The sequence below is a fragment of the Lysobacter sp. Soil_C_15 genome (genome assembly GCF_057657315.1).
Map to the genome: position 1 here is coordinate 147,183 of NZ_JBDGIR010000005.1, position 55,838 is coordinate 203,020.

At 69.1% G+C, this 55,838-nt stretch carries 51 protein-coding genes (1 of these 51 only partly in view); 36 read left to right on the plus strand and 15 right to left on the minus strand.

What is annotated here, in order from left to right; genetic code table 11:
* Nucleotides 1-388: 388 nt before the first annotated feature.
* From AC3A57_RS13430 to AC3A57_RS13440, 3 genes are all read left to right on the plus strand, one after another.
* Nucleotides 389-814 (plus strand): GFA family protein, encoded by a 426-nt coding sequence (locus AC3A57_RS13430; RefSeq protein ID WP_487579360.1) that lies wholly within the window; start codon nt 389-391, stop codon nt 812-814.
* 161 nt (nt 815-975) lie between these two features.
* On the plus strand, nt 976-1,785 hold the full coding sequence (locus tag AC3A57_RS13435; protein WP_487579361.1) for a type I restriction enzyme HsdR N-terminal domain-containing protein: 810 nt from the start codon (nt 976-978) through the stop codon (nt 1,783-1,785).
* Nucleotides 1,786-1,887: 102 nt separating this feature from the next.
* Nucleotides 1,888-2,397 (plus strand): DUF1697 domain-containing protein, encoded by a 510-nt coding sequence (locus AC3A57_RS13440; RefSeq protein WP_487579362.1) that lies wholly within the window; start codon nt 1,888-1,890, stop codon nt 2,395-2,397.
* Nucleotides 2,398-2,452: 55 nt separating this feature from the next.
* Here the strand turns inward: AC3A57_RS13440 and AC3A57_RS13445 are convergent, their stop codons facing one another.
* On the minus strand, nt 2,453-2,878 hold the full coding sequence (locus AC3A57_RS13445) for a hypothetical protein (RefSeq protein WP_487579363.1): 426 nt from the start codon (nt 2,876-2,878) through the stop codon (nt 2,453-2,455).
* 221 nt (nt 2,879-3,099) lie between these two features.
* Here AC3A57_RS13445 and AC3A57_RS13450 point away from each other — a divergent pair, with 221 nt between their 5' ends.
* From AC3A57_RS13450 to AC3A57_RS13470, 5 genes are all read left to right on the plus strand, one after another.
* The gene (locus AC3A57_RS13450; protein ID WP_487579364.1) at nt 3,100-3,639 is read left to right on the plus strand and encodes a DUF2058 domain-containing protein; all 540 of its coding nucleotides are present in this window, start codon (nt 3,100-3,102) and stop codon (nt 3,637-3,639) included.
* Between the two features lie 81 nt (nt 3,640-3,720).
* Nucleotides 3,721-4,035 (plus strand): hypothetical protein, encoded by a 315-nt coding sequence (locus AC3A57_RS13455; protein ID WP_487579365.1) that lies wholly within the window; start codon nt 3,721-3,723, stop codon nt 4,033-4,035.
* A gap of 157 nt (nt 4,036-4,192) precedes the next feature.
* Nucleotides 4,193-4,810 (plus strand): glutathione S-transferase family protein, encoded by a 618-nt coding sequence (locus tag AC3A57_RS13460; RefSeq protein ID WP_487579366.1) that lies wholly within the window; start codon nt 4,193-4,195, stop codon nt 4,808-4,810.
* 333 nt (nt 4,811-5,143) lie between these two features.
* The gene (locus AC3A57_RS13465) at nt 5,144-5,986 is read left to right on the plus strand and encodes an arylamine N-acetyltransferase family protein (RefSeq protein ID WP_487579367.1); all 843 of its coding nucleotides are present in this window, start codon (nt 5,144-5,146) and stop codon (nt 5,984-5,986) included.
* A gap of 89 nt (nt 5,987-6,075) precedes the next feature.
* Nucleotides 6,076-6,618 (plus strand): hypothetical protein, encoded by a 543-nt coding sequence (locus tag AC3A57_RS13470; RefSeq protein ID WP_487579368.1) that lies wholly within the window; start codon nt 6,076-6,078, stop codon nt 6,616-6,618.
* Nucleotides 6,619-6,690: 72 nt separating this feature from the next.
* Here the strand turns inward: AC3A57_RS13470 and AC3A57_RS13475 are convergent, their stop codons facing one another.
* Together AC3A57_RS13475 and AC3A57_RS13480 are read right to left on the minus strand one after the other, a co-directional pair.
* On the minus strand, nt 6,691-6,999 hold the full coding sequence (locus AC3A57_RS13475; RefSeq protein ID WP_487579369.1) for a hypothetical protein: 309 nt from the start codon (nt 6,997-6,999) through the stop codon (nt 6,691-6,693).
* Nucleotides 7,000-7,013: 14 nt separating this feature from the next.
* On the minus strand, nt 7,014-7,442 hold the full coding sequence (locus tag AC3A57_RS13480; RefSeq protein WP_487579370.1) for a hypothetical protein: 429 nt from the start codon (nt 7,440-7,442) through the stop codon (nt 7,014-7,016).
* A gap of 240 nt (nt 7,443-7,682) precedes the next feature.
* Here AC3A57_RS13480 and AC3A57_RS13485 point away from each other — a divergent pair, with 240 nt between their 5' ends.
* Nucleotides 7,683-8,117 (plus strand): PepSY domain-containing protein, encoded by a 435-nt coding sequence (locus AC3A57_RS13485; RefSeq protein ID WP_487579371.1) that lies wholly within the window; start codon nt 7,683-7,685, stop codon nt 8,115-8,117.
* Between the two features lie 87 nt (nt 8,118-8,204).
* Here the strand turns inward: AC3A57_RS13485 and AC3A57_RS13490 are convergent, their stop codons facing one another.
* Nucleotides 8,205-9,509 carry a beta-1,3-glucanase family protein gene (locus tag AC3A57_RS13490; RefSeq protein WP_487579372.1) on the minus strand — a complete coding sequence of 435 codons (1,305 nt, stop codon included), beginning with the start codon at nt 9,507-9,509 and terminating at the stop codon, nt 8,205-8,207.
* A gap of 359 nt (nt 9,510-9,868) precedes the next feature.
* On the opposite strand from AC3A57_RS13490, the gene AC3A57_RS13495 reads away from it, so the two are divergent.
* Nucleotides 9,869-10,282 (plus strand): VOC family protein, encoded by a 414-nt coding sequence (locus AC3A57_RS13495; protein WP_487579373.1) that lies wholly within the window; start codon nt 9,869-9,871, stop codon nt 10,280-10,282.
* A 540-nt stretch (nt 10,283-10,822) separates the two neighbouring features.
* Here AC3A57_RS13495 and AC3A57_RS13500 read toward each other — a convergent pair.
* The 3 genes from AC3A57_RS13500 to AC3A57_RS13510 all read right to left on the minus strand — a co-directional run bounded on the left by AC3A57_RS13500 (nt 10,823) and on the right by AC3A57_RS13510 (nt 12,369).
* Complete coding sequence (locus AC3A57_RS13500) at nt 10,823-11,383, minus strand: DUF3016 domain-containing protein (RefSeq protein ID WP_487579374.1); 561 nt, start codon at nt 11,381-11,383, stop codon at nt 10,823-10,825.
* A 153-nt stretch (nt 11,384-11,536) separates the two neighbouring features.
* Nucleotides 11,537-11,887, minus strand: coding sequence for an excalibur calcium-binding domain-containing protein (locus AC3A57_RS13505; protein WP_487579375.1), 351 nt, complete (start codon nt 11,885-11,887; stop codon nt 11,537-11,539).
* Nucleotides 11,888-11,994: 107 nt separating this feature from the next.
* On the minus strand, nt 11,995-12,369 hold the full coding sequence (locus AC3A57_RS13510) for a YciI family protein (RefSeq protein ID WP_487579376.1): 375 nt from the start codon (nt 12,367-12,369) through the stop codon (nt 11,995-11,997).
* A 189-nt stretch (nt 12,370-12,558) separates the two neighbouring features.
* On the opposite strand from AC3A57_RS13510, the gene tsaA reads away from it, so the two are divergent.
* From tsaA to AC3A57_RS13540, 6 genes are all read left to right on the plus strand, one after another.
* Complete coding sequence (tsaA, locus tag AC3A57_RS13515) at nt 12,559-13,092, plus strand: tRNA (N6-threonylcarbamoyladenosine(37)-N6)-methyltransferase TrmO (protein ID WP_487579377.1); 534 nt, start codon at nt 12,559-12,561, stop codon at nt 13,090-13,092.
* Nucleotides 13,093-13,353: 261 nt separating this feature from the next.
* Nucleotides 13,354-13,869: an SRPBCC domain-containing protein gene (locus AC3A57_RS13520; RefSeq protein WP_487579378.1), complete on the plus strand. Its 516-nt coding sequence runs from the start codon at nt 13,354-13,356 to the stop codon at nt 13,867-13,869.
* Nucleotides 13,870-14,009: 140 nt separating this feature from the next.
* The gene (locus tag AC3A57_RS13525; protein WP_487579379.1) at nt 14,010-15,020 is read left to right on the plus strand and encodes an ABC transporter ATP-binding protein; all 1,011 of its coding nucleotides are present in this window, start codon (nt 14,010-14,012) and stop codon (nt 15,018-15,020) included.
* A complete protein-coding gene (locus AC3A57_RS13530) occupies nt 15,017-15,778 on the plus strand; it encodes an ABC transporter permease (protein ID WP_487579380.1) in 762 nt (253 codons plus the stop codon). Before AC3A57_RS13525 ends, AC3A57_RS13530 begins: the two co-directional genes overlap by 4 nt.
* Before the next feature lie 266 nt (nt 15,779-16,044).
* Nucleotides 16,045-17,409, plus strand: coding sequence for an amino acid permease (locus AC3A57_RS13535; RefSeq protein ID WP_487579381.1), 1,365 nt, complete (start codon nt 16,045-16,047; stop codon nt 17,407-17,409).
* A 185-nt stretch (nt 17,410-17,594) separates the two neighbouring features.
* Nucleotides 17,595-18,080, plus strand: a complete 486-nt coding sequence (locus tag AC3A57_RS13540; protein ID WP_487579382.1) for a tetratricopeptide repeat protein — start codon at nt 17,595-17,597, stop codon at nt 18,078-18,080.
* Between the two features lie 19 nt (nt 18,081-18,099).
* On the opposite strand, the gene AC3A57_RS13545 is transcribed toward AC3A57_RS13540, so the two are convergent.
* Entirely contained in the window at nt 18,100-18,576 is a 477-nt protein-coding gene (locus AC3A57_RS13545; protein ID WP_487579383.1) for a DUF2165 family protein, read from the minus strand.
* A gap of 166 nt (nt 18,577-18,742) precedes the next feature.
* On the minus strand, nt 18,743-18,997 hold the full coding sequence (locus AC3A57_RS13550) for a DUF3297 family protein (RefSeq protein WP_487579384.1): 255 nt from the start codon (nt 18,995-18,997) through the stop codon (nt 18,743-18,745).
* Between the two features lie 177 nt (nt 18,998-19,174).
* Here AC3A57_RS13550 and AC3A57_RS13555 point away from each other — a divergent pair, with 177 nt between their 5' ends.
* The 3 genes from AC3A57_RS13555 (at nt 19,175) to AC3A57_RS13565 (ending at nt 22,247) form a co-directional block, all read left to right on the plus strand.
* Nucleotides 19,175-19,900, plus strand: coding sequence for an SIMPL domain-containing protein (locus AC3A57_RS13555; RefSeq protein WP_487579385.1), 726 nt, complete (start codon nt 19,175-19,177; stop codon nt 19,898-19,900).
* A gap of 205 nt (nt 19,901-20,105) precedes the next feature.
* Nucleotides 20,106-21,272 (plus strand): lactonase family protein, encoded by a 1,167-nt coding sequence (locus AC3A57_RS13560; RefSeq protein WP_487579386.1) that lies wholly within the window; start codon nt 20,106-20,108, stop codon nt 21,270-21,272.
* Nucleotides 21,273-21,878: 606 nt separating this feature from the next.
* Nucleotides 21,879-22,247, plus strand: a complete 369-nt coding sequence (locus AC3A57_RS13565) for a hypothetical protein (RefSeq protein ID WP_487579387.1) — start codon at nt 21,879-21,881, stop codon at nt 22,245-22,247.
* A gap of 355 nt (nt 22,248-22,602) precedes the next feature.
* On the opposite strand, the gene AC3A57_RS13570 is transcribed toward AC3A57_RS13565, so the two are convergent.
* On the minus strand, nt 22,603-24,729 hold the full coding sequence (locus AC3A57_RS13570) for a hypothetical protein (RefSeq protein WP_487579388.1): 2,127 nt from the start codon (nt 24,727-24,729) through the stop codon (nt 22,603-22,605).
* A gap of 340 nt (nt 24,730-25,069) precedes the next feature.
* Here AC3A57_RS13570 and AC3A57_RS13575 point away from each other — a divergent pair, with 340 nt between their 5' ends.
* The 4 genes from AC3A57_RS13575 to AC3A57_RS13590 all read left to right on the plus strand — a co-directional run bounded on the left by AC3A57_RS13575 (nt 25,070) and on the right by AC3A57_RS13590 (nt 31,137).
* Nucleotides 25,070-26,989: an N-acetylmuramoyl-L-alanine amidase gene (locus AC3A57_RS13575; RefSeq protein WP_487579389.1), complete on the plus strand. Its 1,920-nt coding sequence runs from the start codon at nt 25,070-25,072 to the stop codon at nt 26,987-26,989.
* Nucleotides 26,990-27,121: 132 nt separating this feature from the next.
* Nucleotides 27,122-29,254, plus strand: a complete 2,133-nt coding sequence (locus AC3A57_RS13580) for a SpoIID/LytB domain-containing protein (protein ID WP_487579390.1) — start codon at nt 27,122-27,124, stop codon at nt 29,252-29,254.
* A gap of 56 nt (nt 29,255-29,310) precedes the next feature.
* Complete coding sequence (locus AC3A57_RS13585) at nt 29,311-30,078, plus strand: M23 family metallopeptidase (protein ID WP_487579391.1); 768 nt, start codon at nt 29,311-29,313, stop codon at nt 30,076-30,078.
* Nucleotides 30,079-30,222: 144 nt separating this feature from the next.
* The gene (locus AC3A57_RS13590) at nt 30,223-31,137 is read left to right on the plus strand and encodes a HEAT repeat domain-containing protein (RefSeq protein ID WP_487579392.1); all 915 of its coding nucleotides are present in this window, start codon (nt 30,223-30,225) and stop codon (nt 31,135-31,137) included.
* A 69-nt stretch (nt 31,138-31,206) separates the two neighbouring features.
* On the opposite strand, the gene AC3A57_RS13595 is transcribed toward AC3A57_RS13590, so the two are convergent.
* A complete protein-coding gene (locus AC3A57_RS13595; protein WP_487579393.1) occupies nt 31,207-31,971 on the minus strand; it encodes a hypothetical protein in 765 nt (254 codons plus the stop codon).
* 425 nt (nt 31,972-32,396) lie between these two features.
* Here AC3A57_RS13595 and AC3A57_RS13600 point away from each other — a divergent pair, with 425 nt between their 5' ends.
* Both AC3A57_RS13600 and AC3A57_RS13605 read left to right on the plus strand, forming a co-directional pair.
* Nucleotides 32,397-32,606, plus strand: coding sequence for a cold-shock protein (locus AC3A57_RS13600; protein ID WP_064747037.1), 210 nt, complete (start codon nt 32,397-32,399; stop codon nt 32,604-32,606).
* Between the two features lie 224 nt (nt 32,607-32,830).
* A complete protein-coding gene (locus AC3A57_RS13605) occupies nt 32,831-33,373 on the plus strand; it encodes a DUF6630 family protein (protein ID WP_487579394.1) in 543 nt (180 codons plus the stop codon).
* Between the two features lie 336 nt (nt 33,374-33,709).
* Here the strand turns inward: AC3A57_RS13605 and AC3A57_RS13610 are convergent, their stop codons facing one another.
* Complete coding sequence (locus tag AC3A57_RS13610) at nt 33,710-35,323, minus strand: N-acetylmuramoyl-L-alanine amidase (RefSeq protein WP_487579395.1); 1,614 nt, start codon at nt 35,321-35,323, stop codon at nt 33,710-33,712.
* A 208-nt stretch (nt 35,324-35,531) separates the two neighbouring features.
* Nucleotides 35,532-36,818 carry a CynX/NimT family MFS transporter gene (locus tag AC3A57_RS13615; protein WP_487579396.1) on the minus strand — a complete coding sequence of 429 codons (1,287 nt, stop codon included), beginning with the start codon at nt 36,816-36,818 and terminating at the stop codon, nt 35,532-35,534.
* Nucleotides 36,819-37,137: 319 nt separating this feature from the next.
* On the opposite strand from AC3A57_RS13615, the gene AC3A57_RS13620 reads away from it, so the two are divergent.
* The 10 genes from AC3A57_RS13620 to AC3A57_RS13665 all read left to right on the plus strand — a co-directional run bounded on the left by AC3A57_RS13620 (nt 37,138) and on the right by AC3A57_RS13665 (nt 52,795).
* Nucleotides 37,138-37,815, plus strand: a complete 678-nt coding sequence (locus AC3A57_RS13620; RefSeq protein WP_487579397.1) for a DsbA family oxidoreductase — start codon at nt 37,138-37,140, stop codon at nt 37,813-37,815.
* A gap of 256 nt (nt 37,816-38,071) precedes the next feature.
* The gene (locus tag AC3A57_RS13625) at nt 38,072-38,251 is read left to right on the plus strand and encodes a hypothetical protein (RefSeq protein WP_487579398.1); all 180 of its coding nucleotides are present in this window, start codon (nt 38,072-38,074) and stop codon (nt 38,249-38,251) included.
* Between the two features lie 35 nt (nt 38,252-38,286).
* Nucleotides 38,287-38,634, plus strand: a complete 348-nt coding sequence (locus AC3A57_RS13630; RefSeq protein WP_487579399.1) for a hypothetical protein — start codon at nt 38,287-38,289, stop codon at nt 38,632-38,634.
* A 124-nt stretch (nt 38,635-38,758) separates the two neighbouring features.
* Nucleotides 38,759-39,751: a hypothetical protein gene (locus AC3A57_RS13635; protein ID WP_487579400.1), complete on the plus strand. Its 993-nt coding sequence runs from the start codon at nt 38,759-38,761 to the stop codon at nt 39,749-39,751.
* A 95-nt stretch (nt 39,752-39,846) separates the two neighbouring features.
* A complete protein-coding gene (locus AC3A57_RS13640; RefSeq protein WP_487579401.1) occupies nt 39,847-40,020 on the plus strand; it encodes a hypothetical protein in 174 nt (57 codons plus the stop codon).
* A 405-nt stretch (nt 40,021-40,425) separates the two neighbouring features.
* Nucleotides 40,426-44,913 carry an RHS repeat-associated core domain-containing protein gene (locus AC3A57_RS13645; protein WP_487579402.1) on the plus strand — a complete coding sequence of 1,496 codons (4,488 nt, stop codon included), beginning with the start codon at nt 40,426-40,428 and terminating at the stop codon, nt 44,911-44,913.
* A gap of 1,432 nt (nt 44,914-46,345) precedes the next feature.
* Entirely contained in the window at nt 46,346-47,524 is a 1,179-nt protein-coding gene (locus tag AC3A57_RS13650; RefSeq protein ID WP_487579403.1) for an efflux RND transporter periplasmic adaptor subunit, read from the plus strand.
* Between the two features lie 12 nt (nt 47,525-47,536).
* Complete coding sequence (locus AC3A57_RS13655; protein ID WP_487579404.1) at nt 47,537-50,734, plus strand: efflux RND transporter permease subunit; 3,198 nt, start codon at nt 47,537-47,539, stop codon at nt 50,732-50,734.
* Nucleotides 50,727-52,184 (plus strand): efflux transporter outer membrane subunit, encoded by a 1,458-nt coding sequence (locus tag AC3A57_RS13660; protein WP_487579405.1) that lies wholly within the window; start codon nt 50,727-50,729, stop codon nt 52,182-52,184. The genes AC3A57_RS13655 and AC3A57_RS13660 overlap by 8 nt, the downstream gene beginning before the upstream one ends.
* Nucleotides 52,181-52,795, plus strand: coding sequence for a TetR/AcrR family transcriptional regulator (locus tag AC3A57_RS13665; RefSeq protein WP_487579406.1), 615 nt, complete (start codon nt 52,181-52,183; stop codon nt 52,793-52,795). Before AC3A57_RS13660 ends, AC3A57_RS13665 begins: the two co-directional genes overlap by 4 nt.
* A 79-nt stretch (nt 52,796-52,874) precedes the next feature.
* On the opposite strand, the gene AC3A57_RS13670 is transcribed toward AC3A57_RS13665, so the two are convergent.
* The gene (locus AC3A57_RS13670) at nt 52,875-54,302 is read right to left on the minus strand and encodes an aminotransferase-like domain-containing protein (RefSeq protein WP_487579407.1); all 1,428 of its coding nucleotides are present in this window, start codon (nt 54,300-54,302) and stop codon (nt 52,875-52,877) included.
* A 273-nt stretch (nt 54,303-54,575) separates the two neighbouring features.
* Between AC3A57_RS13670 and AC3A57_RS13675 the strand changes: the two genes are divergently transcribed.
* Nucleotides 54,576-55,496, plus strand: coding sequence for a DMT family transporter (locus tag AC3A57_RS13675; protein ID WP_487579408.1), 921 nt, complete (start codon nt 54,576-54,578; stop codon nt 55,494-55,496).
* 192 nt (nt 55,497-55,688) lie between these two features.
* On the opposite strand, the gene AC3A57_RS13680 is transcribed toward AC3A57_RS13675, so the two are convergent.
* Nucleotides 55,689-55,838, minus strand: partial view of a hypothetical protein gene (locus AC3A57_RS13680; protein ID WP_487579409.1) — the 3' portion only. 126 nt of this gene lie beyond the right edge of the window; the window shows 150 of its 276 coding nt (coding positions 127-276); its start codon lies off the right edge, out of view; it ends in the stop codon at nt 55,689-55,691.

Consider the following 55,838-nt stretch of genomic DNA (forward strand, 5'->3'; position numbering starts at 1 on the left):
CGCCCATCGGGCCGGGCTTCGGCCGGGGCCGCTTGCGTACACCGCTGCGGGTGGTCGCGGCTCACGCCGCTCCTACAAGGGATGCTTATGTAGGAGCGGCGTGAGCCGCGACAGCCGATGCGGCGGAATACCACGTTGGCGCCCGAAGCGGGGCTATCCGGGGGGAATGACCGCCCGCGCCCATCGGGCCGGGCTTCGGCCGGGGCCGCTTGCGTACACCGCTGCGGGTGGTCGCGGCTCACGCCGCTCCTACAGGGGCAGGACGTCGCTGCGGCTTGGCTGATAAATGTCAGCTTTCGCCCCTGCGCACGGCCCGGGCCGCGGCGGCGGCGCTAAGCTCGCGGGCGACGCAGCGGTCGCGGTGTCGGCCGGCGAACGGAGGCGAGGGATGAAGCAGACCTACCCAGGCAGCTGCCATTGCGGCGCGGTGCGGTTCGAATGCGATCTGGACCTGGCCGCAGGCACGCGGCGTTGCAATTGCAGCTTCTGTCTGAAGACGCGGATGTGGAAGGCGTTCGCGATGGCCGGCGAATTTCGCCTGTTGCAGGGCGAGCAGGAACTGGGCGACTACCGCGCCGCCGATTCGCAATGGCCGCAGGGCCACGTCCATCACCACTTCTGCCGGCGCTGCGGCGTGCGTCCCTTCAGCCGCGGCTATCTGGAGATGGAACCGTTCAACGGCTGGTTCCATGCGGTCAATGTCGCCTGCCTGGACGGACTGGGCGACGCGGCCCTGGCGGCGATCCCGGTCGAGTACGAGGACGGTCGCCACGATCGCTGGGAGTCGGCGCCGGCGGCGCCGGGGTATCTGTGATGTGGTCTCTAGGCGTCCCAGCGGGGATCGCTTGACCGGTTGGCCTCCGGATTGGAGACCGGTCGCCCAGTATGGCCGGGGAGGCCGGGCTTGGCCGTTGTGCGGCGTATCGTGCGTCCTTTAAGTTCGGAAATACCGCGTATTGGCCGAGGGGGACAAGGATGGCTGCCGTACCGAAGAAGGTTTCTGAACGCCTGGTTGCCGGTTTGAAGCGCTATCAGCCGATTTTGTCGGCCGCAAGAGCGCGCGACGTCGGCGAGGCCGACACCGTCACTATCATCAAAGATATGCTTGCGGACGTCTTCGGGTACGACAAGTACTCGGACGTGACCTCGGAGCACTCGATCCGCGGCACTTTCTGCGATCTGGCGATCCGGATCGATGGTCAGCTGCAAACCCTGATCGAAGTCAAGGCGATCGGCCTCGAACTCAAGGATGCGCACGTCAAGCAAGCGATCGACTACGCCGCCAACCAGGGTGTGGACTGGGTGTTGCTGACCAACGGTATTACTTGGCGCGTCTATCACCTGGTGTTCGCCAAGCCGATCGATCAGGAGCTGGTGCTGGAGATCGACTTCTGCGCACTGAATCCACGCGTGGATGGCGACCTGGAGTTGCTCTACCTATGGTGCAAGGAAGGCTGGCAGCGATCGGTGCTGGGTGAGTACCATACACAGAAACAAGCCCTGTCGCGCTTCTTCGTGGGCGCCATGTTGCAGACGGACACGGTGCTGGACGTGATACGCCGCGAGCTGCGTAGGGTGTCGCCGGATGTGCGAATCGACGCGTCCCAGATCCGAGAGGTTCTGGTGAACGAGGTCATAAAGCGTGAGGTACTTGAGGGCGACAAGGCAGAGGACGCGAGGAAGAAGATCGCCCGCGCCGCTAACAAGGCACTGCGCGCCGCGTCGACGAAGCCGGAGAAGCCGAATAAAGGCGCGGATCCGGAGGTCGAAACCGTTTCCGCTTGACAGATGTCCGTTGGTCGGTGGTTGCCAGGACGGCAAGGCGACGCAGCGCCTGCGACCCGAACCGGTATCCTGGCGGTCTTCGCCGCCACCGCCGGACCCGCCATGACCACTTACATCGCCCTGCTGCGCGCCGTGAACGTCGGCGGCACCGGCAAGTTGCCGATGGCCGAGTTGCGGGCGATGTGCGAGGCGGCAGGGTTCGAGGACGTGCGTACCTACATCGCCAGCGGCAACGTGGTGTTGCGCAGCAAGCTCAGCGCGCAGCGGGTGCGGGCGGCATTGGAAGAAAAGCTGCAGGCGTATGCCGGAAAGCCGGTCGGGGTGGTGGTGCGTACCGGCGCGGACCTGCGGCGCGCGCTGGAAGCCAATCCGTTCAAGCAGGCGGCGCCGAACCGGGCGGTGCTGATCTTCCTCGACGACGCGCCGCCGGCCGATGCGCTGGCGGCGGCGAAGCACCGCAACGGCGAGGAGATCGCGCTCGGCGAGCGCGAGATCTACGTCCATTACGGCGACGGCATGGCCGATTCGAAGCTGACCATTCCGGCCGCCAAGGCCGGCACCGCGCGCAACTTGAACACGGTGGCCAAGCTGATCGAGATGGCCGGCGCTTGAGGCCGCGTCTCGCCGGCGCGCATGCGCACGCGCGGCCGGCGATGCGAGCGGGCGTTTACTGCAGCGGCTGCAGGCCGAGCGAGGCGAACAACTGGTTCTGCGCCTTCTTGGCGATCGAGCGCGGCAGTTTGACCAGGAAGCCGTCGCCGGCCAGGGCCACGTCGCCCTGCAGGATCAGGCCGTTGATGCGCACGTAGCTCTTGATCGAGTAGCGCTCGCCGGCGCGGTCCAGCTCCAGGAACATCGGCGCGGTCAGAAAGCCCTTGCCCTTGCGGTAAACCTGGCGCGCGCCCTCGCTGCGGATGAGCGCATAACCGTTGCCGGCGGCCCAGGCGGCGACCGCGCCGGCCACGTCCTGGTCCGAGGAGAACTCGACCAGATCGAACTGATGCTTGCCGTTCTTGGCCACCAGCGCCATCACGTTGAGCAGACCGAGCCCGCACAGCCCGCCGAAGATCGCCATCCCTATGATCGAACCCATATCCGTCCTTGATTGATTGTGTGGCCTGCCGCGACCGTCGCGGCCGGGAAGGGGCGGGCACTATAACAGCGGCCTTGCCGGCCCAAGTTGCGCCAAACCGACAGTGGCCGGGCGCGCGCGCCGCGTCCGCCGGAGGCCAGCGCAGCGGCGCCGGGCAGGGGCGCGCCCGGCCGGAGCCCGGCGCTTCCGGTGCCGGGGGATGCCGTACTAGACTCGGGGGCATGCGAAATCCCCTGCAAGATCAATTGTTGAAGGCCGGGCTGGCCAAGAAGTCCCAGGTGTCCCAGGCCGTGCGCGAGCAGGCCAAGCAGCGCCAGGGCAAGGCGCCCGCGGCGCCGAAGGAAGACCAGGTCGACGTCGACCGTTTGCGCGCCGAACGCGCCGAGCGCGATCGCGCGCTTGCGGCCGAGCGCAATGCGCAGGCGCGCGCGCACGAGCTGCGCGCGCAGGTGCGGCAGATCGTCGAGGCCAACCGGGTCGAGCGCAAAGGCGAAATCGACTATCGCTTCGCCGACGGCGACAAGATCAAGAGCCTGCTGGTCGACAAGGCGCTGCGCACCCAACTGGCCAGCGGCGCGCTGGTGATCGCGCGCCTGGACGAGGGCTACGAACTGCTGCCGCGCGCGGCCGCGCAGAAGGTGCGCGAGCGCGACCCGGCGGCGATCGTGCTCGATCACGGCGCGCCGCCGGCGGCCGCGCCGGCGGGCGAGGACGACGAGTACTACGCGCAGTTCCAGGTGCCCGACGACCTGGTCTGGTAACGACACCGGGACGGACGGGGTTAAGTGCTCTTAGCCCCCTCCGTCCCCTTTGTTGCCTTTTCCGCATTCGAGCATCGCGCCATGTCCACGCCTCCGGCGACGACGCGTCTGTACCGCTTCCGGCTCGACGCGATCCAGTCGCGCTACGGCGCCGGAAACTTCGACGACGCCGGCGACGCGATCGCTGCCGAACTGGTCGCGGCCTGCGCAGACGGCGGCGTACCGCCGCTGTCGTTCGACTTCGATGCCGCCCACCCCAATCCCTGGTTCCACACCCTGGTGGCGACGGTGCACGGGCTGACGCCGGCACAACACGACGATTTTCTGAGCCGGCTCGCCCTGGCCGGGCTCGAGCCGGAGGACGACACCGGGACGCAGGGGGGTAAGCGCGCTTAACCCCCTCCGTCCCTTTCGCGTGGGCTCGCGTGGCGAGCCTGCGCATGCCGGCACTTCGGCAGCCGGCGCTGCGGCGCGAAAACGATAGAGGACCCATCCTGTCCGCATTGCGCCTATAAGGTGGGCGCCTCTTCCACTGCGCCCACGAGGCCTTGCCATGCTGACCCTGATCCACTCGCCGCATTCGCGTTCGACCCGCATCATCGCCCTGCTCAAGGAGCTCGATGCGCTCGATCGGGTCGAAGTGCGGCCGGTGGAGATCCAGCGCCAGGGCCAGGATCGACCCTTCGCCGGCGATGCGCGCAATCCGCATCCGGAAGGCAAGGTGCCGGTGCTGCTGCACGACGGAGTCGAGATCTGGGAAAGCCCGGCGATCATCCAGTACCTGACCGACCTGTTCCCGGAGCATGGCCTCGGCGCGCCGATCGGCAGCCGCGAGCGCGGCCGCTACCTGTCCTGGCTGAGCTGGTACGGCGGCGTGATCGAGCCGGTGCTGCTGCTGGCGGCGATCGGGGTCGAACATCCCTTCCTCACCGCGACCTTCCGCGGCGTGGCCGAGATGGAAGCGCGCCTGGGCAAGGCGCTGGAGCACGCGCCGTATCTGCTCGGCGACCGCTACAGCGCCGCGGACCTGCTGCTGCATACGCCGTTCGTGTGGTTCTCCAAATCGATGCCGGCCAACCCGGCGATCCAGGACTGGGTGCGCCGCTGCAGCGAGCGGCCGTCGTCGCAGTTCGCCGCCGAGTACGACCAGGCCCTGTTGGCCCAGGCCTGAGCGACCTACCGGCGCGTCTTCCCCGCGAAAGCGGGGATGCAAGGCGAGCCAAGACCTGGGCCACCTCCCCAGCACGTCATCACCGCGTAGACGCGCATCTGGGGTGCATATCCGGCGCGTCAAGGCCTGAGCGCCCCATCCAGCACGTCATCCCCGCGAAAGCGGGGATCCAGGGCTTCACCGCGACACGCCCCTCCTGTTTGAGGCTTCAACGATGGACGCCGCAACCTCATTCGCGCACCACAGCGTTGCGGCGCCGACGGCCCGCAACGCTGGACCTCAAGCGAGGTCGAGGTCGTAAGGTGGCGGCAGTCCAACACGCCGAGACCGACGATGTCGCCGCAGCCGGAATCCACCCTGCCGCAGGAAGACCTGCGGCTGTACCTGCAACGCCTGGGCTACGGGCGCGCGCCGGCGCCGACCCTGGACAGCCTGCGCGAGCTGCAACGCCGGCACAGCCATGCGTTCGTGTTCGAAACGATCGACACCCTGCTGCAGGCGCCGATCCCGATCGATCTGCCGTCGCTGCGCCGCAAGTTGTTGCACGGCGGCCGTGGCGGCTACTGCTACGAACTCAACGGCCTGTTCCTGGCCCTGCTGCAGCAACTGGGCTTCCAGGCGCGCGGCCTGACCGGGCGGGTGCTGATGGGCGGCCCGGAGGACGCCGTCACCGCGCGCACCCACTTGGTGGCGCTGGTCGAGATCGACGGCGAACGCTGGCTCGCCGACGTCGGCTTCGGCGGCATGGTGCCGACCGGGCCGCTGCGGCTGGACGAGACCGGCGAACAGGCCACCCCGCACGAGCCGTACCGGCTGGAGCGTCGCGAGTCCGGCCAATACCTGCTGCGGGCCAGGGTCGGCGAGGAATGGCGGGCGATGTACGTGTTCGACCTGGCGCCGCAGGAGCCGATCGATTACGTAGTCGGCAATTGGTACGTGTCCTCGCACCCGCAGTCGCCGTTCCGCGGCCAACTGTTCGTCGCCCGCACCGGGCCCGGCTGGCGCAAGACCTTGAACAATGACAGCTACGCGGTGCACCGCCTGGGCCAGCCCAGCGAACGGCGCGAACTGGCCGACGCCGATGCGGTGATCGCGGTGCTGCGCGGGGAGTTCGGCCTGCGCCTGGCCGACGAGGCCAAGTTGCGCGAGGCGATCGGGCGGCAGCGGGCAGGCTGACGCCCGCGGTCTGGCCGCGTCCGCGTCCTTGCGCGATACTGGGCGCCCGCCGCGCCGAGCGCGGCCCGCACCCGCCATCAGGACGGCGCATGAAATCCATCGTTTCGGTGGTCGACTGGTACGGTCCCTACACGCTCGAGCAAGCGCGCCAGGCGGCGGTGGACTTCGACGACGGCATCTACCTGGCCATCGGCAAGCAGAAGTGGAAGCACAAGGTGCGGATGCAGTACGTCGGCCTGGCTTCGAGCCTGCCGACGCGGCTCAACGGCGCCCACCACAAGCTGCCGCTGATCAACCGCGACCTCAAGATCTGGCTCGGCGAGGTCGCCTCGCCGCGTTCGCCGGGCAAGAAGGTCAAGGTCACCGACCGCATGCTCGACCTGACCGAATGGGCGCATTGCTACTTCCTGCAGCTGCCGCTCAACGCCAAGAAGAAGGCCAGGCCGCCGGATCGGGCGATCATGGTCTACAACCGCTGGTGGAAGACCGACGGCGAGACCGCGTGCCGGCAGCGTCCGAACCGCGCCTGGCCGGACCTGATCGACTACCTGGGCCAGGAGTATCCGGCCAAGCTGGTCTGGTTCGGCGGCCGCCAGCGCGTCGACCGGGTGGAGGATTTCCGTCCCGGCTAGTCCGTCCGGGCCAGGCCGGCGGCCGATCCCGGCGCGCTCGCCGCCGACGCACGGGCGTGTACTTGCCCGCGCTCAGTCGCTATAGGTGTCGATCTCGTGGCCGCCGCGGGCGGCATGGCTGAAGAACGCCAGCCAGCGCAGCACGGTGTGGGTCAGGCCGCGCTCGCGTCCGCCGTTGCCGTGGCGGTCGAGCAGTTCGATCAGCTCGTGCACCATGGCGCCGGCCTGTTGCGGCGAGAAGCGCGGATCGTCGAAGAACGCGCACCACAGCGCATGCAGCTGCGGATAGCGCGCGGCGTCGTCGGCGGCCATCTGCAGCACGTATTCCTCGCCGTGACGGATGCTCTCCTCGCGTCCGCCGGCGCTCATGTCGAATCCCATGTCGCCGGTTCCGCTCAGTCGATCAGTTCGAAACCGGCCGGCGCGATGCGCGGCGGCGGGCGGTCGCAGTGGTACATGTCCAGGTAAATCGAGGTCTCGCGCGTGCCGCACACCACCCGGTAGCGATCGACGACGTGATGATCCGGCTCGCCCGGAGCCAGCGGCTTGCCGGCCAGCAGCGCTTCGACCAGCTGCGCCGACTGCGCCTCGGTCATGTCCGCCGGCAAGGGCGTGCGCTCGCCGACGCTGCCGGCGCGTTCGAACTGCGGATGGCTGCGGTCGGGGCAGACCAGGCGGGCGAGGTAGCGGCGTTCGCCCTCGGGTTCGCAGACTTTGATCGCGCTGGCGACGGTGCTGCCCGGTGCGGCCGCGGCCTCAGGCGGCGACGGCGCCGCGGCGGAGCCGGCGGAGGCGAATACGAGAACGAGCAGGGCGGCGTGCATGGGCAGAGGTCCTTTCCGCGAGGTCGGCCACAGCATAGGGCAAAGGCGCGCGAATGCGATGCTGCGGCGCGCGCGGACATTAGCGCGGGGTGACGGCAGGGTGAGGCGGAACGAAAGCCGTGCGCATGGTTGGCGGGTTCATTCGCACTCGTCGGCTGGTGCGCGATGAACGCGCGAACATTCATCCCGGGTTCGCGCGCGCCATCCAGAATCGAGTCTCCCCCAGCACAGGAGCGCGCCATGAGGCAGATCATCCTGGCCCTCGCCCTGGCGGCCTGCGTACCGGCCGTCGCTGCGGCGCAGGACGCGGACGGTCCGGTCGCATTGACCGAGCATCAGATCCGCACCCGCCTCGCCGAACAGGGCTACACCAAGGTCAACGACCTGAAGTTTTCCGATGGCGTCTGGCACGCCGACGCGCGCAGCGCGGACGGCAACCGGGTGCAGGTGCGGCTGGATCCGGGCGGCGGCACGGTGTTCGCCAACGAACTGGTCGCACGCATGAGCGAACGCGATGTCCGCGCCGCGCTGTCGGCGGCCGGCTACACCAATATCCACGACGTGGACTACGAGGACGGCATCTGGAACGCCGAGGCCGACGATCCGGCCGGCAAGGACGTCGAGCTGAAGATCAATCCCAACAACGGCAAGATCATCGGCAAGGAAAAAGACTGAGCGCACGGCGCCCGCGGGCATCCCGGTGCCCGCGTCGCGCCCGCAACGGCCCCGGCCGCCCGCGCGGCCGCGGCCGTTGCGTCGGCCTCAAGCGTAGAAATCGCCCAGCACCACGGCGACGCTCTGGGTGCCGTTCAACTGGATCGACGGGTTCTGGTCGCACAGGTCGTCGTAGGGAAACCCGTAGGCCAGGCCGTTGGCGCTGACCGCATGGGTCAGCTGCGCCCAGGCGTTCCAGGTGCCGCCGGCCGGATAGAAGCCGCCGGCGGCGCCGGCGCAATCGGCGTCGTCGAGCAGGTAACTCACCACCCCACGGTTGAACGCCGCGGCGATGTTCTTGCCGACGTTGAGTTGCGCGGGGCCGCCGTTGGCCAGGGCGTTGTTGCACTGCCAGACATCGAGCGAGCCGAACTGCACGGTCGACGGCGCCGCGCCGGTCAGCGCGAACGCCAGGGGCGGCGCCGCAGCCTGCCATTCGGCCAGGGTCGGATATTGGCCGGCGTAGAAGTTCAACACCCCGCTGCCGGCGTCGACCACGCCGGTGTAGTAGCCGCTGGCGACGTCGTGCACCACCAGCGGTCGGGTCTGCCAGTTGCGGTACCAGGTGGAGATCTCAGCATCGAACCAGGTGACTGCGGCGCTGCCATACGTGGGGTCGCCGGTCAGGGTCTTGGGCGAGATCGCGCGCAGCCAGGACACGCCGGCCGGATAGGCCGGCGCGGCCGCCGCCGCGATCGCGATCGCCAGCGGTTGCCCGGCCAGCGGCGCCGGCAAGGCCTGCACCTGGGCGATGACCGCGTCGCGCGACGCCGTCAGCACCCCCTGCGCGCTGCCGCCGGGCGTGCCGTCCAGGCTCAGGGCGAAGCCGAACTGGTCGACCTGAGTGGTGTTGCCGTTGAAGTTGCCGTCGCTGTCGTAGGAGAACTCGATCCAGTCGAACAGGCATTGCGCGCCGGGACCGCCCTGGTACGGCACCGGTGCGGTGTAGCCGCCGCTCAGCACGGTGAACGGCAGCCGCGGCACGCCGACCGAGATGTAGATGCGGCCGCTGAAGGCGGCGCTGCCGGTGCCCAGGCTGGGGATGTTCGCGGTGTTGATCTGCGACACGTCGATTCGGGTCGGCGTGCCGCTGCGCGCCAGGACGATCGAGTAGTCGGCCCAGGCATCGGGGTAGTTGCCGGCCAGCGCGGCGACGGCGGCCGGATCGAGCAGGTCGGCGCCGGGAAAGCTGCCCGCGGCCAGGGTGTTGTCGCCGGTCTGCATCGGCCAGGGCAGGCCGGACGCGTCGAGGCGGTAGAAGCCGCCGGGCACCAGGCCGACGATGTAGGCGTAAACCGGGACGTCTTCGGCCAGGTCGGTCTGGGTGGCATCCAGGGTCAGCGGGACGGTCATGGTGGTCTCCGAAGCGTTGAGTGGCGCGACCGGCCGGTCGCGCCCGATGGCGGGAACGCGCCAGGGCGGGCGCTGTGAAGCGTCGTCGCCGAACCGTGCCGAAGGACCGTCGGGCGGCGATGCGCCGGGCGCGCGAAAAAATCTTCGCAGGTTTGTCGATCGCGAAGGCCGCGGTTCGTCGCAGTGAGGAGCAGGCAGGAAACCGCGCCGGCCCGGTACAGAAAAAATCATCCGAGCTTGTCGATTCCTGCGATCCTGTTTCGTCGCTATCGGGAGCAGGCAGGAAACGATCCCAACCCGGAACGCCGGACCCGCCCGCCGCTATCGCCCTTCCATCCTCTTTCAACAAGGACTTCGCCATGACCAGCCACGCCCAGATCTTCGTCAACCTGCCGGTCAAGAACCTCGACCGCTCCGTCGCCTTCTTCACCCAGGTCGGCTACAGCTTCAATCCGCAGTTCACCGACGAGAACGCGACCTGCATGATCCTGGGCGAGAACCTGTTCGCGATGCTGCTGGTCGAGCCGTTCTTCCAGACCTTCACCAAAAAGAGCCTGTGCGACACCAGCAAGAGCGTGGAGTCCCTGGTCGCCCTGCCGGTCGGCAGCCGCGCCGAGGTCGACGCCCTGATCGCCAAGGCCGCCGCGGCCGGCGGCAAGGTCCTCGGCGAGCCGCGCGACTACGGCTTCATGTATTCGCATGGCTACGAAGACCTGGACGGCCATACCTGGGACGTGTTCTACATGGACATGAGCGCGATGCCGCAGCAGTAAAGCTTCCCCGGCCCGTCTCGCCGCCGCGAACGGGCTGCAGCGCAAGCCGCCGCAAGGCGGCTTGCGTTCGTCTGGAGGAATAGTTTGTCGGCAGACAAAGTCCCCCTTGCGCCGTTCCTGCAGAAAGCAGCGCCGCTTCTGCTGTTCCCCCCTTTGAAAAAGGGGGGCAGGGGGGATTTGCTCTATGCCGGACGTTCGCGCCCTTTCGACCGGATGCAGAACGCGGTCCCGAACGCCGACGGCGTGATTGGCTGGTCTGCGCGTCCCGGGGTCGCGGCTTGCGCCGCTCCTACCCCGGTGCGGAGCGCGGCTTCGTCGAGCGGCGGCGTCGTTGCGTTTTCTGCGCGTTCCCGGTCGCGGCTCACGCCGCTCCTACAAGGGCACGCGTCGCGCAAGACAACGCGCACGCCTTTGCTGTTCCCCCCTTTGAAAAAGGGGGGCAGGGGGGATTTGCTCTATGCCGCGTGAGTTCGCGCCCTTTCTGCGCGTCCCCTGTCGCGGCTCACGCCGCTCCTACAGGGGGTGCGCGGTGGGCCGGGCTCAGGCGCCGGGGGCTTTGAACTCCTGGCGCAGCCAGTCGTCGATCAGGCGCTTTTCGTAGCGCAGCGGGTCGCTGTCGCTAAGCGGGCGCGGCCCCATCAGGAAGCTGAGGTCGCGCAGGGTGCGCTGGCCTTCCTCGAGCACCCGGCCGTCGGAGTCGGTACGTTTGAAGTTCAGCACGATGCGCGGCGGATAGATGTCGCGGACGACGCGGGTGTCGTCGAACTGCGGCCCGTGCCAGGGCTCGTAGTCGCCGGCACGCTTGATGTCGGTGATGTCGACCGCGAGCTGCTCGCCGGCCGGCAATTCCTTCTGCGCGCGCTGGCGCAGGTGCTGGGCCAGTTGCTCGACCCAGTTGCCGCGGCGGGCGTCGTAGCGATTGCGGCTGTAGCGGATCTCGGCGAAGTTGGCCGGGTCCTCCCAGCGCACGCTGACCGGGCCCTGCTCGGGCAGGGCGCGCGGCGCTTCGGGATCGGTGACGGTGCGCGAGCGGGCGCCGGCGTCCCCGGCCGCCAGCGCGGCGGCCGACAACGCGATGACGAGCGCGATCCGGAGTTTCATGGCGGGCTCCCAGGCGATGGGTACGACGATATTGTCCGCCTGCGTCCGCGCGCGGAACAAGCGAAACCGGGTTAAACGCCGACTCGGCACGAAGGCCGTTGGCGCCAATTCACGATCGTGCGTCGGCCGTGTCGGCGGTGCCCGTTCAGGCCGTCATTCGCAACCGACTCCGTCGCCGTCGCGGTCCAGCCGCGGGCTATAGCCCGGATCGCCGCGCCGTACCGGCGCGGCCCCGGCGGCGCGTGCCGCGCTGCAATTGGCGAATGCGCCGCCGCCCGGCGCGACGTTCGCGGGCGCCCACGACGAGGACAGCGCGGGCCGCGGGCGCGCCGATGGAGCGGCGGCCCAGGCCGCCGCCGGCGCGGTGCCGCGGTGGCAGTGATAGCCGCCGCGCTTGCGATCGTTGTGGCAGCCGTGTTTGTCCAGCCCGCCGCCGTGACCGAAGGCCGGTACGGTCGCGCCCAAGGCGAGCGCGACCAGGAAAAAAACGATTTGCCTGTGCATGAATGGATCCCCCGTGCTCGTCCCAACGCGGCGGGAGCGGGAAATCGGTCATGCGTCGGCGCAAGCCCGACTCGAACGCCGTCGCTGCGCGACGGCGCGGGTTCGGCTCAGGCCGCGAAAGCGCGGCGGACGTCGGCGAAGTCCATCACCGGGCGCACTTCGATCCGGCCGGTGCGGCTCCAGGGGAATTCCTGGGCGATGCGCAGGGCCTCGTCCATGTCGGCCGCCTCGATCAGGTTGAAGCCGCCCAGGTACTCCTTGGCTTCGGCGAAGGGGCCGTCGAGGAAAGTGGTGCGGCCGCCGCGGGTGCGCAGCGACACGGCCTTGGCCGGCGGCGCGAGCATCTGCGAGTCCAGCAGGACGCCGTCGGCGTGCAGCCGATCGGCATGGGCCAGGCAGCCGCGCATCATGGTTTCGTACTCGCCGGGCGGCAGGGCTTCGATCAGGCTGTCGTCGTTGTAAATCGAAACGAGGAACTTCATGGGGGCCTCGGAAGCGGAGTCGGGAGGAGTCGTGGCGGACCGCGACGGCGCCGAGCATAACGCCTATGCGGCGCTGCGCCAGGGACGATGGTCGGAGAGCTTGGGCGAGGCCGATCGCAGGCGTTGCGACGGTCGACCGCGTCGCCGCGCAGGGCGACAATGACGCAATCCGTTCAATCCGCCCCTCGCATGTCCGACTTCGCCTGCCGCCCGATCGCCTGGCTGCGCTCGCCTTATGCGCAACGCATCGATGCGCCGCACCAGCCGACCGTGGTCCAGGGCACCGAAACCGGCGTCGCGCAAGAGGCGCGGATCGAATTCGCCGACGACATTCCCTTCCAGGCCTATGCCGACCTGCAGGGCTTCGAGCGGATCTGGCTGATCTTCGCGTTTCACCGTAGCCAGGGCTGGAAGGCGCAGGTCAAGCCGCCGCGCGGCGGGCCCAAGCGCGGCGTGCTGGCGACGCGTTCGCCGCATCGGCCGAACCCGCTGGGTCTGTCGGCGGTGGAACTGGTCGCGGTCGAACCGGGCGCGCTGCGGGTGCGCGGGGTCGATCTGCTCGATGGCACGCCGGTGCTCGACATCAAGCCCTACGTGCCTTACGCCGATGCGTTCGCGCAGGCGCGCGCGGGCTGGATCGATGCGATCGACGCCGCGCAGGGGCGGCAGTCGGCACCGGGCCCGAAGCGGCCGCGCCGGCCGCGCACGCCCGCCGCCGACTGAGGCGCCGGCGTCTTACCTCGCGCGTCATCGGTGCGCCTACGTAATCGAGCGCAGGAAGTTGTACCGATTTTGCGATTTCGTGATAACAGTCGGATTTCGACGCAATAGTGCGATCGATGCCGCAGTCCGAGCGGAGAATCGGCTTGACCCTGTGGGTACCCGGATGTAGTTTCCGGCCGGGTTAATTAGCTTGTCGGTTTAGAGGCGCTTCAGGCCTCCTTTTGCGCGCCCGTCGCGCTTCGTTCGTACAGGAAGTCCGTCATGACCGCCGATGGTTCCCGCCGTGCCGGCGCCTCGCCGCCTGCCGCCGCCACATCGCACCGTATCGAAGATCGTCGCATCGTCCTGCAGCGCGTGATCCACGCGCCGCGCGACTTGGTGTTCCTGGCCTGGACCGATCCGGTCCACATCGCGCGCTGGTGGGGGCCGCACGGCTTTCGCAGCGTGGTCCGGCAGATGGACGTCGCCACCGGCGGCGAGTTCCGCATCTGCATGGTCGGTCCCGACGGCGTCGAATACCCGCTGCGCGGCCGCTATCAGGAACTGGTCGCGCCCGAGCGCCTGGTGTACTGGGTCGACTGGGACGATCCCGCGCGCCCGCCGCAGCCTTCGTTGAATCGGGTCAGTCTGGCCGAACGCGGCGATGGCCACACCGAAGTCTCGTTGGAGCTGGAGTTCGCCAGCGCCGGCGAGCGCGAGGACGTGCAGACCCAGCAGGTCGTGCCGGGCTGGGGCGAGTGCTTCGAGCGCCTGGACGCGTACCTCGCGCAACGCTGAGCGCGGCGCGTCCGCGCGCTTGCTCTTACACTGACCGAGGCGGTGCGCGTTGCGGCCGCGTCCGTCGCCGCAACGCGGCGATGGCGCCGCGCGCCGGTCCGGCCGCCGTACGGTCCGCGATCACGGAGGCTTTCCTGCGCATGGTTCCGGTTACTGGCTCGTCCGTCCCCGCCGCCGAGGCCGCGCCGATCGTATCGATCCGCGGCCTGGCCAAGACCTACGCCGGCGGCTTCCAGGCGCTGAAGCGGGTCGATCTGGACATCCGCCGCGGCGAGATCTTCGCCTTGCTCGGCCCCAACGGCGCCGGCAAGACCACCTTGATCAGCATCGTCTGCGGCATCGTCAACCCCAGCGAAGGCACGGTGCTCGCCGACGGACACGACATCGTCCGCGACTACCGCGCCGCGCGCGCGACCATCGGCCTGGTGCCGCAGGAACTGCACACCGACGCCTTCGAAACGGTGTGGGACACGGTCAAGTTCAGCCGCGGCCTGTTCGGCAAGGCGCCCGACGCGGCCTATCTGGAGCGGGTGCTGCGCGAGTTGTCGCTGTGGGACAAGCGCGGCGAGAAGATCATGGCCCTGTCCGGCGGCATGAAGCGACGGGTGCTGATCGCCAAGGCGCTGTCGCACGAGCCGAGCATCCTGTTCCTCGACGAACCCACCGCCGGCGTCGACGTCGAGTTGCGGCGCGAGATGTGGGCGATGGTGTCGCGGCTGCGCGCCAGCGGGGTCACCATCATCCTGACCACTCACTACATCGACGAGGCCGAAGAGATGGCCGACCGGGTCGGGGTGATCGACCGCGGCGAACTGGTGCTGGTCGAGGACAAGCGCGCGCTGATGCGCAAGCTGGGCAAGAAGCAACTGACCCTGCAATTGCGGACCCCGCTGGCGGCGCTGCCGCAGGCGCTGGCCGAGCCGGCGCTGAGCCTGTCGGCCGACGGCGGCGAGCTGACCTACACCTTCGACGCCCAGTCCGAGGAAACCGGGATCGCCGCCCTGCTGCGCCGGCTCGGCGAGCACGGGATCGACTTCAAGGACCTGCACACCTCGCAGAGCTCGCTGGAGGAGATCTTCGTCAACCTGGTCAAGTCGCCGGCGGCGCAGCGCGCGGCGCCCGGCGACGGCAAGGCGGAGGATGCGGCATGAACTGGCATGCGATCCGGGCGATCTACTACTTCGAGATGCACCGCACGTTCCGCACCCTGATGCAGTCCATCGCCACCCCGGTGCTGTCGACCTCGCTGTACTTCATCGTGTTCGGCTCGGCGATCGGCTCGCGCATGGTCGAGATCGACGGCATCGGCTACGGCGCCTTCATCGTGCCGGGCCTGGTGATGATGGCGCTGCTGACCGAGAGCATCTCCAACGCCTCCTTCGGCATCTACCTGCCGAAGTGGTCGGGCACGATCTACGAGCTGTTGTCGGCGCCGGTGTCTTTCGTCGAGGCGGTGGCCGGCTACGTCGGCGCGGCGGCGACCAAGTCGGTGATCCTGGGCGCGCTGATGTTGCTCACCGCGCGGTTCTTCGTCGATTTCCAGATCGTGCATCCGCTGTGGATGGCGACCTTCCTGGTCCTGACTGCGGTCACCTTCAGCCTGTTCGGCTTCATCATCGGGGTCTGGGCCGACGGCTTCGAGAAGCTGCAGATGATCCCGATGATGGTGGTGATGCCGCTGACCTTCCTCGGCGGCAGCTTCTATTCCATCGACATGCTGCCGCCGTTCTGGCGCTCGCTGTCGTTGTTCAACCCGGTGGTGTACCTGGTCAACGGCTTCCGCTGGAGCTTCTACGGCAAGTCCGACGTGGACATCGGGCTCAGCGTCGGCATGACGGTCGGGTTCATGCTGCTGTGCCTGGTCGCGGTGTGGTGGATTTTCCGTACCGGGTACAAGCTCAAGCGCTGAGGCTCGCCCACACCCCCACCCTTCTCAGCTCGGCACTTTCCTCGGTCGTCGCGAGCGGGAGAGGGCCAGGGTGAGGGCGAGCGCGGCAGGCGCGGGTTTCGTCGTGACCGACTGCCGCGCGCCCCTCGTCCCCTGCAGGCTGAGCGCAACGTGCCCGTCGCCCAACCCTGCCGCAGCCCCGCCGCGCGGAGTATGCTGCGCCGGTCCCGGCCCGGCCGCGCTGAGCGCAGCGCGGTCGACGCGCCGGCCAGCGGGAGCCCACGCGGATGACCGACCACCAGCAACTCCACCGTGGCCTGAGCGAGCGCCACATCCGCCTGATGGCGCTCGGCGCGGCGATCGGCGTCGGCCTGTTCCTGGGCTCGGCCAACGCGATCAAGCTGGCCGGCCCCGGTATTCTGCTGGCCTACCTGCTCGGCGGCGCGGCGATCTTCATCATCATGCGCGCGCTGGGCGAGATGGCCGTGCACCATCCGGTCGCCGGCTCGTTCAGCCGCTACGCCCGCGACTACCTGGGGCCGCTGTCGGGCTATCTGACCGGCTGGAACTACTGGTTCCTGTGGCTGGTGACCTGCGTGGCCGAGATCACCGCGGTCGGCGTGTACATGCAGGTCTGGTTCCCCGGCTCGGCGCAATGGGCCTGGGCGCTGGCGGCGCTGGTGGCGATGGGCTCGGTCAACCTGATCGCGGTCAAGGCCTACGGCGAGTTCGAATTCTGGTTCGCGATGATCAAGGTCGTGACCATCGTGGTGATGATCCTGGCCGGCCTGGCGATGATCCTGTTCGGCTTCGGCAACAACGGCGTCGCCACCGGCATAAGCAACCTGTGGGCCCACGGCGGCTTCTTCCCCAACGGCGCCCAGGGCGTGCTGATGTCGCTGCAGATGGTGATGTTCGCGTACCTGGGCGTGGAGATGATCGGCCTGACCGCGGGCGAGGCGGCCAACCCGGCCAAGTCGATCCCCGACGCGATCAACTCGGTGTTCTGGCGGATCGTGATCTTCTACGTCGGCGCGCTGTTCGTGATCCTGTCGCTGTACCCGTGGAACGAGTTGGGCACCACCGGCAGCCCGTTCGTGATGACCTTCGAGCGGATGGGCATCCGCGAGGCGGCCGGCATCATCAACTTCGTGGTCCTGACCGCGGCGCTGTCGTCGTGCAACAGCGGCATCTTCAGCACCGGGCGCATGCTCTACAACCTGGCCCAGCAGGAGCAGGCGCCGGCGTTGTTCGCGCGCACTTCCGGCGGGGTGCCGCGCGCGGCGATCCTGGTCTCGGTGGCGGTGCTGCTGATCGGCGTGGCGCTGAACTACCTGGCCCCGGCCAAGGTGTTCGTGTGGGTGACCTCGATCGCCACCTTCGGCGCGATCTGGACCTGGGGCGTGATCCTGGTGGCGCACATGAAGTTCCGCGCCCGCCTCAGCCCGACCGAACGCGCCGCGCTCGCCTTCAAGGCACCGATGTACCCCGTGGGTTCGTGGATCGCGCTGGCCTTCCTGGTGCTGGTGATCGGGCTGATGGCCTACTTCCCCGACACCCGGGTGGCGCTGATCGTCGGCCCGGCGTTCCTGATCCTGCTGACGGTGCTGTTCTACGCGATGGGCTACCACCGCCGCGAAGCGCTGGCCTGATCCTGCGTTCCGCCGTCGGCCCACGAACGCCGTCCCGCTTGCGGGGCGGCGTCGCACTTATCGCCCACGCACTTATGACCCAGTCGGTTTTTCGTTGCCGGCCGGCACGGCACAATACCGTCCGATTCGGGGCCGTGCCGGGGAGCGCGCGGCCCGGCCCGTCCGCAACGCGACCCGACCGCAGCATGCCGCAACCGCCCACCGACCTGTCCGCGCTGCTCGCCGGCGCCCACGCCGCCATCGCCCAGGCGCGCGACGTCGAGGCCGTGCGCCTGCTGCAGCAGGTGCTGGAGCGCGACCCCGGCAACCTGCACGCGCAATACCTGCTGGCGATCCAGCACGCCCAGGTCGGCCTGTACGAGCGCGCCGAGCAGCGCCTGCGCGCGGTGTTGACCCAGGTGCCGGGCTTCGTGGTGGCGCGCTTCCAGTTGGCGCAGTTGCTGCTGATGCGCGGCACCGGCGGCGACGCGCGCCACTGGCTGCAGCCGGTGCTGGACGCACCGGCGCCGCTGGGCGACTACGCTCGCGCCCTGGATGCGGCCGCCGCCGGCGAGGCCGCGCGCGCCTGCGCCCTGATCGAGACCGCCCAGCGCTTGCCGCAGCCGATTCCGGAGTTGGCCGCCGATATGCAGCGCCTGTTGGCGCAACTGCGCGCGACCGCCGTGGCCTGAGCGCCGTCGCCGCGGCCGCTCAGACCGGCAGGTTCACCACCGCCGTCGCCACGCAGGCCAGGCCGATCAGGGCCAGGTGCAGCAGCTGCAGGTTGTCCTGACGGATGTAGTAGGCGAACCAGCTGCCGCCGAGCAGCATCAGCAGGCAGGTGGCCATGAACGAGGCCAGCGCCAGGGTCGCCAGCGCGGCCGGCTCGGCGCTGGTGCCGGCGTAGCCGAACGCGGCCGCCCACAGCAGCGCCGCGCTGACGACTTCCGCCGCCAACACCACGCTCAGCACCGCGCGGTGCCAGCCGATCGCTTCGACCCGGCGCCGCTGCAGCGGCGTCTGGATCGCCGGCGCCTGGTCCAGCGGCGCCATGCGCATGATCTGGCCGATCGCGAACACGCCGTTGCGGAAGGCGACGAGGTTGTTGAACGCGACCACGCTCAGCCAGGCGGCGAGGCCGGCGAGCAGGACGGACTTGAACACGATCAGGCTGAAAGCGAGGGACACGGCGGGGCTCCTGGAGGTCGGTGCGCCCGCGGCATTACGGGGCGTTTGCTGATTCGACGATCCAGGGCGGCGATTTTGGACATCGCCCGCCTGACAAGTTTTTGCCGCCGCAAACGCAGCGGGAGGGGCCTGCCCCTCCCGCAAAGACGGCGAACCGGCCGGCGGATTACTCGGCGTCGGGCGTCGGCAGCACGTAATAGGCCTCGACCGTGCCCTTGTGCTTCATCGTCATCGGATTGCCGCGGCGGTCGAGCGACTTGCCGACCGGCAGGCGCACCCAGCCTTCGCTGATGCAGTATTCCTCGACGTTGGTCTTCTCCACGCCGTTGAAGCGGATGCCGATGCCGCGCTCGAGCACGGCCGGGTCGTGGAACGGGCTGCGCGGGTCGTTGGAGAGGCGGCCGGGCGGGGTGTCGGTCATGCGGAAGGCTCGTTCGGTTGGGCGTGCGGGTGCGGCGGGCTGGCGGGCAGCCGGGTCTAGCGCCGGCCTCGGCCGGCGACGGCCAGGATACGCGCGCGGCCGGCCCCGGCCCAGTCCTGCACCGGGGACGGAGGGGGGTAAGCTGGCTTGACCCCCTCCGTCCCTGGCGATGGCGCGATGCGACTGTTCTGGACTTGCCTGCTGGCGCTGGGCCTGACCGCTCCCACCCCGGGACGGGCGGCCGATGCCCAGGCCGAGATCGCGCCGTCGGCGATGCATCCGGCATCCGCCGGCCGCTTCCGCGTCGCCGGCTTCGGCCGGGTCGCGTATGAGCCGGACCGGTTCGGTTTCGCCTTCGTCGTGGTCAGCGCGGCGGCCGAACCGGGCGCGGCGCGCGAGCGGCACGAGCGGGACCTGGCCCAGGTGCGCGCGGCGATCGACGCGCAGCGCGCCGAGCTGGACGAAACCGGCGCCGACGCGACCGGACTGCAGCGGCGCGACGATGCCGCGGCGACCCGCTACCGCTACCAAACCCGCTTCGCCCTGCGCCTGCGCAGCCGCGAGGCCTTGATGCGCCTGCAGCAGCGCCTGGCCGAGCTGGGCGTCGAGGAACTCGATCGGGTGCAGCCGCTGTCGCAACGCCTGCCCGAATACGCCGAACAGGCGCGCCAGCTGGCCATGCAGGACGCGCGAAGCAAGGCCGAAACCCTGGCCGCGGCCGCGGGTTGGCGCCTGCTCGGCCCGGTCGCGGTGCGGATCGAAAACGACCGGCCATGGTGGACGCCGTCGCCGCCGATCGCGCCCCAGTACGGCGCGCGCGCCTACAACTACGCCGCCGAGGCGCCCGCGCGCGGCAGCGAAACGACCGCGCAGGTCGATGTCGAATACGCCTACGCGCGCTGATCCGCGACGCTCCGCCCGGCCTGCGGCCGTGGCGCGTGTTGCCGCCGCGTCGCGGCCGATCCGTTGCCGCGCAAGGTTCTTCGGCGCGGTGCGGCGGCGCGTGTAAATCCGCCGGCCGCGCCGGCATCGCGTCGCCACACCCGGCGTGGCGAACCGGCCGGGCTTGGGGCAGGATCGGACCTCGCGCCGCCGCGCCGGAGTCCCGATGAACCTGCGAACCGTCCTGCTTGCCTGGAGTCTGTCGATGAGCTTTACCGCCATGCCCGCCGCTGCCGCCGCCCCGGCGACCGAATTGCTGGTCGGCTGCTACACCGGCCCGCAGTGCCGCGGCATCGGCCGCTATCGCTTCGACACGCAAAGCGGACGGATCGAGCCGCAGCCGTTGGAAGTGATCGAAACCGACAATCCGTCTTGGCTGACGTTCTCCGCCGACGGCCGGCATCTGTTCGCGCTCAACGAGAACGGACCGGCCTCGGCCGACCCGGTCGGGCGCGCCAGCAGTTACGCCCTGGCGCGCGGCGAAGCGCGTTCGCAGCGCCTGTCGCAGTCCAACAGCCTCGGCGACGAGCCCGCCCACGCCCGCGTCAGCCTCGACGGGCGGTATCTGTTCGTCGCCAATTACGCGGTCGAGGCCGCGCCCGGCGGCACCCTGGCGGTATTGCCGATCGATGACGAAGGCCGCTTGCAGCCGGCGGTGCAGGTGATGACCCACCAGGCCAGCGGCGCCGATCCGCAGCGGCAGGCGTCGACCCACGTGCATGCGGCGGTGCCGACGCCGGACGGACGCTACCTGCTCGCCGCCGACCTGGGCGCGGACAAGGTCTATGTCTACCGCTACGACCCCGCGCGCAGCGCCGAACGCCCGCTGCGCGCCGCGGACACGCCGCACCTGGCCTTGCCGCCCGGCACCGGCCCGCGCCATCTGCTGTTCGACGCATCGGGGCGGCACGCCTATCTGAGCCTGGAAATGAGCGGCGAGATCGCGGTGCTGGCGCGCGACGAGGATCGTTTGACGATCGTGCAGACTCTGGCGCTGGATCCGGGCCGGCGCGAGGGCAACGCCGCCGCGGCCCTGCATCTGTCCGCCGACGGCCGTTATCTCTACGCCAGCAACCGCGGCGAAGACAACCACATCGCCGTCTACGCGGTCGACGCCGCCAGCGGCCGGCTCAGCGCCCTGCAACGCCGCAGCAGCGAGGGCCGCGGCCCGCGCGAGTTCGCCCTGGCCCCGGACGGCCGCCATCTGGTGGTGGCGAACCAACACAGCGGCTCGCTGGTGGTGATCGCCCGCGATCCCGGCACCGGCCTGCTCGGCGCCACGGTGCAGACCTTGCCGGCGGCCGCGCCGTCGGATGTGAAGTTCGTGCCTTGAGGCGGGGATCGGGAATTCGGGATTGGGAATTGGCGAGCCGTCGCTTGTGTGGTGGCGCTGGCGGTAGGTAAGCGACCACGGCCGACGATCAGGTCGGCAATGCTGTTCCCCCCGTTTGAAAACGGAGGGGATTTAGCTTTTGCGGTTGCTCGAACGTCGTCGGCTGCGAAATCAAAAGCAATCCCCCTGGCCCCTTTTTCAAAGGAGGGAAGCGGTAGGTGGTTGGCGATAAGAGTTGGGGGCGACCGATGGACGGGGTGGTTTCGTTCGAATCCCCAATCCCCCAATCCCCCAATCCCCAATCCCCAATCCCGCGTCGCAGTTTCCGAATCGCTGCGCCGCATGTGCTTGGCACCTCGACGAGTTCTCGTTTCGGCGCATCGATCGCGATGCAATGTGGCCGGGTTCGCGAAACCGTGCGCTCGGGGCTTGGACCGGGCGCGGGCTTGGCCGACACTGCCGGCCCCCATTCGCGAGCCAGGCATGCAGCGCCGCACGCCGCCGGGGAGCGACCGGCGCTCGTCGTCTTCCGCCCGGCCTTCCACTGTCGCCCTCGTTGCGCCGGCTCGTCCGGTCCGTCATGACGCGTCGCCGGAGGCGGCGGGCGTGGCGCAGGCGGCCCGCCACGGGCCGATCGGCGCCGGTGCGCGGGTATTCGCGGCGTTGTTGGCGTTGATCTGCGGCAGCACCGCGCTGTGGGGCATGGCCAATCTGCTCGTCACCGCGCTGACCGGCGTGGTGCGCCTGCGCCGGGCCTCGTTCGTGTTCGCCGAGCAGCCGGCGCGCTTCGCCCTGGAGGTCGGCGCGCAGGCGCTGGTGTCGCTGCTGTGCGCGGGCATCGCCTGCGCGGCGGTGCGGATCGCGCTCGGCCGCGACGGCGGACGCGCTGCGCCTGCGGCGACACGGCAACGCTGGCGGCGCCCGCGTTGGACGATCCTGAGCCGGCATGCGCGCAAGGCGCGGCGCGCGCGCTAGCCGGCGCGCGGCTCGATCGCGACGCGACGCTGAAGCCTCTGGATGCCCGCCTGCGCGGGCATGACGGCGTGGGGGGGCGGCAAGCGCCATGACCGACCGTCGGGACGTCGATGCCTTGTAACGCAGGCCATGACCGGCGGATTCGAAACGGCTTGCGGGTTCGCGGCAAGCGCCATGGCCGATGGCCGGTGCTTCGACTCTTTCCATCGCGGACCGCCGGTCGAATTCGAAGCGCGCCGGCTGCTCGGCGCGGACGCCGCGCACAGGCCGCCTGCCCCGAATGCGACGAGGCCCGGCGTGGCCGGGCCTCGTCGCGTGTCGCCGGCGGCACCTCAGCGAGGTGCGATGGCCAGGCTCAACCGGCGTCGCGCAGCTTGATCGTGCCCGGCACCGCGCGGTTGCCCTGCTCGAACACCATCGCCAGCAGGTCCTCGGGGATCTGGCTGGTGTGGAAATCGTTGCTCAGCACCGCGAACACTTCGTCCGGAGTCTTGGCCACGGCTAGATGCTCGGCGACGTTGGTGTTCCACGGCGTGACCCGGCCCGAATCCAGGTCGGCCAGGTGCTCCTGGCCGCCGACCGAGCCGACGTGGGCGCGGCTGCGGTCGCGCAGCTCCATCAACTGCGCGCTGGTGAACTCCAGTTGCACGTGCTGCTCGCCGTCGAAGTCCTTGTTGACCTGGTCGGGCTTGTAGGCGGCGTTGAGGTAGGAGGTCAGGATCGGATTGAAATCGCTCAGCACGATCTTCCACTCGGTCTTGCTGTCGATCGGTTTGCCGTCGCTGCCGACCTGGAACTGCACGTCGCTGGTCATGCCGTCGGCCGAGGTGTAGGTGTTCTGCTGATCGATCGTGCCGTCCTGCCAGACGTTGCGGGTGATGGTCAGCTGGCTGTTGCCGCCGGTCTGCCACGACAGCGGGCCCAGGTCGATGCCCAGGCGGGTGGCGTGTTCGGCGTTGAGCACTTCGCTGGTGCCCGAACGCTGCACGCCGGGCGGGTTCCAGTCCGGCACGCGGCCGCCGTTCATGAAGTTCTGGTAAGCCTGCTGGCCTTCCGGCGTGGCCAAGTCGATGCGCGCGGTGCTCAGCGAGCGGTTTTCCATGCTGGTGTCGACGCTGAGCCCGATCGCCGCGGTGCCGGCGCGGCCGAGGCCGAAGAAGGTCGCGTTCTCCACGGTCTGGATCGGGCCGGCATAGACCTCGACCACCGAACCTTCGAGCTTGCGCACGCCGAAGCCGGCGCCGTCGAGCTCGGTGTGGTTGCCGGCCAGGGTGAAGGCCTTGTAGTTGATCGCGAAGTCCGAGCCCTGCAGGTCCTGGCCGCGCATCAGCACCGAGGTGCCGGTGGGCATGCCGAGCGGATCCAGCGGGTTGGGCATGCCGCTCATGTCGCCGTTGGCGAGCTTGGTCCCCTGTTGCGTGGTCACCGTCGCTTCGTAGCTCAGGCGGCTGCCTTCGAACTCGGTGTAGTGACCGGAGATCGGCAGCCCCTTGACCACGTTCTTCAGCAGCGGCGAGCCTTCGATCAGCTCCTTGGCCTCCGGCGAGACCTGGCGCAGCAGGGTCGCGGCCTGGTAGAGCTTGTTCAGCGGCGTCTTGCCGACGTCGACGCCGGCCTCGCTCTGCAACTGCACCGAGGTCTTGAACTGCTGGGTCTGCTGGAAGTCGACGCCGGTCTGCACGTCGGACAGTTCGACCTTGCCCTCGAAGCTGAAGCCCGCTTCGGCGCGCACCGGTATGAAGGAGGGCGTGCCGATGCCGGCGAGCGGCGCGTTGTAGGTGACCTGGGTGCCGGGATTGATCGCATAGGCGACCAGGTCCTGCGGCATCGCGCCGAGCAGTTCGTAACCGGCCGCGATCTGTTGCGGGGTCGGGTTGGCCGGAAGCTCCACGCCGAAGGTCTTGAGCGCGTCGCGCGCGGTGTCGATCGGCAGGTTGGTGACCGCTTCGGGGTTGGTCTTGGTCGAAGGATCGTTGCGCAGGTACGCCGGCACTTCGGTCGGCTTGTCGGTGGCCTCGCCGACGATGCGCTTGAGCTCCTTGACGTAGGGATTGTCGTTGAACGCGTCGCGCGCCTGGCCGTATTCGTAGCTCGCGGTGGCGCCGTTGAGGCCGCTGTCGCGGTAGTCCTCCCACTTCGGCTCGAAGCGGTCCAGCGCGGCCTGCGCTTCCTCGCGCCGGGTGGTGGTGAACTGGGTCACCCGCGGCTGGTAGACCGACTGATAGACCGGCGACGGCATGCCGTTGAGGTCGTCGGTCTTGGGCAGGGGCAGGCCGTTGATCGCGGCCACCGCCTGTTCCGGCGTCTTCGCCTCGGCCGGCTTCAGCGCCGGCGGCGTCTCGGCGCCGGGCGCGCTGGCCGGCGCCGCGGGCTCGCTCTGCACGGCCTCCTGGCGCGCGACCGAGTCGCGGATCGCCTGCTGATCCTCCGGCGGCAGACGATTGAACGTCTGCCAGCTGACGCCGCCGATTCCTCCACTCATGCCTTTCTCCCCAAGTCGCTACGGCAACGGATGTGCCTAAACCGCGACACGCTATCCAATGTCACAAATCGGCAACATTAGGGGTTACCCCAGGTGCTCGACCCGTCGCGCTCGCGCTTTCGCGCATTTCCCCGCGGCGCGCCTGCGGCGCTGCATCGCGTCCATACGGCCGGGGCGGCCGGCGTTTTGCAGCCTTCCGCCGGCGCGCTCAATTCACGAGTGATCGCAGTCGCGGAACGCGACATTGCTACCTCACGACCCATCGCGCAGCACTTGCCGGTCAGGCAAATGCAGTACAAGGGCGGCGCGGGAATTTTTAATTCTCTTGGGGATAAATATCATGAACGAATATTCCGGCAGCCGTTCCGTGGTCGCGCGGCGCCCGTTCCACTCCGGCCTGAGCCTGGCCTTGGCCGCCCTGATCGTCGCCGCGCCGGCGCTGGCCCAGTCGAGGCCGCAGGCCGCGGCCGAAGACCGCGCCCTGGCCCAGCGCCTGCAGGTCGAGGAATCCTTGGCCCGGGTCGACCGCGCCCTGTACGCGAACTACTTCCGCCAGGCCTACGCGCGCTATCCCTCGATTCCGCGCGGCACCCTGGAATCGGTGGCCTACGTGATGAGCCGCTGGCAGCACCTGCAGCCGCAGACCGCCGGCTACGGCGAGCAGCACCAGCACATGCCGCAGTCCTACGGCGTGATGGGCCTGTACCGCGGCGAAGGCTTCGCCGACCAGATCGGCGAGGGCGCGCGCCTGCTCGGCGTGCCGGCCGCGCGCGTGCAGCGCGATCCGGCGAGCAACATCCTCGCCGCCGCGGCCCTGCTCGATCGCGAACTGCGCGCCGACGGCCTGCGCGCCGACGCGCCGGTCGAAGCCACCCGCGCCGCGCTGGAACGCTACGCCGGCTTCGCCCGCGGCGGCGCTGCGGCCAAGAGCGCGATCCAGGACCATGCCCGCTCCAGCTTCGCCTTCGACGTGCTGCTGGCGCAGGACAAGGGCGTCAACGACCGCGGCATCGTCGTGCCGGCGCGCGCGGTCGCCTGGGAGCGCGCCTTCGACGCGCGCAAGCTGGTCCAGCTGCGCGCGCCGTTCGTGCGCCTGGACGTGGCCAACGACAGGGTCGAGGCGGTCGGCGCGGCCACGCCCGGCTACGCGATCGATCCGCGCAGCGAAACCCTGACCGCGCCGGCGGCGGCCGACTTCGACACCAAGAGCACCGACTACGGCCCGGCGCTGTGGGTGGCTTCGCCCTACCACTCCGACCGCACCTCGTACGACTCGGTCACCATCCACACCATGCAGGGCTATTACGCCGGCAGCATCTCCTGGTTCCAGAACAACCCCTACAGCGTCAGCGCGCATTACCTGATCCGCAGTTCCGACGGCCAGATCACCCAGATGGTGCGCGAGAGCCGCGCCGCCCATCACGTCGGCGTGCACAACAAGACCACCCTGGGCATCGAGCACGAAGGCTTCGTCAACAACGCCAGCTGGTACACCGCGGCGATGTACAACGCCTCGGCCGCGCTGACCCGGCACTTCTGCGCCCGCTACAGCGCGATCAGCTGCGCCAGCGCCTACAAGGGCCCGGCCGGCAGCGGCATCAACGTGCTGCCGACCAGCGTCAAGGTGAAGGGCCACCAGCACTACAGCAGCCAGACCCACACCGACCCCGGCATCAACTGGGACTGGGCGCGCTACTACAACCTGCTCAACCCCGGCAGCGGCACCGGCGCCGTGATCGACAGCTTCGAAAGCTCGGTCGGCCACTTCGACACCGCGCCGGCGTACTCGGGCAGCACCACCGGCATTTCCTCGGCCTCGCTGGCCGAGCGCAACTGCACCACGCGCAAGAACGGCGAGTGCTCGCTGCGGGTGCTGTTGAAGGACGATACCGCGACCGCGTCGGATTGGGCGGTGCGCCTGCTCTCGGCCAGCGGCACGCCGGCCAGCAACGCCGCGCTCAACCGCAGCAACGGCAAGGTCGGGTTCTGGGTCTACACCGGCGCCACCGGCCTGAGCGCGGCGCTCGGCGTCGACGACAGCGACGGCACCGAGCGTTCGGTCAGCCGCGCGATTCCGGCCAACGCCTGGACGTACCTGGAGTGGCGCCTGGACGACGCCGCGCAATGGGACGCCTGGGTCGGCGGCGCCGACGGTGCGATCACCGCCGCGACGGTGAAGCTGGACGCGGTGTGGTTCTACCGCGACCAGACCGCGTACGACGTCAACGTCTATCTGGACGACGTCCAGGTCAAGTACTGATCGGCGCGTCGCGCAGGCCGGCTTCCCGCACCCGGCCTGCGCGCGCCCGGTCGCCTTGGCGCGGTTGGCGCCGCGCATTGCGTTTCCCATCGTCCGTCCACGACGCGCCGCCTGCGGCGCACAGGGGAATTCATGTCCGACCATCCGCATCGCGGCCGGCCGCACGCGTCCGCGCGGCGCGTGCCGGCCTGGCCGGCGCCGCTGGCCTTGCTGCTGGCCGGCGCGGTCTTCGCTCATTGGCTGACCCGCCCGTCCGCGCCACCGTCCGCGCCGGCCGCCGCATCCGGCCCCGCCGCCGACGTCGCGCCGTTGCGTCGTCCGCTCGACATCCGCGTGCGCGACGCGGTCACCGGCCGCGCTCTGGCCGCGCAACTGCGCCTTGAGCGCGACGGCGCGCGCGCGCTCGAACTGAACGCCGGTACGCGAGGCGGACGGGTCGCCAGCCTTTCCGCCGGCGACTACCGCTTGATGGTCGCCGCGCCCGGCCACGAGGCCCTGAGCCTGCCGCTGCACGTCGACGCCGCACCGAGCCTGCCGACCACGGTCTGGCTGTCGCCGTCGACCCCGTCCGAGGCGTTGGACCTGCTGGCCTTGAAGGCCGCCGCCTGCGCCGATTGCGCGGTGTTCAGCGGCCACGTCTACGACCGCGCCAGCGGCGCGCCGGTGGCCGGCGCGCGCGTGCGCAGCAGCCAGGGCGAGCAGGCGCTGACCGACGCGAGCGGCTATTTCGAACTGCAGGCGCGCCTGCCGCAGGCACAGGCCGCCGATCGCGAAGCCTTGCCGGCGGAAATCGAATTGCGCGTCGCCGGCGCCGGCTACCGCAGCCAGCGCCTCAGCGGCCTGCCGCTGCTCAACGACAGCCGCCATCTGATCGTCGATCTCGACGCCGGGGCCGGCGTGGCGGTGGTCGATCGCCGCCACGTGCAGGCGCGCGCGCGCGAAAGCGTCGACCGGCAGCGGCCGGTGTCGGCCGCCGATCGGCTCCGGATCGACGTCGAGGCCGCGGCCCAGGCCGACGCCGCGCTGGACCCCGCGCGGCCGGCATCGCGCGCGCTGGCCCGGCAACTGGCGGCGCAGGCGGCGAGCGTACCGGTGCCCAGCAGCATCCGCGTCGGCACCAATTGCTCCGGCCGTTCCTGCACCGGGGTGTCGGTGTACGCGTTCGAAGACTACGTCGGCCGCGGCCTCGACGAGGAATGGATCCCGTCCTGGGACGCCGACTCGCTCGCCGCCGGCGCGGTCGCCTATCGCAGCTACGCGGCTTACTACGTCGCCCATCCGGTCAATAGCCGCTACGACATCTGCGCCAGCACCTCCTGCCAGGCGTTCAACGCCGACAGCGTCTCGGCCACCGTCGCCGCGGCCGCGGCCACCCGCGGCGTGCTGCTGACCCGCGACGGCCGCAGCGCCGCCTTCAGCGAGTACTCGGCCGAGAACAACGCCTGGGACGATCCTTCCGACGGCCTGTCCTGCGTCAACAACGACCTCAGCTGCGGCAACGGCCGCAACGGTTCGCCGCGCAACAACTGGCCCTGCCTCAGCGACGAAGTCGGGCGCAACCGCGGCTGCTTCGGCCACGGCCGCGGCATGAGCCAGTGGGGCACCCAGCGCTGGGCCGCCAACCACGGCCGCGACTGGCGCTGGATCGCCAATCACTACTTCAACGGCAACAACCAGCCCGGCGGCATGCGCAACGCCTTCCTCGCCAACGACGGCGACGCCGGCGGCGGCGCGGTGGTGATGGACGGCTTCGAAAGCGGGGTTGGCCGCTTCGCCAGCGCGCCGACCCTGTCCGGCAGCACGGTCGGTATCTCCACCGCCTCGCTGGCCCAGCAGGACTGCGGCACGCGCAAGAACGGCAACTGCTCGCTGCGCGTGCTGCTGAAGGACGACCCGGCGGTGAGCGCGGCCTGGGCGGTGCGGCTGTTGTCCGGCGGCGGCACTCCGGCCAACAACCTGGAACTGGTGACCGCGCGCGGCCGGGTCGGCTTCTGGGTGTACACCGGCGCCAGCGGCGTGACCGCCTCGCTGAGCATCGACGACAGCGACGGCACCGAGCGCGCGGTCGCGCGCGCGATCCCGACCGGGCAATGGACCTGGCTGGAGTGGGCGCTGGACGACCCGGCGCAGTGGAACGCCTGGGCCGGCGCCAGCAACGGCAGCATCGACGCCGCCGGCGTGCGCCTGGACGCGGTCTGGTTCCTGCGCGAACAGACCAGCTACGACGTGAACCTCTACCTGGACGACGTGCAGGTCGTCCATTGATTTCCCCCCGCGTCGCGCCGTCGGCAACGGCGCGACCTCATCCTGGAGCATCCGCCATGCCTTGTTCCTTCCGTACCCGAACCGCCGCCGCGCTGTTCGCCTTCGCCGCCCTGTTCGGCACCGCGGCGCAGGCCGCGCCGAACTTCCAGATGCCGTTCCCCTGCGGCCAAGTCTGGTCGGGCCAGACCCGCACCAACCACAACCCGGTCAACTCGGTCGACTTCAACCGCACCAACGACGAAGGCGATCCGGTGGTCGCCGCCGCCGCCGGCACGGTCACGGTCGTGCGCAACCTCGGCGACACCAGCTACGGCAAGTACGTGGTGGTCGACCACGGCGGCGGCTGGACCACGCTGTACGCCCACCTCAACGCGTTCTCGGTCTCGGTCGGCCAGAACGTGGCGATGGGCCGCCAGATCGGCACCGTCGGCAACACCGGCGGCTCGACCGGCGCCCACCTGCACTTCGAAGAACGCCTCAACGGCAGCGCGCAGCGGATCGTGTTCAACGGCAGCCAGATCCTCTACTACGGCACCAACAGCTACACCAGCCGCAACTCCTGCGGCACCAGCGGCGGCGCCACCGGCCAGGTCAACACCAGCGGCACCCCGCTCAACGTGCGCTCGGGCCCGGGCACCTCGTACTCGATCGTCGGCAGCCTCGCCGACGGCGCCAGCGTGACCATCCAGTGCCAGACCACCGGCAGCTCGGTCACCGGCACCTACGGCACCAGCAACATCTGGAACCGCATCGGCAGCGGCCGCTTCATTCCCGATGCCTACACCTACACCGGTTCGGACGGCCGCGTCGCGCCGCCGTGCTGATCGGGTGAGCTTTGCGTTTTCGCCGGCCGTTCCGCCGGCCGGCGTGCGCTGCGGCGTCCCCCCGACGCCGCAGCGTATTCTTTTTTGCCGAACGCCTCGTGCCGCTAAGCTTCGCCAGTCCCGATTTCGAATCCCGGCACCACCATGAAACCCGCCTCCGTCGTATCGATCGCACTCGCCTCGGCCGCGCTCGGCGCCGTGCTGGGCGGCGCCTACGTGGCCCGGCGCGACGGCGCAGCCGCGCCTGCGGCGCCGGACGCCGCCGCCTCTGCCGCGTCGCGAGCGACGGCACCCGCGCACGATGCCTCCGCGGCGCCGCCGGACTACGTTTCGATCGGCAGCGAGCGAGTCAGTTTCGAAGCCCTGCGCCGCCGCGCCGCGTCCGACCCGGCCTTCCTGCGCGGCCTGATGCAGCGCTATCGCGACCAGACCGAGCCGGTCGCGCGCGGCGAACTGCTGGCCCTGCTCAACGCCGTATCCGGCGAGGAGGTGCTGCGTTTCGCCCTGTCGCTGACGGCGAGTACGCGCGCCGAAGACGAACGCGACGGGCTGGCCCTGCTCGCCGCCTATCCGATGGACCGCGCCGAAGTGCGCGAAACCCTGCTGGCCAAGCTCGGCCAGGGCGGCGACCCGCAACGCATGGGCGAACTGGTGGCGATGCTGACCCCGGCGACCATGGCCAGCGAGGACGCCGCGCCGGTGATCGCCGAACTGGCGACGCTGGCGCGCCACCCCGATCCGGCGCTGCGTGCGCAGGCGGTGCTGCAACTGGCGCAATGGGACGACGGCGAACAGGCCGAGGACCTGCTGCATCGCGCGATCCTGGATCCTTCCGCCGAAGTGCGGGCCAAGGCCATCGCCGGCATCCAGGGCTCGCACATCCGCAGCGATCGGCTCAAGGAAGCCTTGTTGGCGATCGCCGCCGACCCGGCCTCCAGCGCCGCCGACCGCGGCGCGGCGACCTTCGCCCTGCAGCAGTTCCGGCTCAACCGCGCCGAGTACGGCATCTGGCGCCGCGCCCAGGCCCAGGCCGACGCCGACAGCGGCGAGGGCGGTTGAGCCGCAGCTTGGCACGCGCCTGGCTGTGCGCGGACGGGGCGAGCCTGGATGCGTGCCGTAGGCGCGTGCCTAGCTGCGCGCCGTAGGCGCGACAAAGCGATGCACCCAGTGTTCGCCGAACGAGGCCAGCAACTGGTCCAGATGACGCCGGTCGCGCCGGTCGAACACCTGTTCGCCGCGGGCGCCGGCTTGCAGCGGACGGTGCTCGACGTCGAAGCCGGCGCCGGCCTCGAAGCCGTGTTCGTCGCCGATCACCGCGCGGGCGCGGATCGTGCCCAGCGCCTCGAGCGTGTCCTCGCCCGGTTCGCCGCGCCGGTCTGCGTCGCGCTCGCCATGGCCGCGCTTGCCATGGATCAGGCCGCGCGCGCCGACGTCGCCGCCGGCCAGGATCCAGCCGCTGCTGTCGATATGGCCGGCGCGCACATGGCCGGTCACGACGATGCGCGAGGCCGGTCCGGCGTCGCGCAGCACGCCGTGGACACTGAGGTTGCCGGCCACGACCAGGGCCGCGCCGACCGACAGGTCGCCCTCGACTTCCAAATCGCCGACCAGGGCACGCGGACTGTGGCCGTCGAGCGTCGCGCCCGCGCTGCGCACGCTGCGCGCCGGGGCCAGGCGCTGGGCCAGGTGGGCGGCACCGAACAGGGTGCCGCAATGGCAGGGCGACAGGCGCCGGACCAGGGCGGCGAAGCTGCCGCCCTGCGCCGCGGCGGCCTCGATCGCGTCGAAATCCGGCTCCGGCGAGACCGGCAGGGTCGGGGCGCCGGCGCGGACCGCGGCGAAGTCGGCCGCGGTCGGCGGCGACAAGGGGGTGTCCAGTTCATGCAACGGCATCGGATCGTCCCTGGCTAATATGCCAAGAAGTATGAATGTCGTTCAGCTGGGAAACCTTGAGCGAATCCGGCGATCCCCGGCCCATACCTGGACCTGCGGCACGAAATCGAACTAAATCAAGCAACTACGGGCGATGGCTTGGCTCCAGCCGGGGCCGCAAGGAGTGCCGGGACCGGCCTCGGGGACTGTGAACCCGGCTTCAGATTGCCGAAACGGCTGAACATCGATGCCCGGGGCCAATTGATTTTCGTCCTGGACACCACTACGGTGTGCGTGCTGAGTTCGTCAAGGGTCACCGTAGGTCGTGACCCGATGCCGTAGATCGCTGATCCACTCCATCGTTTCACCTGGCTTCCTCCTTGCAACCAGCTCAACGCCGCCTCGGCGGTATATCCATAGTTAAGTTATGTTCGAGGAGTTAGCAAATGTCGGATCGTGAAGTCGGTACCGTCAAGTGGTTCAACGATGCCAAGGGCTTTGGCTTCATCAGCCGCGAGAGCGGCGATGACGTGTTCGTGCACTTCCGCGCGATCCAGGGCACCGGTTTCAAGAGCCTGCAGGAAGGCCAGAAGGTCTCCTTCGTCGTGACCCAGGGCCAGAAGGGCCTGCAGGCCGACCAGGTGCAGGCGCTCTGAACCTTAGGGTTCTGCGTTGACCTCGCCGCCGCGCCTTCGGGCGCAGCGGCCGCGAAAGCCCGGCGCAAGCCGGGCTTTTTCGTTTTCCGGCGCGGCGCCGACGGCCGCGCGGCGTTCGCAATCGGGCGGTTGCGCGGCGCAGCGCCGTACCGGCTTCCCAAGCCGGGCCCCAACGCGCACCATCGGCGCGATTTCCCGACTCCGACCCCGCCCGCGATCCGGCCATGAGCGCACCCGACAACGAATCCGATTACGAAGACGAAGGCTACGATTTCGGCGACGACGAGCGCGAGTTCGACGACGAAGCCCTGGTCTGGCAGTTGCTGCTGCTGATCAACCCCGGCGACGAGGACACCGCGCTGCAGCAGTTCGGCCGCTTCCGCGAGGCGCGCGAGGAGGGCGAAGCCGGCGACGTCGCCGACCTGGTGCAGGAGATCGTCGACTGGACCTCGGGCTACTACGTCGACTGGAAAGACACCGAGACCTTCATCGACGCGATCGCCCAATTGGCTGCGCGCTGGAACCTGCGCGTGGACTGGGGCGTGGAAGACCCGGGCGACGAGGAATTCCTCGCCGGCACCGACGTGCCCGAACTGATGGCCCGCGCCTACGACCGCCTGCGCGAGCACGGCTATACCCTGTGGAACCGCGAGACCGGCGGCGACGCCTACGCCGGCTGGATCGCCCTGCGCCGCGACGACGAGAACATGCAGGCGGTCTGCGCCGCCCTCGGCATCGACCTGCGCCCGGGCAGCGACGCGTTCTGACCGCATCGCACGCACGGGTCCGGAGCGGCGTCCCGCGGGGTTTCCTGCGGTCATAAGCCGCGACCGCGCACCCGCCGCCCGACGCAAGCCGAGCCAAAGCAAATCCCCCCTGGCCCCCCTTTTTCAAAGGGGGGAACAGCGGCGCTACGCGCAGGGAACAGCGGCGCTACGCGCAGGGAACGGCAGCCTTACGCGCAGGAAACGGCAGCGCTTCGTGCAGGGAACGACAAGCATTGCGGGCGGAACGGATTACTTAGCCTTTCCCCCCTTTGAAAAAGGGGGGTAGGGGGGATTTGCTCTTGCTTCAAGCCAAATCCCAGCCGCCGCCTCAGCGGTTCAGCAATCCGGAATCACCGCCCCGCTGTTGTCGCGGGCTTCGTCGTTGCCCCAGCGGCTGAGGTAATACGCCGACACCCAGGCCCCGGCCGGGCCGACGTCGAGGTCGGTCTTCAGCCAGTAGTGGTTGTAGCTGTCGCCGACCCGCACTTCCTGGCCCCAGGCCTTGCAGTACACGTAGTTCGTGCCCTTGTAGAGCGTGCCCAACGGAGTCAGCGTCGACGGCCACTTGTAGCCGGTGGCGTCGGCGAAGGTGTCGACCCAGTACTTGCCCGGGGTCGGCGTGCCGCCGCCGTTGAGCAGGGTGTAGTAGCCGGTCCAGGGGAAGTACTTGCCCGGGTCGTAGCGGTTCTGGTTCTGGCTCAGCATGCCGTGGCCCTTGATCCGCACGCTGTCCGGGACCAGATGCCAGGTGTCGTAGCCGGGCCCGTTCCAGGCCGTGCGGCAGTCGATGCCGCGTCGCGCGCACAGACTCTTGGTCAAACGCGCCGAAGCGTTGAGCATCGCGCTAGACCAGTTGGCCGCATCCGCGGCGCGGCCGTCGTGCTCGATGCCGACCGTGTAGTTGTTGTGGTACTTGGCGTGCCAGGCCTGATGGTGTTCGCGCACCATCTGGGTGATCTGGCCGTCCGACTTGCGGATCAGGTAATGCGCCGACACCTGCGCGCTGGGGTTCTGGAACCAGGCGATCGAGCCGGCGTAGGAGCCTTCCATGGTGTGCAGGATCACCGCGCTCATCGCGTTGCCGGCGGTGCTGTAGTTGCTCGGGCTGGCCGGGTTCCAGAGCGCCTCGCCGAAGTCGACCGCCTTGACCGAGACGTCGCCGGACGGCGCGGCGCGAACCTCTCCCGACAGCTCGCGCGCGAACGCCTCGTCGACCCGCACGCTGCCGTCGCCGGCATCGATGCGCAGCGCCGGCGCGCGCAGCTTGCGCAGTTGCTCCGGCGCGAACGCGCGCTCCAGCCGCAGCGGTTGCGGCGCGATCCGCACGCCCTGCGCGTCGACGCCGCGCTGCAGCGTATCGAGCACCCCGTAAGCGAAGCTCTGCCGCGCGTAGGCGGCCAGACCGCTGTCGGAGGCGCCGTAGCCGGCGTACCGCGCCAGCGCCGGAGCGAGATCTTCGCTGCGCGCCAAGGCGCGGCTGCGCGCGCCGCCCTGGCTGGCGGCGAGGGCGCGGTCGAGCAGGGCGGCAGCGGCGAGGATGTTGCTCTGCGGATCCTCGATCACCTGCTGCGCGGTGCGCCCGATCAGGCGCGCGCCGTCGCCCACCTGGTCGGCGAAACCGCCGCCGTGGTACAGGCCCATCACCCCGTAGGAGCGCGGCATGTGCAGCTCGTGCGCGTCCTGTACGGCGTCGGGCCGGACGTGGTTCCAGCCGGTTTCGGCGTAGGCGATGGCTTCCAGCGCGCCGGCGGGCAGGTTGGGATAGCGCGCATAGGCGCGGCGGAAGTACTCCGGATAAGCCGCGCGCCGGGCTTGCGCCAGCACCAGGGCCTGAGTGCGGTCGAGTTCGAAACGCAGGCTGTCGAGACTGGGCCGCTGCGCGGCGCCGGCCGCGCCGACGGCCAAACACAGTGCGCCGCCGATGCCGGCGGCGAGATGGTGCAGATGCATCGAACGATCTCCTTCGGAAGTCTGTATCCGTTGAAAGATGCGTATGGATCCCGTTCGATCATTGTCGTGCGCGCTCGCGGCGGCGACGTGACACGCTGCCGAAAACCGACCGCGTGCGCATTTGTAATCTGTGTCCTGGCTTCCAGTCCGACGCAGCGCAGGAGCGGTTGCGCGTCGATGGGTTGGATGAACGGGTGAGGTCGCGCTCTTACCAGCTGTCCTCGAGCAGGCGCGGCTTGCACGCCAGGTAGGCGCCGAAACCCAGCACCAGCAGGCAGGCGGTCAGCATCGCGAACGGCCACCGCCAACCGTGGCTGAGATCGTGCAGCCAGCCGAACAGCAGCGGGCCCAGGCAGCTGACGGTGTAGCCCAGGCCCTGCATGAAGCCCGACAGCGCCGCCGAGCCGGCCGGCGTGCGCGTGCGCAGATTGATCAGGGTCAGCGCCAGCGGGAAGGTGCTGGGCCCCAGGCCGATCAGCGCCACCCACAGATAGGTCAGCTGCATCGGCGCCAGCAGCAGGCCGGCGAAACCGCCAAGGAAACACAGCAGGAAACCGACCACCAGCGGAAACGGATTGGCCATGCGCACCGCCAGCGACGGGATGCACAGCGCGCCGACCAGACCGAGAGTGGAGAACAACGCGACCATGCTGCCGCCCAGCGCCGCGCTGCCGCCGGCTTCGGTCAGCAGCTTGGGCAGCCAGGTGAACATCGAATAGGTGATCAGCGAGGTCATGCCGAACATCAGCGTCATGCCCCAGGCCACCGGCGAGCGCCACACACGACCGCGCGCGGCCGGTGCCGGCGGCGCGGGCAATTCCGGCGCCTCGTCGCCGGCGCGCACCGCGCGGTCGTGGGTGTCGGCCAGTGCGCGCGCCTGCGCCGAACTGCCGCGCCGCTCCATCCACAACACCGCCAACCACGGCAGCGCCGCGGCCACCGCGACCAGCGACCACGAGCCCAGCGACACCCGCCACCCGGCCTGTTGCGCCAGCGGCACCGCGGCCAACGCCGGCAAGATGGTGCCGAGCTGCAGCACGGTGATGTAAGCGGTGCTCAGCGTGCCGACACGGTCGGCGAAATAGCGTTTCACCAGCGGCGGCAACACCACGTTGCCGATGCCCATGCCGGCCAGCGCCACCGCCGAGGCGGCGAGCAAGGGCCAGGTGCCGCCGGCCAGGGCGCGCGCGAACAGACCGACCGCGGCCATAGCCATCGCCAACAAGGCCGCGCGCTCCAGGCCGATACGGTGCGCCAGCGCCGGCGTGGCCACGCCGAAGGCGGCGAACGCCGCGGTCGGCACCATGCCGAACACGCCGGTCATGGTCGAGCCGAAACCGAATTCCTGGCCCAGCGCCTGCAGCAAAGGCGTCAGCGAGGTCACTGCGGTGCGCAGGGTGAACGCCGACAGGACGATGCCGGCCAGCACCCAGGCGCGGTCCTGCCACAACGGGCGGGCGACGGGAACGGCGACGGAAACGGCGGGAGCGCTCATGCGGAATCGGACAGGCCAGGGCGCGCAGGTCGCGCGTAGCGGGAGGGCGGATCGGCGAGCGCGCGCGGCGCGGATTCGCGAGTCGACAGTGTGGGCACCGCGCGCCGCGCGCGCCATAGCCGCAGCGGCAACGGTCAGTTGCGGCAAAGTCGGGTGAGGCCGGGGTGAAATCCGGCGGCGTCGCCGGACCCGATCGCGTCGCTACGCGATGGTCGTGGAACGCATCGATCCGTATATGCGCACCCGGTTGGATTGAACCTTACCCGCCGCGACCGCATCGTGGGAACCATCCCGACAGCGCCGAGCGCGGAGTTCTCGCATGAACCAGGCCGTTTCCCCGCCCCCGCGGATCAAGATCGACTTCGTCTCCGACGTGGTCTGCCCCTGGTGCGCGGTGGGGCTCAACGCACTGGAGCAGGCGATCGCGCGGGTCGGCGACCAGATCCAGGTCGAGCTGCACTTCCAGCCGTTCGAGCTCAATCCGCAGATGGCCGCCGAGGGCGAAGACATCGACCAGCACCTGGCGCACAAGTACGGCCTGGGCCCGGAACAACTGGCCAGCAACCGCGAGGCCTTGCGCCAACGCGGCGCCGCGCTGGGGTTCGAGTTCAACGCCCGCAACCGCATCTACAACACCTTCGACGCGCATCGTCTGCTGCATTGGGCCGGAACGCTCGGCGCGGACCGCGAACGCGCGCTCAAGCACGCGCTGCTCAAGGCCTACTTCACCGACGGCCAGGACGTGTCCTCGCCGGCGGTGCTGGCCGAGGTCGCCGCCTCGGTCGGGCTGGATGCGCAACGCGCGCGGCAGGTGCTGGATTCCGACGAGTACGCCGCGCAGGTGCGCGAGCAGGAACAGTTCTACCAAAGCCAGGGCATCCGCGCGGTGCCGTCGGTGATTCTCAACGACCGCCATCTGATCCAGGGCGGCCAGCCGGTCGAGCAGTTCGAGGCCGCGTTGCGGCAGATCGCGGCGATGCCGCGCGAGGCCGGTTGAGCACGGGCGGGCGTCGGCAACGCGCGGCTTGTGCGGCGACGCGGCGCTGCGTAGCATCGGAACTGCGGCTTCAGGGCCGCAACTCCCCCTCGTTTGCCAGCCGGTTCATCGCCCGCCAGCCTCTTTTTTCGTAGCGGCGCGGTTCGCATCCCGCCTGTCCTCGCCGACGGCAGGCGTAGCCGGCACAACGCGACCTGGCCCCGACTATGATGCCGCCATGGGCCGCGCCGTTCCGCGCGGCGTGCGGATACCGGCGATGAAACAGATCCTGTTCGGAGAAGCCCTGGTGCTGGTGGTCTTGGCCGGCATCGTTTGGGACTGGCCGGCATGGCTGATCGTTACCGCGATCGCGGCAACGGTGGCGGTATCGGCCTGGGTGGGCCGTCGCCGCACGGCCGACGATGCCGCGCATCTTGGCCCGGGCTCCGGCGCTTGAACCTCGTCGTCGCGATGCGCAGGCGCGCAGCGCCGTTGCGTTACCTCCTCCAGGTCGGCGCCGCGGCCGCCGTGGGAGCGGTCGGCTTGTCGGTGTTGAGGACCGGCGTCTACATCGCGCGCGATTTGCGCCCGGACATGTCGCCGATGATGTTCATCGTGTTCTCGCCGTTGCTGGCGGCGGTGTTCGCGGCGGCGTCCGTGCTGATCGAATTCCTGCACTTGGCGATCCGGCGCGATCCGCCGCTGAGCTGGCCCTGGGCGGTCGGGCTGTCCTACTGCGCACCGTTGCTGGCCCTGATCCATCCCGCGCTGATCTGGCTGTGCCTGTTGCTGAACCCGCTGGCGCTGCACCTGTGGATCGGCCGCCCTCGCGCCGGCTGATCGGGGCGAAAGCAACGGACGATGCCATCCGTTCCTACGCGGCGAGCCCGCCTTTGCGCGGACTGCCACATTCCTGCCACGGGACTGCGGGCATGCTCGGACTTTCCCGAGCAGGAGCGTTGCGATGGCGCCGCGATTCCACCGTTTGATCCTGGCCGTCGCGGTCGCGGCCGGCATTTCCTTCGCTCCAACCGCCGCGATGGCCCTGTCCGCGCAATCCGCCGCCGACCGCGCCGTCCTGGCCCAGCGCTGGGCGCCGGTGCACTACCAGGACGTCGACCAGACCGGCACGCACGCGCTCGGCGGCGCGGCCGACTACATCGCCCGCTACGACTTCGACGGCGACCTGGACGCGCGCAACAACTGGGACCGCGCCGGCCAGGCCGGGTATCCGCTGGCCGCGCACGCCTACTACTCGGTGGTCGAGACCGCCACCCATTGGTACATCACCTACCTGTTCTTCCATCCGCGCGACTGGACCGACTCGTTCTTCGATACCGAACACGAGAACGACGCCGAAGGCGTGATGTTCGCGATCGTCCGCGACGGTTCGACCTACGGCCGGCTCAAGGCCGCGGTCACCGTCGCCCACACCGACTTCTTCTCCTACGTTCCGGCCGGCAGCGACTGGACCGGAAACGCCGAGAACGTCGACGGAACGCTGTCCTTCCTGACGCATCAAGGCTTGCCGCATCCGGTCACCGCGCAGGAGGCCAAGGGCCATGGCCTCAAGGCCTGGCCGGCCTACGACATCCGCGGCGACGGCGTGATCTACTACCCCTCGTCGAGCGTCGCCGAAGTGCCGTCCGGGCCGGACGACCGCCACGTGCAGTACAAGCTGGTCGATATCTTCGAACCGGGCGGGATGTGGGAGCAGCGCAACAACGCCGTCCTGTTCGCCGCCTACGGCAGCTTCGCCGGCAACAACAGCGGCGGTTGCGGCAGCGGCGCGATCGGCTGCACCGCGAATGCGGCCAACGCGCCCTGGGGCTGGGACGACAAGGACGACGGCCCCGGCCGCGGCGCGCTGGCGACCGATCCGGCGGCGTTGGCGGCGAATTACTTCCGCATTCCGGAGGCGTCGAGTCCGGTCTATACCTACAACCCCTATCGCTGAGCGGGGTCGGATTGAGCGGTCGGCACCTTGAAAGCGACCGGTTCCGAAGTAGCTTGCTGCGACCGTCGATCCGCGGCGCCATGGGAAGGGAATCCATGACCGGAAGAACTCAGATCTCCGCTGAGTTGGCGACGCAGATTACGGTCGCCCTGGTCCAGAGGCATAACAGCGTGCTCGGCCAAGGCCCGAGCGCGGAACAGGCGGCCAAGCAAGTGACCCTCGCGTTCGACATCATCCACGCGGCGGTGCAGGCCAAGCACGAGCGCTGAGGCCGGCGGATGACTCGGACATCAGCCCCGGCCCATGCCGGGGTTTCTTGTTCCAGCGCGTCCTCGGCTCATCTCCGGCCGTCTCCGGCCGTCTCCGGCCGTCGGCGAAGGATCGCCGATCGCGCCCATGTCGCGTCGGTGCAGCGTTTGCGATCGATTCGGTCGGGTCTTCGTTCGCCGCGCCCGCAGTGATCGACCGACGCTCGGCGCGCGCATCGAGCGGGACGGTGCGCACCGACGTTCCGGCTGTCTTGTTCGCGGCCATCAATGGACATCGATGCACATTCGTTGATTGCCAGCCGGCCAAAAAGCGTCTCTCATGGTGAGGCGCGGATGTTCCTACACTTCCGCCCCACGTCGCAGGCCTGCGCCTGCGCTGCAGTGCCAACCACAAGGAACGGTTTCATGAGACTTTCGATAAACGGACTTATCGGGCGCGGCATGCCGTTGCGCCTATCGGCGGTCTTGCTGTTGGCGCTGATGCCCTGGGCCGCGCAGGCCTGCGTCGAGAGTCTCGAACACGCCGGCAGTCCGGACCAGTTGATCCTGCGGTCCGACTGCAAGACCCTGCCCGAGGCCGCCAATGCCTGCAAGCTCTTCGCCGAGTCGCTGGGGCACACGGCCAACTCCTGCAACGGCATCAGCGATGGGTACCAGGCCGGCAACTTCTTCGTCGATGCGCGCACCACGGTGATCGGGACCTTCAAGGCCGATCCGACGCGCGCCAAGGCCGAACAGAACATGGGCGCGCCCAAGTGCCCGGGCCAGTGCTATGGCGATCCGATCAACGCCGGCAACGGCAACAAGTACGAATCCAAGCTCGAGTACCGCGGCGAAGGCCCGTTCCCGCTCGAGTTCTCGTGGACCTACAACTACCTGCTGCTGCCGGCCGCCCGGTTGCCCGCGCATACCTTCGCCCTGGGCGGCAACCGCAGCTTCAACTACGGCAGCCGGGTCGGCAGCTGGAGCCTGTGGGGCCTGGGCGAGCGCACCGTCGTATCCCGGCCGGACGGCAATTACGCCTGGTTCAAGCAGCCCGAATCCGGCGAGTACTGGACGCCCCGCCCCGGCGAGTACCACCGCCTGCGCAAGCTGGCCGACGGCTGGGAGTACCAGGACGACGACGGCCATTACGAGTTGTTCGACGCCGCCGGCCTGTTGACCGAACTGCGCGACCGCAACGGCTATCGCCAGACCCTGGAGTACGACGCGTCCGGCCGGTTGAAGGCGGTCACCGACATGCTCGGCCGCAAGCTCGATTTCGAGTTCAACGCCTCCAATCTGATCTCGCAGGTCAACCTTCCGGACGGCCGAGCGATCAAGTTCGCCTACACCCCGCAAGACCGGTTGGGCGTGGTCGAGTACCAGGACGGCTCGATGGTCAAATACCTTTACGACGAGGCCGGCTATGTCGGCTCGCGCAACTACCTGGCGGGCGCGCTGACCGGCGTGGAAGACGAGACCGGCTCGCGCTATTCCTCGACCCATTACGACCGCGATGCCGCGCTCGGCACCGAACTGGCCGGTTCCCTGGGCCGCTACAGCGCCAATTACGAGCTCGCGGGCAACCAGACCTACATGACCTATTCCGCCATCGGGCTTCCATCCGGCGCGGTCAGAAAGCTCAGGCTCACCAGCGTCAACGGACGCACGGTGCCGCGAGAAGTGCTTACCGAATGCAGCGGCTGCGCGCCGCGCAAGGTCCAGTACACCTACGACGCCAACGCCTATTACGACACCGTCGACAACAACGGCGTGGTTACCGACTACGACTACGACGGTCGCGGCCAGTTGACCCGGGCCGTCGAAGCGGCCAACGACGCCACCGGCCATAAGCGCACCACCGAGACCGATTGGCACGCCGGTTTCCGCGTGCCGGTCGAGCGCCGCCTGCTCGACGCGAACGGCCAACTCGCCGCCAAGAGCGCCTGGACCTACAACGACCGCGGCCAGATCCTCACCGCCAGCCAGGTCGATCCCAGCGGCCAACTGGCGACCCGTACGACCACCTACCGCTACTGCGAGCAGGCCGACGTCGCCGCCGGCGCCTGCCCGCGCGAAGGCCTGCCGCTGTCCGTGGACGGCCCGCGCAGCGACGTGGCCGATGTCGTGCGCTACTTCTACTACGCCAACGACGAAGCCGCCTGCGCGGCGGCGCCGGCGACCTGCGCCTACCGCAAGGGCGACCTGTGGAAGGTCGAGAACGCCCTCGGCCAGATCGTGGTGGAAGTGCTGCGCTACGACGGCGCCGGCCGCGCGCTTTCGGCCCGCGACGGCAACGGCGTGCGCACCGACTACGAGTTCAACGCCCGCGGCTGGCTGGCCGCGGCCAAGACCCGCGGCGGCGACGACGCCAGCGAAGCCGACGACCGGATCGTGCGCGTCGATTACTGGCCGACCGGTCTGGTCAAGCGCGTCACCCTGCCCGACGGCGCCTATGCGGCCTACACCTACGATGCCGCCCGGCGCCTGACCGACGTCGCCGACGAGGCCGGCAACTCGATCCACTACACCCTCGACAGCCGCGGCAACCGCACCCAGGAGGACACCCGCAGCGCCAACGGCACGCTGACGCGCTCGTTCTCGCGCGTGTTCAACCTGCTCGACGAAGTCCAGGCAGTGAAGGACGCCGCCCAGAACGCCACCTCCTTCACCTACGACAGCCGCGGCAACCCGAACCTGACCACCGACGCGCTCGGCCGGGTGACCGACCAGGACCACGACCCGCTCGATCGCCTGGTCCGCACCCTGCAGGACGTCAATGGCCTCGCCGTCGAAACCCGGCTGCAGTACGACGCCAACGACCGCCTGACCCAGGTCGTCGACCCCAAGGGCCTGAGCACCAGCTACGGCTACAACGGCCTGGGCGATCAAATCCGGCTGACCAGCCCGGACACCGGCGTCACGACCTACGGCTACGACGCCGCCGGCCAGCTGACCAGCAAGCAGGACGCCAACGACGCCGTCGCTCACAGCTACCGCTACGACGCGCTGGGCCGGCCGAAGACGATCTCCTACGGTAGCGGCGTCAACGACGTCGAGTACGACTACGACAGCGTCAACGCCGAGTGCGCGGCCGGGGAAACCTTCGCCGTCGGCCAGGTCGCCGCGATGCGCACCGAAGGCACCGCGCTCAAGTACTGCTACGACCGCTTCGGCCGGGTGACGCGCAAGCTGCAGACCGTCGACGGCCGCAGCTTCGCCCTGCGCTACGCCTACGACAAGGCCGGCCGGCTGCAGGCGTTGACTTATCCCGATGGCGCCGTCGCCGACTACACCCGCGATGCGGGCGGCCGGGTGACCCAGGTCCACGTCACCCCCGCGGGCGGCGTCCGCACCGCGCTGCTGACCGGCGCGAGCTACCGGCCGTTCGGCCCGGTAAGCGGTTGGACCTACGGCAACGGCCGCAGCCTGAGCCGCAGCTACGATCTCGACTACCGCGCCAAGACCGTCTTCGATGCCGCCAGCGGCGGCCTGTCGCTGGGCTACGGCTACAACGAAACCGGCGAGCTGACCGAACTCAAGGACGGCCTGCACAGCGCCTTGCTGGCCAAGTACGACTACGACGCCCTCGGCCGCCTCAAGACCACCCGCGACGGCCCCACCGGCACGCCGCTGGAAACCTATGGTTACGACGCTACCGGCAACCGCACCAGCCTGCAGCGCGCCGGCACGACGACCACGTACGGCTACCCGGCCGACAGCCACCGCCTGAGCGACGTCGGCGGCGTGGTCCGCGACTACGACGCGGTCGGCAACACCACCCGCATCGGCGGCATCGCGAAAGAGTTCGTCTACAACGCCAACGACCGCATGAGCCAGGTCAAGTCGGGCGGCGTGGTGAACCGCAGCTACCGCTACAACGCCAGGGGCGAGCGGGTCGCTGCGACCGATGGCGCCAGCGGCCCGGTGGCGGTTTACACCCTGTACGACGAAGCCGGCCATTGGATCGGCGACTACGACGCCAACGGCGCGGCCCGGCAGCAGGCCGTGTGGCTAGGCGACGCGCCGGTCGGTCTGCTGGCCGGTGCCGGCAGCGCGCAGAAGCTGCACTACGTCCAACCCGATCACCTGGGCACCCCGCGCGCGGTGATCGATGCGGACCGGAACGTCGCGATCTGGTCCTGGAACGCCAAGGGCGAGGCCTTCGGCAACGACGCGCCGAATCAGGACCCGGATCAGGATGGAACCGCGTTCGTGTTCGATCTGCGGTTTCCGGGGCAGCGGTTCGATGTGGCTACGGGGCTGAATTACAACTATTTTCGGGATTACGATGCGGATAGTGGGCGGTATGTGCAGAGCGATCCGATCGGTCTAGGAGGCGGGTTCAGTACTTTTGGTTACGTGGGTGGAAGGCCGCTTCTTGCAGTTGATCCAGCTGGATTGGCAGACCAGTCGTCGCCTTGGTCCGTTGGTTGGGAATGGTTGACGGGTACTGGGCCGAGGCATCGAAACTTCACTGACGGTGATCCGTTTGCTGAGAAGCTTCGTCAACATTCGAATCTGCAGCGACTTCTCAAGCGTGCGTGTGAGGGGACGCTCCCGGTGGAGCGAGGTAAATGGGATTACTCCGTAGGTGGATGGGAGGGGGTCTTCCTTTATCTCCATGACTACTCCAACGTCCTAACAGGTGGGAGAACTGGGAACATTGCGGTGACTTACCTTGGGAGCTACAACACTTCATTCGCCATTGAGGGCGACATCATGCGAGTCGTCGTAACAAATCAGTCAAACATCAAGTCCGCCACTCATCCACCAGTACTCGGTTACACAGAGTGGTGGGGGAAGAACGTTGGTGATCCCCTTAATAAAGTTTTTTCGACTGGTCCGATGTCGGAGGTTACTCAGCGCTTCGACCTGACCTTTGAGCTTTCGAAGTGTGGTTGCAAATGAAAATGCGTGATTTGTTTGTTCTTGGACTCATGATTTTTACTGCTAGTTGCGGTAGGGGTGATGTTGGAAGTTTGGCTGGGAGGTGGGTGTCACAAGGACCGCATTTAGGCGGAAGGCTTTTAATGCAGTCTGATGGGCGCTTCACTATGGAACGCGCCCCTTTGTCTCATGTTTGCGACGGTGTCAACTCCAGTTCGCCGGTGCAAGCAGAGGGGCGTTGGGAAGTAGAAGGCGACGAAAGCCGTGTTCTATTTGTCTTCAATAGCTATTCTGATGCGCGATGTGAAGCGCCGTACGCGATCGTCGCTTTTCGGAGAGGGGGTGAGGGGATCTCATTCTTCCTGGATGTAGATTCGCCTGAAACAGCGCTCGTGTTCTTTCGCGAGCGTTAGCTCGCTGACCGGCCGAGCGGATCAGCAAGTGTTATCAGCGAGGCAGCGGTTGGGTGAGTGCTCCGTCTTTCGTGAACGAGTAATCAGGATGCTAGTACTGACCGTAGATGATTCCGCTTCGCATGGCTGGAGGTAGGTTGTACGCCAATCACAGTCAAAAGCACGTCGTCAGCCCGCAGTTCTCCCTTTGCATCGCGACCCCGAGCCGGTCGCCGTTTCCTTGCACGATGGCATCGATGCGACCCAGGGCGAGATCCGGGTGGGCGCGAGCAGGGCCAGCCTCACGGTCGATCCGCACCCTTACTACCCAGGCTTTCGCAAGATCGCGAAGCCCGAGCGCCTAGGGGCCGATTTGATATCCATCGATTCCGGCGTGCATGAGACGAGGGCAGGGAAGGCGGGCCATGACGCTGTCCGCTTACGAGCTTGCGGACCGCGGGGTTGTGTATGTCGTGCTTGCCGGTGCGCCGGGAGAGGGGCCGATGCTGGAGCGGATTCGGGATCGGTTTTGCGCATGCGGCCGTTGTTGATGGCCGCTGGTTGCGCGGAATGACGGTGCGGTTCCCGTAGGAGCGGTGTCCCGCGGGATTTTTCTCGGTCATGAGCCGTGGCCGGTGGGGCGACGGGAATGGCGGGGCTGCGTCGGGCCGCGGTGCGGGGTCGCATCGCCTTTGCTGCGCGACATGGCTTCGGATGGGGGCGTGGTATTGCGGCGCTTCGGTGGTCGCGGCTCATGACCGGAGGGAATCCCGCGGGACGCCGCTCCTACAGGAGCAGTAGGGCTGCGCGGCGAGATTGAGGTATGGCGGTCGCGGCTCGCGCCGCTCCTACCCCCGGTGGTGCGCAGGGCCCACGGCCGGTGCCACCCGCGTCGACGCCATGTGAAACAAAACCCCGGATCCGGCAAGCCGGAAAGGCGCTTTGCCGGGTTGACCGCGCGCGCCCAAAAAAAGAGAATGATCGTTCATTCTATGATGTGCCCGCGGTCCGTCCTGGCCGCACCAACGACCTGAGGCTCCCCCATGCCGTCGCGCAAGTCCATGTCCTATAAGACAATTTTTACCGTTTCCGTGCTCTGCTTGGCGCTCGCCGCCTGCGGGGGGGGCGGCGACCAGCAGGGCGGTCCCGGCGGCCCGGGCGGCCAGAAGGGCCAGGTCACCGTGGTGACCCTGAAGCCGGAAACCATCACCCTGACCCGCGAGCTGCCCGGGCGCACCAGCGCTTCGCTGATCGCCGAGGTGCGGCCGCAGGTCAACGGCATCGTCGAGAAGCGCCTGTTCACCGAGGGCGGCCTGGTCAAGGCCGGCCAGCCGCTGTACCAGCTCGACGACAAGACCTACGCCGCCGATGCCGAGAGCGCCAAGGCGACGCTGGCGCGCGCCGAGGCGGCGCTGAATTCGGCTCAGCTCAATGCCCGCCGCTCGACCGAACTGGTCAAGATCGACGCGGTCAGCAAGCAGGACGACGAGAACGCCACCGCCACGCTCAAGCAGGCCCGCGCCGACGTCGCCGCCGGCCGCGCCCAGGTGCAGAGCACCAGCGTGGTGCTCGGCCGCGCCCGCATCACCGCGCCGATCAGCGGCCGGATCGGCAAGTCGGCGGTCACCGCCGGCGCGCTGGTCACCGCCAACCAAGCCGAGCCGCTGGCGGTGGTGCAGCAGCTCGATCCGGTCCACGTCGACATCAGTCAGTCCAGCGCCGAACTGCTGGCGCTGCGCAAGCAGATCGCCGCCGGCACCCTGACCGAGGCCAGCACGCCGGTGACCATCCTGCTCGAGGACGGCACCCGCTACGAGCACGCCGGCAAGCTGGCGTTCTCCGAGGTCACCGTCGACGAGGGCACCGGCAGCTTCCTGCTGCGGGTGGTGGTGCCCAACCCCGACAACCTCCTGATGCCGGGCATGTACGTGCGCGCCCAGCTCGGCACCGGCGTGCGCCAGAACGCTTTGCTGGTGCCGCAGCAGGGCGTCTCGCGCGATCCCAAGGGCGCCGCCACCGCGATGGTGGTCAACGCCAAGGGCCAGGTCGAGCCGCGCGAAGTGCAGGTCAGCCAGGCCATCGGCGACAAGTGGCTGGTCGAGGGCGGGCTGAAGGCCGGCGACAAGGTCATCGTCGAAGGCCTGCAGAAGATCGGTCCCGGCATGCCGGTCGATGCGGTCGAGAAGGGCGCGCAACCGGCCAAGCCGGCCGCCGCGCCCGCCGCCGCGCCGAAGCAGTAATCGGAGAATTTCATGGCACGGTTCTTTATCGATCGCCCGATCTTTGCCTGGGTCTTGGCGATCATCATCATGATCGGCGGCGCGATTGCGATCACGCAGTTGCCGATCTCGCAGTACCCGACCATCGCGCCGCCGACCGTATCGGTGAACGCGTCCTATCCCGGCGCCTCGGCCAAGGCGGTGGAAAACTCGGTGACCCAGATCATCGAGCAGAACATGAAGGGCATCGACGGGCTGATGTACATGTCGGCGACCAGCTCGTCCGACGGCCAGTCCGGCGTCACCCTGACCTTCGAGAGCGGCACCGATCCCGACATCGCCCAGGTCCAGGTGCAGAACAAGCTGCAGCTGGCCACGCCGTTGCTGCCGCAGATCGTGCAGCAGCAGGGCGTCAGCGTGTCCAAGGCCAACTCGGCGTTCCTGCTGGTGATCGGCTTCGTGTCCGAGGACGGCAGCATGAACGGCGCCGACATCGCCGACTACGTCGCCGCCAACCTGGTCGATCCGCTGGCCCGCGTCGACGGCGTCGGCAGCACCCAGCTGTTCGGCACCAAGTACGCGATGCGGATCTGGCTGGATCCGGACAAGCTCAACACCTATAAGCTGACCCCGAACGACATCATCAGCGCCCTGCGCGCGCAGAACGCCCAGGTCGCGGTCGGCCAGCTCGGCGGCACCCCGTCGGTGAAGGGCCAGCAGCTCAACGCCACCATCACCGCGCAGGACCGCCTGCAGACCGCCGAGCAGTTCCAGAACATCGTCGTGCGCGCCAACAGCAGCGGCGCGGTGCTGAAGCTGTCCGACGTGGCCCGGGTCGAACTCGGCCAGGAGGACTACAGCACCATCGCCCGCTTCAACGGCAAGCCGGCCACCGGCATCGCGATCTCGCTGGCCACCGGCGCCAACGCCCTGGCCACCGCGCAGGCGATCCAGGCCGAGCTGGAACAGCTCAAGCCCTCGTTCCCGAAGGGCCTGAAGGCGGTCACCCCGTTCGACACCACCCCGTTCGTGCGGGTGGCGATCGAGGAAGTGGTCAAGACCCTGCTCGAAGCGATCGTGCTGGTGTTCCTGGTCATGTACCTGTTCCTGCAGAACTTCCGCGCCACCCTGATCCCGACGATCGCGGTGCCGGTGGTGTTGCTGGGCACCTTCGGCCTGCTCGCCCTGTTCGGCTACTCGGTCAACATGCTGACCATGTTCGCGGTGGTGCTGGCGATCGGCCTGCTGGTCGACGACGCCATCGTCGTGGTCGAGAACGTCGAACGGGTGATGAGCGAGGAGGGGCTGACCCCGCTGGAGGCGACCCGCAAGTCGATGGACCAGATCACCGGCGCCCTGGTCGGCATCGGCCTGGTGCTGTCGGCGGTGTTCGTGCCGATGGCCTTCCTCGGCGGCGCCACCGGCGTGATCTACCGCCAGTTCTCGGTCACCATCGTCTCGGCGATGGCGCTGTCGGTACTGGTCGCGATCGTGCTGACGCCGGCGCTGTGCGCGACCATGCTCAAGCAGATCGAGAAGGGCCATCACGCCTCCGACAAGGGCTTCTTCGGCTGGTTCAACGACAAGTTCGACCGCGGCAACAAGAAGTACCAGGGCGCGGTGCACGGCATCGTCACCCGCGCCGGCCGCTTCATGATCGTGTTCGCGGCGATGGCGGCGCTGATGGGCGTGATGTTCTTCCGCCTGCCGTCCTCGTTCCTGCCGCAGGAAGACCAGGGCTTCCTGTTCACCATCGTCCAGGCGCCGGTCGGCGCCACCCAGGAACGCACCGGCGAGGTGCTGAAGAAGGTCGAGGAGCAGTTCCTCAGCGACCCGGCGGTGGATTCGCTGTTCACCGTGCAGGGTTTCAGTTTCGCCGGCAACGGCCAGAACGCCGGCATGGCGTTCTCGCAGCTCAAGCCGTGGGAAGAGCGCGAAGCCACCTGGGGCGACCGCTGGCGTTGGCTGACCAGCTTCGGCAAGACGCCGATGCCGGACAACAGCGTCAACGGCGTGGTCGGCCGCGCCATGGGCAGCTTCATGCAGATCAAGGACGCGTTCGTGTTCGCGCTGGCGCCGCCGGCGGTGTTCGAGCTGGGCAACTCCAACGGCTTCGTGTTCTACCTGAAGGACAACGGCGCGCTCGGCCACGATGCGCTGGTCGCCGCGCGCAACCAGTTCCTCGGCATGGCCGCGCAGAGCCCGTTGCTGCAGAACGTGCGCCCCAACGGCATGGAAGACACGCCGCAGTTCCGGGTCGACGTCGACAACCAGAAGGCCTCGGCCCTGGGCCTGAACATCGCCGACATCAACTCGACCCTGCAGGCGGCCTGGGGCGGCCAGTACATCGACGACTTCGTCGATCGCGGCCGGGTCAAGCGCGTCTACATCCAGGCCGATGCGCCGTTCCGCATGGCGCCCAGCGACTTCAACCGCTGGTACGTGCGCAACGACAAGGGCGAGATGGTGCCGTTCTCGGCCTTCGCCAGCACCCGCTGGGAGTACGGCTCGCCGCGCCTGGAGCGCTACAACGGCGTCTCGGCGCTGGAAATCAACGGCGAGGCCAAGCCGGGCGTAAGTTCGGGCGAGGCCATGGCCGAAGTCGAGAAGCTGGTCGCGCAGTTGCCGGCGGGCATCGGCCTGGAATGGACCGGTCTGTCGTTCCAGGAGCGCCAGGCCGGCGCGCAGACCCCGCTGCTGTACACCTTGTCGCTGCTGATCGTGTTCCTGTGCCTGGCGGCGATGTACGAAAGCTGGGCGATCCCGACCTCGGTGCTGCTGATCGCGCCGATGGGCATCCTCGGCACCGTGCTGGCGACCTGGATGCGCGGCATGGAGCGCGACGTGTACTTCCAGGTGGCGATGCTCACCACGGTCGGCCTGTCGAGCAAGAACGCGATCCTGATCGTCGAGTTCGCCAAGGAGAACCTGGAGAAGGGCATGGACCTGATCTCGGCCACCCTGGCCGCGGTCGGCGACCGACTGCGACCGATCATCATGACCTCGCTGGCGTTCGGCCTGGGCGTGCTGCCCCTGGCCCTGGCCAGCGGCGCGGGTTCCGGCGCGCAGCGCGCGATCGGCACCGGCGTGCTCGGCGGCATGGTGGTGGGCACCTTCCTCGGCATCTTCTTCGTGCCGCTGTTCTTCGTGGTGGTGGAAAAAGTGTTCGTCAGAAAGAAGAAGCACGCGCCCTCGCCGCAGGCCGCAGAAGGAGCGCACAGCCATGAGTAAGTTCTCCCTCCACGCCCTGGCGATCGCGATCGCCCTGGCCGCCAGCGGCTGCGTCAGCCTGGCGCCGAAGCTGCCCGAGCAGCAGTCCGGCATCGCCGGCGAGTGGCCGCTGCCGCCGACCACCCAGTCCTTCGTAGGCGCGCAGCCGGTCAGCTCCGACCCGGCGGCCTCGCAGGAGGCCGTCGCCGGCGGCGGCGCGGCGGTGGCCGACATCGGCTGGCGCGATTTCTTCGTCGACCAGAACCTGGAAGAGCTGATCGCCCGCGCCCTGGTCAACAACCGCGACCTGCGCGTGGCCGTGCTCAACGTCGACAAGGCGCGCGCGCAGTACCGCATCCAGCGCGCCGACCGGGTGCCGGCGCTCAACGCGGTCGCCCAGCTCGAGCGTCGCGGCGGCGACAACCAGGACGTCACCGACCTCTATACCGCCGGCGCCTCGATCGCCAACTTCGAGCTCGACCTGTTCGGCCGCGTGCGCAGCCTCAGCCAGTCGGCATTGCAGCGTTACTTCGCCCAGGAGGAAGCGCGCCGCGCCGCCCAGCTCAGCCTGATCGCCGAAGTCGCCAACGCCTACCTGACCCTGGCCGCCGACCGCGAGCTGCTGTCGGTGTCGGAAGCCACGCTGAAGAACCAGCAGGCGGCCTACGAGCTGACCCAGAAGCGGCGCGAACTCGGCGCGGTGTCCGGTCTGGAACTGAGCCAGGCCCGCACCCAGGTCGAACAGGCGCGCGCCGACGCGGCGCGTTACGCCGGCCAGGTCGCGCAGGACACCAACGCGCTCAACCTGCTGGTCGGCGAACAGGTCGACCCGGCGCTGCTGCCGCAGAAGCTGACCGACGGCGTGACCGGGCTGGCCGCGCTGCCGGCGGGGCTGCCCTCGGAGGTGCTGCTGCGCCGCCCCGACGTGCTCCAGGCCGAGCACGTGCTGCGCGCGCAGAACGCCAACATCGGCGCCGCGCGCGCGGCGTTCTTCCCGTCGATCAGCCTGACCGGCTTCCTCGGCAGCGGCAGCAACGAACTGTCGGGCCTGTTCGAAGGCAATACCCGGGTGTGGTCGGTGACGCCGGTGGTCAATATCCCGATCTTCCAGGGCGGCAAGCTGCGCGCCGGCCTGGCCTCGGCCAAGGCCGACCAGAAGATCGCCCTGGCCGAATACGAGAAGGCGATCCAGGCCGGTTTCCGCGACGTGTCCGACGCGCTGGCGCTGACCAAGACCCTGGCCGAGCAGCGCCAAGCCCAGGAAGCGCTGGTCGAGGCCGCTGGTCGCGCCGACCAGTTGTCGACCGCGCGCTACAAGGCCGGCCGCGACAGCTACCTCAATCAGCTCGATGCGCAGCGCACGCTCTACGCCGCGCAACAGGGCCTGGTGTCGACCCGGCTGGCCGAGCAGGCCAACCGGGTGACCCTGTACAAAGTGCTCGGAGGTGGCTGGAACGAGCGCAGCCAATGAGCACTCCGGGCAAGCCCACCGCGAAGGCAGAAGCGCGCGCGCAAGCCCAGCGCGAGCGCATCCTGGTCGCTGCGCAGCAGTGTTTCGTCGTGCACGGCTTCCACGCCGCCAGCATGGCCAACATCGCCGATACGGCCGGCATGAGCGCCGGCCTGATCTACCGCTACTTCAAGGGCAAGAACGACATCATCCTGGCGATCATCGAGCGCCAGCTGGAGGAAGCGCGTTCGGACATCGCCAAGCTGCACGCGACCAGCGACTTGGTCGCGGGCATCGCCGAGGTGTTTCAGCAGTGGCAGGCCAACGACCCGAACATCACCAGCGCGGCGCTGTTCCTGGAACTCACCGCCGAAGCCACCCGCGACGCCGAGATCGCCGCGGCGACCCATGCCTCGGACCGGGTGTTCCGCGCCGATCTGGCGGCCTGGTTCGCGCGCAGCCATGAGGACGGCGGCCTGGGCGTGCCGCAGGATCAGGTCGCGACCCGGGTGCTAATCCTGCAAAGCCTGATCGAGGGCCTGGCGATGCGCGCGATCTCGCAGCCGGACCTGACCGTGGACCAGGTCAAGGCGGCGCTGGAGCAGTTCCTGCCTAGCCTGCTGTCGGCCTAGCCGCGGCGCGCATGCGGGACAGGACGGGCCGCCTCGCGGCCCGTTTTTCTTTTCGGTTTGGCCGCGCCCGCGGAGCGAGCTAGGGTCGGCGCCCCAGGCGCTTGGCCATCTCGCCCAGCGAACGCATCGCCGCGCTCATGCGCGCGTCCAGCGGGTAGCCGCAGCTGAGCCGGACGTGGTGGCGGTAGTCGCCGCGGTTGGAGAACAGATGCCCGGGCAGGATGCCGATGCCGGCGGCCAGCGCGGCTTCGAACAAGGCCTGGCCTTCGACCCGTTCGGGCAGCTCCACCCACAGGGTCACGCCGCCGGCGGGCTCGGCCACGCAGGTGCCGTCGGGCCAGTGCTCGAGCACGGCCTGGCGATAGGCCTGGGCGTTGTCGGCCAGGGCGCGCCGCAAGCGGCGCAGGCCGCGCTCCATGTCGTGGCGGGCCAGGTAGTCGATCAAGGCCATCTGCGGCAGCGCCGCGGTGGCCACGGTGGAGAAGCTCTTGGTGCGCAGCAGTTCGACGGTGCGGCGGCCGCCGGTCATCCAACCGACGCGCAGGCCGGGCGAGAGCATCTTCGAATACGAGCCGCACACCACCACGTGCTCGCCGTCGTCGTAGCGCCGCATCGGCGAAGGCCGCTGGCCGGAGTACGCCAGTTCCCCGTACAGGTCGTCTTCGATGACGATGGTGCCGTGGGCGGCGCAGGCGGCGACCAGCTCGCGCTTGGCCGCCTCGCTGGTGAGGCTGCCGAGCGGATTGTTGAAGTTCGGGATCAGCAAGGCCGCGCGCACCGCATGCCGTTCCAGCAGTTCGCGCGCGTGCGCCGGGTCGATGCCGACGCCGGGGCGGTTGGGGATTTCCAGCACCCGCAGGCCGTGCGCGGCCACCGCCTGCAGCAGGCCGTGATAGGTCGGCGTTTCCAGGATGACGATGTCGCCGGGGCGGGTGAGGCTGCGCAGGGTCAGGCTGATCGCCTCCATCGCGCCGGCGGTGATCACGATCTCGTCCGGGTCCAGCTCCACCCCGCACTGGCCGTAGCGCTGGGCGATCAGTTCGCGCAGCGGGCGCAGGCCCTGCGGCGGCGCGTAGTTCAGCGCGGTGTCCGGATCGCGGCGCAGGGCGCGGGTCACCGAAGCGGCGAGCGCGGCGTTGGGCAGCAGCGACATCGCCGGCGAGGCCGAATGCAGCGGCACCAGATCGTGGCGCGCCTGCACGTCGAGCACGCCGAGCAGGGCCGGGTTGCGCACCGGCATCGGCGCGCGCGCGAGGTGGCGCATGCGCCCGGCGCGCGGCGCCGGCGCGCTGGCCGCGCGCACGTAGTAGCCCGAGCGCGGACGCGCCTCGATCAGGCCTTCGCGCTCGAGTTGCTGGTAGGCCTCGACCGCGGTGGCCAGGCTGATGCGCTGGTCGCGGCCGAGTCGGCGCAGCGAGGGCAGACGTTCGCCGGCGCGCAGCACGCCGCGTTGGATCTGCCGGCGCATGCGCTCGGCCAGGCGTTCGTAGAGCAAGTCCTGGGACATTCCTGAGCCTCGCAACGATCGAAGCCCCCCTCCCGCATGCGGGAGAGGGGTTGGGGTGAGGGCCGGCAAGCGTCCGAGAAATCCCAGCGCCCGTGAGCGCCCTCGCCCCGGTCCTCTCAGCTCCGCACTTCCTTCGGGCGCCGCAAGCGGGAGAGGGCGACAAGAGCGGATCTGTACCGGTCGAAATCGATCCTAACTGAATCTGTATCGGTCCGCAGCGCCCGCCTACCCTGGTTTTCCCCGCCGTTCCCGGCGCCCTGCGCCTCACCGCCCATGAGCACCGTCGCCGCCTCCACCGCGCCCGCCGCCGATTCGCGAGGCGCCCTGATCCAGTTGCTGGTCGCCGAGTTGCTGATCGGGTCGGTCGGCGTGTTCGTCCACGAGAGCGGACAGGACGCGATCACCGCGGTGCTGTTCCGCTGCGTGTTCGGCTGCGTGTTCCTGATCGCCTGGGGCAGCGCGCGCGGCCTGTTCCGCGGCCTGCTCGGCGAACGCGCGCTGATCCGCTCGGCGATCCTCAGCGGTGTGCTGCTGGTGCTGAACTGGGTCGCCCTGTTCGCCGGCATGGCGCGCTCGTCGATCGGCGTGGCGACCATGGTCTACCACTTCTTCCCGTTCGTGGTCCTGGGCATGGCGGCGCTGTTCTACGGCGAACGCACCCGCGCCGCCGACCTGGGCTGGACCGCGATCGCCTTCGTCGGCGTGCTGTGCTCGGCCGACCCGTTCAAGCTCTGGAGCAGCGCCGGCAGCGGCTATCTGATCGGCGTCGGCCTGACCTTCGTCGCCGCGATCCTGTGCGGCGCCTCGCTGTTGCTGTCGCGCAAGATCAGCCGCGAACGGCCGCTGGCGGTGGTGCTGATCCAGTGCCTGGTCGGGGTGCTGATGCTGGCGCCGCTGGCCGACTACGCCGCGGTGTGGAAACCCGGCTCGCACTGGTTCTGGCTGGCCGGCCTGGGCCTGATCCACAGCGGCGTGTGCTACGTGCTGTTCTATTCCTCCTACCCGCGCCTGCAGGTGGCGACGATCGCGGTGGTCGCCTTCATCTACCCGGTGATCGCGCTGCTGCTGGACTATCTGATCTACGGCCACGCGCTGGCGCCGGTGCAGAGCCTGGGCGTGGCCTTGATCGTGCTCGGCACGCTCGGGGTAAATCTGAAATGGCAGTGGCGCCGGGCGCGGCCGGCGCGGGCCTGAGCGGCGCGGGCTTCAGCGGCGCAGGCTTCAGCGGCGCCGATCGGGCGCCGTCGCGGGCATGCCGGCAAACGCTTTACTCGACCCGGTCCGCTCTCGACGCGGATCAGCGGGCTTGCCGCTCGCCGCGCAAGGATGCGCCGGCGGGGACTTTATCGGCGTCGTGCGGCCGGGCGCTCCGCCCGGTCGATTCGCTCAGCCGGTCTGGACCAGCCGCCAGGCGCCTTCGACGTGGGACTCGACCCGCGCCCACGGCACCGGCTCGCGCCCGCGCAGGCGTTCCCAACCGGCGGCGAGCTGATCGCAGATGTCTTCCCAATGGCGTTCGCCGTGGTGGGCGCGCGC

Excerpts from the sequence above, each read along its gene's own strand:
- AC3A57_RS13430 (WP_487579360.1), top strand. The coding sequence starts at position 389 with ATGAAGCAGACCTACCCAGGCAGCTGCCATTGCGGCGCGGTGCGGTTC.
- AC3A57_RS13435 (WP_487579361.1), top strand. The coding sequence starts at position 976 with ATGGCTGCCGTACCGAAGAAGGTTTCTGAACGCCTGGTTGCCGGTTTG.
- AC3A57_RS13440 (WP_487579362.1), top strand. The coding sequence starts at position 1,888 with ATGACCACTTACATCGCCCTGCTGCGCGCCGTGAACGTCGGCGGCACC.
- AC3A57_RS13445 (WP_487579363.1), bottom strand. The coding sequence starts at position 2,878 with ATGGGTTCGATCATAGGGATGGCGATCTTCGGCGGGCTGTGCGGGCTC.
- AC3A57_RS13450 (WP_487579364.1), top strand. The coding sequence starts at position 3,100 with ATGCGAAATCCCCTGCAAGATCAATTGTTGAAGGCCGGGCTGGCCAAG.
- AC3A57_RS13455 (WP_487579365.1), top strand. The coding sequence starts at position 3,721 with ATGTCCACGCCTCCGGCGACGACGCGTCTGTACCGCTTCCGGCTCGAC.
- AC3A57_RS13460 (WP_487579366.1), top strand. The coding sequence starts at position 4,193 with ATGCTGACCCTGATCCACTCGCCGCATTCGCGTTCGACCCGCATCATC.
- AC3A57_RS13465 (WP_487579367.1), top strand. The coding sequence starts at position 5,144 with ATGTCGCCGCAGCCGGAATCCACCCTGCCGCAGGAAGACCTGCGGCTG.
- AC3A57_RS13470 (WP_487579368.1), top strand. The coding sequence starts at position 6,076 with ATGAAATCCATCGTTTCGGTGGTCGACTGGTACGGTCCCTACACGCTC.
- AC3A57_RS13475 (WP_487579369.1), bottom strand. The coding sequence starts at position 6,999 with ATGGGATTCGACATGAGCGCCGGCGGACGCGAGGAGAGCATCCGTCAC.
- AC3A57_RS13480 (WP_487579370.1), bottom strand. The coding sequence starts at position 7,442 with ATGCACGCCGCCCTGCTCGTTCTCGTATTCGCCTCCGCCGGCTCCGCC.
- AC3A57_RS13485 (WP_487579371.1), top strand. The coding sequence starts at position 7,683 with ATGAGGCAGATCATCCTGGCCCTCGCCCTGGCGGCCTGCGTACCGGCC.
- AC3A57_RS13490 (WP_487579372.1), bottom strand. The coding sequence starts at position 9,509 with ATGACCGTCCCGCTGACCCTGGATGCCACCCAGACCGACCTGGCCGAA.
- AC3A57_RS13495 (WP_487579373.1), top strand. The coding sequence starts at position 9,869 with ATGACCAGCCACGCCCAGATCTTCGTCAACCTGCCGGTCAAGAACCTC.
- AC3A57_RS13500 (WP_487579374.1), bottom strand. The coding sequence starts at position 11,383 with ATGAAACTCCGGATCGCGCTCGTCATCGCGTTGTCGGCCGCCGCGCTG.
- AC3A57_RS13505 (WP_487579375.1), bottom strand. The coding sequence starts at position 11,887 with ATGCACAGGCAAATCGTTTTTTTCCTGGTCGCGCTCGCCTTGGGCGCG.
- AC3A57_RS13510 (WP_487579376.1), bottom strand. The coding sequence starts at position 12,369 with ATGAAGTTCCTCGTTTCGATTTACAACGACGACAGCCTGATCGAAGCC.
- tsaA (WP_487579377.1), top strand. The coding sequence starts at position 12,559 with ATGTCCGACTTCGCCTGCCGCCCGATCGCCTGGCTGCGCTCGCCTTAT.
- AC3A57_RS13520 (WP_487579378.1), top strand. The coding sequence starts at position 13,354 with ATGACCGCCGATGGTTCCCGCCGTGCCGGCGCCTCGCCGCCTGCCGCC.
- AC3A57_RS13525 (WP_487579379.1), top strand. The coding sequence starts at position 14,010 with ATGGTTCCGGTTACTGGCTCGTCCGTCCCCGCCGCCGAGGCCGCGCCG.
- AC3A57_RS13530 (WP_487579380.1), top strand. The coding sequence starts at position 15,017 with ATGAACTGGCATGCGATCCGGGCGATCTACTACTTCGAGATGCACCGC.
- AC3A57_RS13535 (WP_487579381.1), top strand. The coding sequence starts at position 16,045 with ATGACCGACCACCAGCAACTCCACCGTGGCCTGAGCGAGCGCCACATC.
- AC3A57_RS13540 (WP_487579382.1), top strand. The coding sequence starts at position 17,595 with ATGCCGCAACCGCCCACCGACCTGTCCGCGCTGCTCGCCGGCGCCCAC.
- AC3A57_RS13550 (WP_487579384.1), bottom strand. The coding sequence starts at position 18,997 with ATGACCGACACCCCGCCCGGCCGCCTCTCCAACGACCCGCGCAGCCCG.
- AC3A57_RS13555 (WP_487579385.1), top strand. The coding sequence starts at position 19,175 with ATGCGACTGTTCTGGACTTGCCTGCTGGCGCTGGGCCTGACCGCTCCC.
- AC3A57_RS13560 (WP_487579386.1), top strand. The coding sequence starts at position 20,106 with ATGAACCTGCGAACCGTCCTGCTTGCCTGGAGTCTGTCGATGAGCTTT.
- AC3A57_RS13570 (WP_487579388.1), bottom strand. The coding sequence starts at position 24,729 with ATGAGTGGAGGAATCGGCGGCGTCAGCTGGCAGACGTTCAATCGTCTG.
- AC3A57_RS13575 (WP_487579389.1), top strand. The coding sequence starts at position 25,070 with ATGAACGAATATTCCGGCAGCCGTTCCGTGGTCGCGCGGCGCCCGTTC.
- AC3A57_RS13580 (WP_487579390.1), top strand. The coding sequence starts at position 27,122 with ATGTCCGACCATCCGCATCGCGGCCGGCCGCACGCGTCCGCGCGGCGC.
- AC3A57_RS13585 (WP_487579391.1), top strand. The coding sequence starts at position 29,311 with ATGCCTTGTTCCTTCCGTACCCGAACCGCCGCCGCGCTGTTCGCCTTC.
- AC3A57_RS13590 (WP_487579392.1), top strand. The coding sequence starts at position 30,223 with ATGAAACCCGCCTCCGTCGTATCGATCGCACTCGCCTCGGCCGCGCTC.
- AC3A57_RS13595 (WP_487579393.1), bottom strand. The coding sequence starts at position 31,971 with ATGCCGTTGCATGAACTGGACACCCCCTTGTCGCCGCCGACCGCGGCC.
- AC3A57_RS13600 (WP_064747037.1), top strand. The coding sequence starts at position 32,397 with ATGTCGGATCGTGAAGTCGGTACCGTCAAGTGGTTCAACGATGCCAAG.
- AC3A57_RS13605 (WP_487579394.1), top strand. The coding sequence starts at position 32,831 with ATGAGCGCACCCGACAACGAATCCGATTACGAAGACGAAGGCTACGAT.
- AC3A57_RS13610 (WP_487579395.1), bottom strand. The coding sequence starts at position 35,323 with ATGCATCTGCACCATCTCGCCGCCGGCATCGGCGGCGCACTGTGTTTG.
- AC3A57_RS13615 (WP_487579396.1), bottom strand. The coding sequence starts at position 36,818 with ATGAGCGCTCCCGCCGTTTCCGTCGCCGTTCCCGTCGCCCGCCCGTTG.
- AC3A57_RS13620 (WP_487579397.1), top strand. The coding sequence starts at position 37,138 with ATGAACCAGGCCGTTTCCCCGCCCCCGCGGATCAAGATCGACTTCGTC.
- AC3A57_RS13625 (WP_487579398.1), top strand. The coding sequence starts at position 38,072 with ATGAAACAGATCCTGTTCGGAGAAGCCCTGGTGCTGGTGGTCTTGGCC.
- AC3A57_RS13635 (WP_487579400.1), top strand. The coding sequence starts at position 38,759 with ATGGCGCCGCGATTCCACCGTTTGATCCTGGCCGTCGCGGTCGCGGCC.
- AC3A57_RS13640 (WP_487579401.1), top strand. The coding sequence starts at position 39,847 with ATGACCGGAAGAACTCAGATCTCCGCTGAGTTGGCGACGCAGATTACG.
- AC3A57_RS13645 (WP_487579402.1), top strand. The coding sequence starts at position 40,426 with ATGAGACTTTCGATAAACGGACTTATCGGGCGCGGCATGCCGTTGCGC.
- AC3A57_RS13650 (WP_487579403.1), top strand. The coding sequence starts at position 46,346 with ATGTCCTATAAGACAATTTTTACCGTTTCCGTGCTCTGCTTGGCGCTC.
- AC3A57_RS13655 (WP_487579404.1), top strand. The coding sequence starts at position 47,537 with ATGGCACGGTTCTTTATCGATCGCCCGATCTTTGCCTGGGTCTTGGCG.
- AC3A57_RS13660 (WP_487579405.1), top strand. The coding sequence starts at position 50,727 with ATGAGTAAGTTCTCCCTCCACGCCCTGGCGATCGCGATCGCCCTGGCC.
- AC3A57_RS13665 (WP_487579406.1), top strand. The coding sequence starts at position 52,181 with ATGAGCACTCCGGGCAAGCCCACCGCGAAGGCAGAAGCGCGCGCGCAA.
- AC3A57_RS13670 (WP_487579407.1), bottom strand. The coding sequence starts at position 54,302 with ATGTCCCAGGACTTGCTCTACGAACGCCTGGCCGAGCGCATGCGCCGG.
- AC3A57_RS13675 (WP_487579408.1), top strand. The coding sequence starts at position 54,576 with ATGAGCACCGTCGCCGCCTCCACCGCGCCCGCCGCCGATTCGCGAGGC.